The sequence below is a fragment of the Streptomyces sp. NPDC001599 genome (assembly GCF_042893535.1).
In the GTDB taxonomy this organism is placed as follows: Bacteria; Actinomycetota; Actinomycetes; order Streptomycetales; family Streptomycetaceae; genus Streptomyces.
Genome location: NZ_JBIAVA010000010.1, coordinates 127,244 through 183,011 on the forward strand (window position 1 = coordinate 127,244; position 55,768 = coordinate 183,011).

Genomic DNA, 55,768 nt, shown 5'->3' on the forward strand with positions numbered 1-55,768 from the left:
AGCCTGACCGTCCCACTCCAGCCTGACCGGCCCCGTCTGCCGCCTGCGCTGCCCGTGGGTCGAGCGTCGTCCGGCGCCGTGCGCAACCGTCGACGGCGTCCCGCCCGGCCCCGTGCGGCGCCTGCCCCCGTGCCACGCCCGCCCGCTCCCGTGCGCTGCCCGGGCGGCCGGCCCGTCAGCCCTTGCTGACCGCCGTGAGGATTTCCGGCAGCCGCCCGGCCGTGCGCGGTGCGGCCAGTCGCAGGCCCAGCAGCGTCAGCACCGCGCCGTACACCGCGCCGACCGGCAGCAGCACCCAGCCCACGTCCCCGGCGCCCTCGCTCACGTTCAGCCAGATCGTCAGCGCGATCACCGGCGCGCACAGCAGGGCCGCGCCGATCATGCCGCCGAAGATCGAGACCCAGGCCAGCCCGACCTGGCCGGGGGCGACGTTCTTGTACCCCTCCTGCGGGATGGAGTACGGGAAGCGCGCCGACGTCCACGCGCCGGTCGCCAGCATCGCGCCGAGCAGCGCGAAGGACAGGCCGAGCGCCTCGGGCAGGGCCCGCCAGTCGTCGAGCATCGCGGTGGTCAGCACCGTGACGAGGGTGGCGTACGGCAGCGTGATCAGCAGCAGCGCCAGCGCGCGGGCCCGCAGCTCGACGTAGGCGTCCCTGGTCGAGGAGATCGTCATCGCGACCATCCAGAACGCGGACGTGTCCTGCCCGAACTGGTTGTACATCTGGATGCCGAGCATCCCGGCCGCGAAGCAGGCGAAGTAGACCGAGCCCGTGCCCTGCCAGGCGTTGAACACCGGCACGATCAGTCCGATGGCCAGCGAGGTCACCCACGCCGCCTTGGTCTTCGGGTCGCGCCACACATAGCGCAGGGTGCGCTCCATGGTGGTGCCGGTACGGCCCGCCGGCAGCCGCCGGGCGAGTCCGGCCGAGCCGCGCTCGCGCACCGGCCCGGTGTCGCTCTGGAGCGTGGAGCCGTCGGGCGCCGTCATCAGCCGCGTCAGATGCCGCGCCCACACCCGCAGCAACAGCACCAGCGCCGCGGCGGTCAGCGCCAGCTGGGCCAGTGCGGTGCCGTACGACCCGTCGCTCGCCGAGTCCATCGCGCCGACCGCCGACGCGGGCGGAATCCAGCGCACCACGTCGGCCACCGGATCCAGCTCGCCGAGCCCCGACGAGCCCAGCCGCTGCGCGCCGAAATTGACGAGCTGCGCGCCGACCGCGACGACCAGCCCGCTCAGCACCGCGAGATCGCGCCCCTTGCGGCTGGTCAGCAGCCGGACGTTGGCGGCGGCGACGGCCCGCGCGAGGGTCACGCACACCAGCAGCGCGAGGACCGCCCCGACGACGCCGACGGCGTACGCCGCCCCGCCGTGCGCGACCGCGACCACGGAACCGGCGAACACGCACAGCGTGAACAGCGGCCCGATGCCCACCAGGGACGAGGTCAGCAGGGCCCGCACCAGGGGCGCCGGCCGCAGCGGCAGCATCACCAGCCGGGTCGGGTCGAGCGTCTCGTCACCGCCGGGGAAGAACAGCGGCATCACCGCCCAGCCCAGGGCGAGCACCGCGGCGAGCAGCACGACCAGCGAGTCCACGTGCGCGTACCCGCGCAGCGCGATCAGGCCGATCAGCTGGAGCGCGGCGAACAGCAGCACGAGGACGGCCGAGGCGATGTAGGCGGCCCGCCGTCCGCCGGACTGCCGCAGCCCGTTGCGCAGGAGCGACAGCTTCAGCCGTACGAAGACGGACGTGATGGATGAGCCGGAGGGGACCGGCGGGCTCGACGGTCCCTGCGGGACGGGGGCGGCCTGTGTGGTCCGTGTGCTCATCGGGACCCGCCGCCCAGCCAGTCCAGGTCCGACCCGGCGTCCCGGCCGCCCGCACCGACGAGTTCGAGGAACGCCTCCTGCAACGAGGCCGCCCCGCCGCGCACCTCGGCGAGCGTCCCGGTGGCCCGGATGCGTCCCGCGGCCATCACGGCCACCCAGTCGCACAGCGACTCCACCAGTTCCATGACGTGCGAGGAGAAGACGACGGTGGCGCCGGAGGCGGTGTACCGCTCCAGGACCCCCCGGATGGTCTGCGCGGAGACCGGGTCGACGCCCTCGAACGGCTCGTCCAAAAACAGCACTTCCGGATTGTGCAGCAACGCGGCGGCCAGGCCGATCTTCTTGCGCATGCCGGTCGAGTAGTCGACGACCAGCTTGTGCTGGGCCCCGGCGAGGTCGAGCACGTCGAGGAGCTGGGTGGCCCGCTTGTCGACCTCGTCGCCGGGCAGTCCGCGCAACCGGCCGGTGTAGCCGAGCAGTTCCCGCCCCGACAGCCGCTCGAAGAGCCGCAGTCCCTCGGGCAGCACCCCGATCCTGGCCTTCACCTCGACCGGATCGCGCCACACGTCGTGCCCCACGACCTCGACCGTCCCCTGATCGGGGCGCAGCAGCCCGGTCACCATGGAGAGCGTGGTGGTTTTCCCGGCCCCGTTGGGCCCGACGAGCCCGATGAACTTCCCGGCCGGCAACTCCAGATCGATCCCGCCCACGGCCACCTGCTGCCCGAACCGCTTCCAGAGCCCCTGAACCCGCACAGCGCTGTTGCTCACCACGTCTCCCTCCGTCAACTTCGCACCCTACGGTGGGAAAGCGCCCCGAAGGGGTGGCGGGACTGTGCGGGACATGCGGCTGCGCCGCGTGGGCGCGAGCAACCAGGTACTACCCGCAGCCGCCAGGGAGACAACAACCTGGCAGACGAACAGGCGCCCCTAACGATCCCGACCGCAGGCATAGGTCAACGCCGAGATCAGCTCCTCCACATCCGGCAGCCACCGGTTCACCGCGGTCGGCCGGCAGGCCCACTGCACGGCACCGCACGTCCCGACCCGCGTCGGCGGCGCCGCCACGTACGACCCCTCCCCGAGCACGGCCAGATCGAGGGCCCGGGGTGCCCACCCCAGACGCCGTACGAGATCGGGCACCTTCACCCCCGCACCCGGCAGAACGAAGAACCGCATCCGCCGGTCCGGCGCCAACGTCACCGGCCCCAGCGTCAGCTCCATCCGCTGCATCCGCGCCAGCGCCAGGAATCCGGCGGTCTCCGGCACGTCGATCGCGTCGAACGTCCGCCCCGTGGGCAGCAGGATCGACGCCGACTGCTGCTTCTGCCACATCCGCCGGGCGACGGTCGCGCTGCCCGTCGCCTGCGCCGCCCAGTCCTCGCGCGCCGGGTGCGCGCCCGGGGCGGCGCACGCCGGGTCCCCGCAGGAGCAGCGCTGCACCCCGTCGCCGGGCACCAGCCAGGTGCCGGGAAACACGTCCCAGTGACGCTCCTCGGCGTAGCGAACGGCGGTCTCCAGCAGCGACGTACCGCGCTGCTGCGGGATCTGGGCGGCTTCGGTGCCGGGGATGGTCTCTTCCACGTGGAACTCAACTCCCGGGCTCACCAGGGGTTACGGGGGTGGTGCGCGCGGGGGCGGTGCATCGGCACGGCATTCGGGGCGCATGGGTGCATACGTGGGGGCGCGCAGGAGGATTCACCGCGGGAGCTGGGTAGCCAGGACTGGGGCCGGCACCGGCCGTTACCCCGGCAATCCTCGCAAGCTTCGCAAGTCTCGCATTGTCGGCACATCGACGGGGCATTGATCTTCACGGGCCGGATCCTCTTCGTCCAACGATCCGCCGGGACAGCACCGAAACCGCATGAGACCGCATGAGACCGCATGGGGGTTACGCCATGGCCGCAAGGCCTCTCGTCGCGCGGCAGCCGAACGAACGACTGCAGGCGCTCATTCAGGAAGCGGGCTGCTCGAACGCAGGGCTCGCCCGCCGGGTCAACGTGTGCGGGGTCGAGCACGGTCTCGACCTGCGGTACGACAAGACCTCCGTGGCCCGCTGGCTGCGCGGACAGCAACCGCGGGGCCGGGCACCGGCGATCATCGCCGAGGCGCTCGGACGCAAGCTCGGCCGCACGGTCACGATCGACGAGATCGGCATGGCCAACGGCAAGAACCTCGCGTCCGGCGTCGGCCTCCAGTTCTCGCCGACGGTACTGGGGGCCATCGAGCAGGTCTGCGAGCTGTGGCGCAGCGACGTGGGGCGCCGGGACTTCCTGTCCGGTTCCTCCGTCGCCGCCTCGGCGCTCGTCGAGCCCAGCCGGGACTGGCTGATTTCCGCCCCCGATCCCCAGGTGTCGCGTTCGGCGGGACCGCGGGTGGGCCAGTCCGACGTGGCGGCCGTGCGGGCGATGACACAGGCCCTGACGGACCTGGACCACCAGTACGGGAGCGGGCACGTGCGCCCGGTCCTCGTGCACTACCTGAACAGCGTGGTCTCCGGGCTGCTGGCCGGCTCCTACCGGGAGGCGGTCGGGCGGGAGCTGTTCGCCACGGTCGCGCGACTGACCGAGCTGGCCGGATACATGGCCGTCGACACCGGCCAACCCGGTCTCGCCCAGCGGTACTACATCCAGTCGCTGCGACTGGCGCAGGCGGCCGGGGACCGCGGCTACGGCGGGTACGTGCTGGCCGCCTCCATGAGCCACCTCGCCGCGCAGCTCGGAAACCCGCGCGAGATCGCCCAGTTGGCGCGGGCGGCGCAGGAGGGCGCACGCGGGCGGGTCACGCCGCGCGCGGAGTCGATGTTCCACGCGGCCGAGGCCCGCGGCCACGCGCTTCTGGGCGACGTCCGGGCGGCCCACGAGGCGGCCGGGCGGGCGGTCGGCGCGATGGAGTCGGCCGATCCGGCCGCCGGGGACGACCCGGTGTGGATCGCGCACTTCGACGAGGCCTACCTCGCCGACGAGTTGGCGCACTGCCACCGGGACCTCGGCCAGGCGGACGCGGCCGCCCGGTACGCACGGCAGTCCCTGGACGGGCACCCCGAGTCGCGGGCGCGCAGGCGGGCCATCGGCCATGTGTTGTTGGCCACGGCACAGGTGCAGCAGCGGGAGATCGAACAGGCCTGCAACACGGCGACGAAGGCGGTGGAACTCCTGGAGACCCTGCGCTCGAACCGGGGCGCCGAGTACCTGGACGACTTCCAGGCCCGGCTCGAGCCGTACCGGGAGGAAGCGGTGGTCAGGGAGTTCGGTGCCCGGCTCGATTTGCAGGCCGCCGCGTGAGCGGACGGGCGCGGAATGAGTGAACACGCGTGAAACTTCGCCGCGGTGAGCGGAAAGCTGCATCAACAGCGCGCCGCGGCCTGGTTTTGTTACTGCTTTCACAGGGAAGGAGTTGACGCCCCGGGCGGCGTGGCAGTGGGCTCGGGGGACCCGGTAGCGTGAGCCGACGATTCCGAAGGTCCCCCATTCGTAGGAGTCCCGGTGACGCAGAGTGGACAGGGCGAGGAGCCCTCGGCGCGGCAAGCGCACGAAGGCATCGTGCTGCCCTCGGACGGTGGCGAGCCCTTGCTGCCCGGTCTGGCCGGCGCTCCCGCCGGCCCCCAGGCCGGTGGCCCGGCATCCGCCTCGGCGCCGCCCGGTGGCCAGGCCTGGGACCGGCCCTGGGGCCCCGAGCAACAGCAGGGTCCGCCCCCCGGCCAGGGCTGGCCCACGCCGCCCGGGGCACAGCCGTGGGGCGCTCCGGAGACCCCGCACCAGCCCGCACCGCCGTCCGCGCAGCAGCCCGCGCCGCAGGCCTGGCCGCCCGCCCAGGGCGCACAGTCACCGGCCCCCGGGGCGCTGCCGCCGCAGGCCGGACCCGGTCCGCTGCCGCCGGAAGGCGCGCGGCCCCCGTCGTACGGGACGCCGCCGGGCGGCGACCAGTCCTACGGCGCGCAGCCGCCGTACGGGCAGCACCAGCACCAGCAGCACCAGCAGCAGCATCAACAGCAGCACCAGCAGTACCCGCAGCACGGCGCGGGTGTCGCGCCGCTGCCGCACGCCGACGAGGGCGCCACGCAGTACATACCGCACATACCGCCGGTCGCGCCGCCCGCTGACGAGGGTGCCACCCAGTACATACCGCCCATCGCGCCCGCGGGGCCGGGCGCGATGCCGCCGGAGAGACCCGCGCAGCCGCACGCCGCCGAGTCGACCCAGTACCTCGGCCAGGCACCGCAGTACCCCGTGCAGGCCACGCCCGCCGCACCCGCGCCCCATCCCGACGCCGAGGCCACGCAGTACATCGCGCCCGTGCCCGGCGGCCCCGCCGGTGCCCCGTTCGGGGCCGGGCCCGGCGCCGACGAGGGCCGTCAGCCGCCCGCCGAGTTCGACAACCTCTTCCGCGGGGCCCCCGGCGCCGACGGCCCGGCCTCGGCCACCCAGCAGATGCCCCGCTTCGACGCGCCCCAGGCGCAGTACCCCGGCGACCCGTCCCTGTACGCCCCGCAGGGCCCGGGCGGCGGCGGTGGCAGGCGGCGCGGGCACGATGACGGCGGCGGCCGCGGCGGCCGCTCCGGTTCCCGGCTGCCGCTCCTCGCGGCCGTCGGCGTGGGCATCGTCGTCGTCGGGGTCGGCGCCGGAGCGATGATGGCCGGCGGGGGAGAGGACGAGGACAAGGGCGGCAACCAGACGGTGTCCGCCACGGCCCCCGCGTCCGGGTCCGCGTCCGCGTCCGCCGAGGCCTCCCCGACGGTCGATCCGGTCCGGCAGCAGGCCGTCGAGCTGGACAAGCTGCTCGCCGAGAGCGGCACCGGACGCACCACGGTGATCAACGCCGTGGGTGACGTGAAGACCTGCGACAAGCTTCCGCAGGCGGCCAAGGACCTGCGGGAGGCCGCCAAGCAGCGCAGCGGGCTGGTCGACAGCCTCTCCAAGCTGTCCGTGGACAAGCTGCCCCGGCACACCGAGCTGACCACCGCGCTCACCAAGGCGTGGCAGGCCTCGGCATCGGCCGACAACCACTACGCGGAGTGGGCCGACCGGACGGCCGGCAAGAAGGGCTGCAAGAAGGGCAAGGCCGCCACCCAGCCCACGGCGGCCACGCGGGCGAGCGGCACGGCCACCAAGGAGAAGGCCAAGGCCGCGGCGCTGTGGAACACCATCGCCAAGAAGTACGGCCTGACCGAACGCCGGCCGACCCAGCTCTGAGCCGGTCCGCCCGGGCGCCCGTCCCGCCGGACGGTCCCCGGGCCCCCGGCCCACGGCCCCCGGGCCCTCCCTCAGGCCACGTCCGCGTTCTGCAGGGTGCGGGTGGTGTCCACGGCGCCGTCGCGGGCCGAGACCAGGCGGCCCTCCCGTACGACCTGGAGGGTGACGTCGGCGTTGACCAGGCGGGGGAAGCCGACCGAGGCCAGCTTGTCGGCGAACGTCCACCGGAGGCCGGGCGTGAGGCCGCCCGTGCCGATCTCCGGGCCGTCGTCGAGGGCCCGGCGGACGGTGTCGGCGCTCACCTCGCCGTCGCCGAGCGACTCGACGACCTGCTGGAGCACGGTGTACGCGATCCAGGTCGTCTGCACCCCGGCGTCGGCCGCGTCGACGTCGTTGTCCCCGAACGCCTGCTCCTTGATCAGCCGCTTCAGACCGTCCCAGGCCGGATCGCTCACCGAGGGGTACCAGCCGGTGACGTACGCCCCTTCGTAGGGTCCGGCCGCCCCGCCGCTCGCGTTGATCGTCGTCTGGTCCACGCTGCCGAGCACGGTCGCCGTCCGGACGTCGGTACGGTCCTCGCGGGCGCGCCGGAAGGAGTCCATGAAGGTGCCGGTGCGGTCCCCGAGGACGGGCACCACGCACCCCGGCTCCGCCTGGTCGCCGCCGCCCCGCGCCAGCGCCCGCCCGGCCTGGTCGTCGTACGCGGTGGCGTCCTCGGCCGCCCGCTGGTCGTGGGACCGCTCGTGCCCGCCCGAGGCCAGCCCCGAGTCCAGCAGCGCGGGCAACTGGTCGCCCGCGATCGTGTCGGGGCGGACCAGCGTGACCGGCCCGCAGGAGTCGGCGAGCGCGCTGCCGAGCCCCGCGAGCAGCGCCGGCTGGCCCCCGTTGACCGGGTACGACAGCGGGCTGGTGAACTCCGTGTTGGTGAGGCCGTACCCGCCGATGTACGGGATGCGGGCGCCTTCGAGGATGGGGAAGAACGAGTCGGCGTACTGGCTGTAGGAGCCCACCACGGCGACCGCGTTCTCCTTGACGGCACGGCGGGCGCACTTCGCGGCGGCCACGCTGTCGTTGTGGTCGTTGCAGGTCAGGACGTTGAGCTTGCGGCCGCCGAGACCGCCCTGGGCGTTGATCGAGCGGGCGTAGGCCCGGGCGAGCGCGGGCATGCCCGGCTTGTTGGTCGCGCCGGTGTCCTGCGGCGCCCAGGTCATGACGGTGATCGGGTCGTCCCCGGAGCCCCCCGTGGCACCGGGGACGACCCCGCAGCCGACGGCGAGTGACGCGCACGCCACCAGCGCGCCCGCGGACAGGGCGGCGGTGCGGGTGGCCCGGGAGCGGCCGCGGGGGCCGCCGGGGGGAGTGCTGCGGATGGGTCGCCTGCCGGTCATGTACCCGCACGATTCCGTCACCCGGCCAACCCGGGAGTGACCTGCGGTCAACACGTGGTGACGCGGAGGTGAATTGCGGGGGCCGGCGGGGCGCGGGGAAGAGGAACGTAGGATCGATGACCGTGCAAGGTTCGGAGAACTCTTCCCGTCGCGGCCGTCGCTCCACCACCATGGGCGGCATGCCACTCAACGACATGCCGTGGTGGCGCTGGCGCAGTCAGGTGCGCTCCGCGCTGCACATGCTCTCCGCCCCCGCCTTCCAGCAGGACGTCTGGCTGGCCGGCGTCGAGGGCTACGGGGACGTCACCGACGCCGTGTACCGCCTGGTGGAGGACACCTGGCTGGACCACTGGTCGGCCGAGAAGTACGTGGGCACGGTCTTCCGCGACTCGCAGGAGGCGGCGCTGGTGGACACCGCCGTGCTGCGGGTCCTGCGGATCATGCACCAGGTCGGGCCGGACGCACCGGTGACCGCGTACCTGGAGCACGCGGACTGGCCGGAGGCGGTGCGGGCGGCGCGCGACGCGCACGTACGGCTGGCCACCAGCGACGGCGAGGACCCGGAGGCGCAGCCGCGCACGCTCGAGGTGCTGCAGATCATGACCCGGTCCGCCTGACGGGACGGCACGCGGTCCGGGAGGCCGGATATGGGACCCTGTGCTGCATGAACGCGCAGTCCTCCGCCGCCGTCCCCTCGGCCGACGCCCCGGCCGACCAGTACGTCCTCACTCTGTCCTGCCCCGACAAGCAGGGCATCGTGCACGCCGTGTCGAGCTATCTGTTCATGACCGGCTGCAACATCGAGGACAGCCAGCAGTTCGGGGACCACGACACGGGTCTGTTCTTCATGCGGGTCCACTTCTCGGCCGGCGAGCCGGTGACCGTGGACAAGCTGCGCGCCAGTTTCACCGCGATCGGTGACGCCTTCCACATGGACTGGCAGATCAACGGGGCCGACGCGAAGATGCGCATCGTGCTCATGGTGAGCAGGTTCGGTCACTGCCTGAACGACCTGCTCTTCCGCGCCCGGATCGGCGCGCTGCCCGTGGAGATCGCCGCCGTGGTGTCCAACCACACCGACTTCGCGGAGCTGGTGGGGTCCTACGATATCCCCTTCCACCACATCCCCGTGACGAAGGACACCAAGGCGGAGGCCGAGGCCCGGGTCCTGGAGATCGTGCGCGAGGAGAACGTCGAACTCGTCGTGCTGGCCCGCTACATGCAGGTCCTCTCGGACGACCTGTGCAAGGCGCTCAGCGGCCGGATCATCAACATCCACCACTCCTTCCTGCCGAGCTTCAAGGGTGCGAAGCCGTACCACCAGGCGCATGCGCGGGGAGTGAAGCTGATCGGCGCGACGGCGCACTACGTGACGGCCGACCTCGACGAGGGGCCGATCATCGAGCAGGAGGTCGAGCGGGTCGGCCACGACGTCACGCCCGACCAGCTGGTGGCGGTCGGGCGTGACGTGGAGTGTCAGGCGCTGGCGCGGGCCGTGAAGTGGCACGCGGAGCAAAGGATCCTGCTCAACGGCCGCCGGACGGTCGTCTTCGCCTAGGGCCCGTCCCACAGGCCCCGGGCGTCGATGGTCGCTTCGGTCACCTGATTCTTGCGAGGAGGCTCAGGCGTTCACGCCGGGGAGGAATCGCATTCGGGTGTTGCGACGCGGAGTGTCGCCGAAGCCCGGATACGGGCGCGCCGCGCCCGTATAACCACCAACATGACCCAAGGCAAAGCGAACGCGTGTGCCTGAGATCGCTGATCGGGGTGGCGGTTGCGGGATCGTCGGGTGTGTGTGCGGCTGTCGTACGTATGGTCCTTCGCAGGGTTCGGGACGGCACGGTGTCCGGGCCGCGGGCCGTGAAGGGGGTGCGAGATGGCGCAGGTGGGGACGGGTGAGAAGGTCGGGCATGCCCGGTACACGTACCGGTTGCGGGTGTCGTCCGCGGCTCGTGCCCTGCTGCTGGTGGAGTGGGGCCGGTGCCGCTGGGTGTGGAACGAGTGCGTCGCCAAGTCCAGGGCCGTGTATCTGCACAACAGGGCGGCCGGTGTGAAGGCCACGTGCGGCCCGGCGCAGCTGGACAGGATGCTGACCGAGGCCCGTTCCCGTACGCCGTGGCTGCGGGAGGGATCATCGGTCCCTCAGCAGCAGATCATCCGCGACTTCGGCCGCTCCCGTACCAAAGCGCACAAGGACATCGCAGCGGGCCTGCCCGTGGGGCGCCGGGCCGGGATGCCGACGTGGAAGACACGGCGTGAGGCGTTGGCGACCCTGAACTACACGCGGCGTGGTTTCCGGCTGAAGGACGGCCGGCTGCACCTGGCTGGCGGGATCGTCGTGACGGTGGTGTGGTCGCGGGAGTTGCCGGCCGAGCCGTCCTCGGTACGCGTGTACCAGGACAGCCTCGGACACTGGTACTGCTCCTTCGTCGTCCCCGCCCAGGTACAGTCCCTGCCCGCGACCGGCCGCGTCCTGGGCGTCGACTGGGGTGTGAAGGAGACCGCGACCACCACGTCCGACGCGCACGACCTGCCGCACCCCTCGCACGGCGGGAAGGCGAAGGGGAAACTCACCCGGTACGACCGGATGATGGCCCGCCGCAGGCCGAAGAAGGGGACGCCTGGATCGAGGGGCTACCGTGCGGCGAAGAAGTTGCGGGGGAAGGCGTACAAGAAGGTTGCGAGGCAGCGTGCGGACACCGGCCGCAAGTGGGCCAAGAAGGTCGTCCGCGACCACGATGCCGTCGCGGTGGAGGACTTCCGGCCGAAGTTCCTGGCCCGGTCGACGATGGCTCGCAAGGCCGCGGACGCCGCCATCGGCGCCACCAAGGCCGCTCTGATCGAGATGGGCCGCAACCACGGGCGGGACATTTACCTGGTCCATCCCGCGTACACCACGATGGACTGCGCGCAGTGCGGAGCGAGAGCCAAGCACGCCCTGCCGCTGGGTGAACGCACGTACGATTGCACCGCCTGCGGAACCACAGCCCCCAGGGACAAGAACTCCGCACGCGTCATGCTCGTCCGGGCTGGTCTCAACCCGGCTGGCGCCGATGGCGCAAGACCTCCTGGAGCGCCGCTCCAGGAGGCAGCCTGAGCCAGGAATCCCCTCCCCCTTCAGGGAGGGGAGGATTCAATCAGCAGGAACGTCAGATCTCGCGCTGGGGCTGGCCGACGGCCTCGCCTACGCGGAGATCGCCAGGCGCCTGGACCGCCTCACCTCGACGATCACGCGCGAGGTGATGCGCAACGGCGGCCCCACCGCGTACCGCGCCGACCTCGCCCACCGGGCCACCGAGCGCCGCGCCCACCGGCGCAGGCAGGCGGCACCCCGGGGGCCGCAGGCGCTCGCGCCGGCCCACGGGCGGGACGCCGAGGCCGTGCGCGAGTACGAGGAGACGCTGACCACCGTCTTCATACAGCAGGGCACGCCGAAGATGATGGCCCGGGTGATGGCGTGCCTCTGCCTCAGCGACACCGGCAGCCTCACCGCGTCCGAACTCGTCCGACACCTCCAGGTCAGCCCGGCGTCCGTCTCCAAGGCGGTCGCCTTCCTCGACGAGCAGGGCCTGGTCCGCCGGGAACGCGACGCGTCGCGCCGCGAGCGCTACGTCATCGACGACGACGTCTGGTACCAGTCCATGGTCGCCAGCGCCCGCGGCACCCTTCTGGTGGCCGAAACCGCACGTCAGGGCGTAGGTGTTCTGGGCTCCGGCACCCCGGCGGCCGAGCGCCTGGAGAGCATCGCCCGCTTCCTCGACTTCATCTCCGAGAGCATCATCCGGGCCGCGGACCAGGCCCGCGAGGTCCTCCACACGACGCCCGCCGCGCACCCGCGGGGCGAGGCTACATCCGGCTCAGACCGGCCGCCGCGAACAGGACGTCCCTGATCGCCTCCCGGTCCCCGACCTGACCCGCCGCCGCCTCCGCCGGAGGCACATGGCCCGCCGCCAGCCGGCAGAACTCCACGCCGTCCAGGGCGACATGCGCCACCTCGTGGTCGGCGGAGCCCACCGCGCCGGGAGAGTCCAGCGGGATGAGCCACTCGCCGCCGCCCGAGCCCTCGATCTCCAGCCGCAGGCTGCGCCCCGGCTCACCCGCGGCGACCAGGTGCGGACCGCCGCCGGGCGTGGCCAGACCGGCCCGGCGGCGGGCCGCGAGGGCGCCCGGCAGCATCCGGGCGGCGAGGTCGATCATGCCGTTGAGATGGCGCGCGGACGGCGGCTCGTACGGATAGTCCACGGCCTCGGCGATGTCCTCCGCGTGCACCCAGCACTCGAACGCCCGGTCCAGCATCGCGTCCCGCAACGGCAGCTCGAAGTCGCCGTAGGAGACCGGCATCCCGCCCGCGTCGCCGGTGAACGCCACCGTCCGCACGATGCCGTGGCTCTGCTCGCGCCAGGGCGCCCGCACCGCGCGGGTGGGCGGGTAGTGCGAGGCCCGCCAGTACGCCTCCGTGCGGGCGGCCGGTGCGTGGCTGGGCGCGGTGATGTCGCCCAGCGGGTCGTCGAGGCCCAGGCCGACCGCGACCGTGCCGTCGACCGTCAGCAGGTGCGCGATGACCCCGGCGACGGTGGTACGGCGGCTCGCGGCCCCGTCGTCCTCGAACCAGCGCAGCCGGACCGGGGCGTGCCACTCGGCGTCCCCGAAGTCCTGGAGCAGCGCGTCGAGGCGCGCGGTCTCCGCGTCGTAGGAGGCGGCCCACCCGGGCACCGGGATACGGGGCGGACGCCGCTCCAGGCAGCCCTCCAGGACCCGGGTGCGCAGGGCGGGGTCCAGGTCGAGGCTCTCCGGCCGCTGGAGCAGCGTGACGGCCTCGCGCAGGCGCAGTGCCTCGTCGGCGCAGCTTTCGCACTCCCCGAGGTGCTCCTCGACGGCCGCCGCCTCCTGCGCCGAGCAGGCGGCCAGCGCCCACGCACCGAGCAGCGACGTCAGCACCGGGTGCTCCAGCGCGACCGGCGCCGGCTCGGGCAGTGCCCGCCCGCCCTCCTCGACGGAGTCACGGGGCAGCGGTATGCGCGCCCCGGTGCCGGTGCCGGCGGCATCGTCCTCGCCGTTCCCCTCGTTCTCGTCGTACGCCTTCATGCCGCGCCCCCGTACCCGGGCGGAGCCCCGGGCGGGTGCGGGGCGGTGCCGGCGTCGCGGGCGGTGGACAGGAGCTGGAGGCCCAGGCGGAGGCGGCGGCGGGCCTCGTCCTCCGTGACGCCGAGGTCGGCGGCGGTCTGGCGGTAGTCGCGGCGCTGGAAATAGGCCAGCTCCAGCGCGGCGCGCAGGGGAGCCGGCATGGACTGGACGATGTAGTCGGCACGGGCGGCGACCGAGGCGTGCCGCACCTTGGTCTCCAGCTCCTCCGCGGTGCCGGAACCGCCCCGCACGAGGGCCGCGGTCTCGGTGGCGCGCAGCCGCTGGACGGCGAACCGGTGGGTGAGGGTGGCGACCCAGGTCCGCAGCGGGCCCTGCCGGGGGTCGTAGGCGTCGGGATGCTCCCAGACGTGCGCGAAGACGTCGCGCGTGATGCGGTCGGCGGCCCGCTCGTCGTCCAGCACACGGTGCGCCAGGCCGTGCACCAGCGAGGCGAACCGGTCGTACAGCTCGCCCAGGGCGGCGGCCTCCCCGCGCGCGAGCCGCTGCTGCATCTTGCGGTCCCAGCGCAGCGGCACATCCCTCTTCGCCATGCGGTCCCTCCACCCCCTCCTCGGTCCCAGCCTGCGGCCACCCTCTCCCCGAATGTAGTCGGCACGTCCGACAGCGCACGCCCCTTTGTTCCAATGTGCGCCCCCGGACGTCCGGAGGTGATATGCGCCTCCACTACCCTCTATCGTGCGACCAAACTCGATCGAACAGGATCGAAACCGTCTGAAACGAGCCACTTCCGACCGGCCCCCGTTTCCGCCGCGGCGTTTGCGGGAACGGCCGGTGGGCAGGCGCGCCGCCAAGAAGCGTAGGCACGGCTTCCGTTTCGGGTGAATCCCGAAGGTTCCAGACGTTCCGGCGAAGGAAGGGCATGGTGGTGACGTTCAACGTGACCGGCGGCGAGCGGGGCCAGTGGGCCGTGCTCCAGGTGTCGGGCGAACTGGACCTGGTGACGTCACCGGTGCTGCGGCAGCGCGTGCACGACGAGGTGGCGGAGGGGCGGCACAGCCTGGTGCTGGACCTCTCCGACGTCCTGTTCTGCGATTCCAGCGGGGTCGGCGTCCTCATCGCGTCCCGTCGGCTCATCCGGTCCTGCCAGGGCAGGCTGCGCCTGATACTGCCTGCCCAGGGAGCCGTCGACGGCTCCCACGTCAACCGCGTCCTCGGCGCGCTCGGAGTGCGCCGGCTCTTCGACTGCCACCCCGACCTCGCCTCGGCGACCGGGGACGAGTCGCGGCCTCTTTCCGCGTAGGCCGCGTCCGGCGTCGTACGCTCCGGGCGAGACGTACCCCGAACACCGACGTGAGGCGGCCGGAGAGATCATGGTCAACAGCGAGTACGAGCGCAGGATCGCCGCGCGGTTCACCACCTTCGACCAGGACGGCAACGGCCACATCGACCGTTCCGACTTCAGCGGGGCGGCCAAGGCCCTGCTCGCCGAGTTCGGCGTCGCCGCCCGCTCGGACAAGGGCCAGGCCCTCTACGGCGGTGCCGAGGCGCTCTGGCAGGGCCTGGCCGGCATCGCCGACCGGGACGGCGACCAGCGCATCACCCGGGAGGAGTTCGTCACCGGAGCGGTCAAGCGGCTGCGGGACAAGCCCGACCGGTTCGCCGAGATCGCCCGCCCCTTCCTGCACGCCGCCCTCGACGTGGCCGACACCGACGGCGACGGAGCGGCCACCGTCGCGGACACCGCGCGGGCGCTGACCGCGTTCGGCGTGCCCGAGGACCTCGCCCAGCAGGCCGCCGCCGCGCTCGACACGGACGGCGACGGCAAGGTGGGGGAGACGGAGATCGTCCCGGCCTTCGCCCGCTACTTCACGGTGCCCGAGTAGCGCGTACCGGGGCAGCGCGTACCGGGGCAGCGCGTACCGGGGCTGCGCCTATCGCGGCGGCGTCCGCCCGGGTGTCGTCGATCGTGGCAATTGGGCATCACAGAGCGTTGATACCGGGTTGTGTCCGCCGAGTCGCCCGTTACGGCCCGGAGTCGGTGCCACGCTCCGGTACCTTGTGTGGGATGCGAGTGGTCCCGAGCGCCAGCCGTGCCGGAGTTGCCCCTGGGGCGGCTCCGGAACCGGCGGTGTGCGCCTTGCCCCGCAGGGCGGAACGGCCGTCGGCCGCCGCCTGTTCGACTCCTCGGAACGCGCGTCGCACAGTATGCCGCACGCGTACTCCTTCGCGCTGGAATATGCCCGAAGCGCTTGTTGCCGTGACTGTACGTCAACCATGCTGTCCCACAAGGGATTCACGTTCCGTGAACCCTGTCCCGGCCGTTGTTCTGGCCATGCTGGAAATGGCTACGATCGTGGCCCTCATGAGGCGCGAGCCTTGGTGTCCGCCGGTTCGGATGGTGTGAGCGGTGCAGGTGCTTCAAGTGCAGCTGGAGGTCCGTCCAGACCCCTCGGAAGTGGGGCGTGCCCGGCGTTGGGCGCGTACACGGCTCGCCGGATCGGGGATACGGGCCGACGAACCACTCGCCGAGACGCTGGTGCTGCTCGTCTCCGAGCTCGTCACCAACGCCGTGGTGCACACCGGGCGTTCGGCGGTGCTGCGGCTGGTGCTGCCGGGCGCGGTGACCGAGGAGACTCAGGAGGCGACCGTCCGCCTAGAGGTGGACGACGCCAGCGACCGGGCCCCCGTGCCCCGTTGTGCGGGCGGCGAGTCGACGGGCGGCCGGGGCCTCGCCCTCGTGGACGGCCTCGCCGACCGCTGGGGCTGGAGCCGCGAGGGCACCGGCAAGCGCATCTGGTGCGAACTGGACCGGCGCGCCGCGGGCGAGGAGGCCTCGCCCGTCTGCGGGAGCGGCGGCGGCGCGGTGGCGTACGAGGGCTACGCGTACGAAGTGGTGTGACGGCCGTGCGCCGGGGTGTGCTTCCGTGCGCGTCCCCGGCGAAGCGGGACACACATGAGGAAAACTCCCTCGCCGGTTGACGGATCGTGACCGTTTCCTCACGCTTGTAGGCACGATTCGCCGCGAGGGGACGACGAGGGCCCGGTGACGGGGCCCTCGACGAGCGTGAGTCGTGTCGGCGGCGGTTCCCTCGGGGGCGACGGGAGCCGGGCGGGAGCGCCGGAGTCGGGTGGCGGCGCGCGATGCCGTGCTCGGGGCGGACAACGCCGCGCCGCCGGCCGACGAGTCCCGGGACGGATCCCGCTCCTCGCCGCTCGTTCGCCGCTCATTGTCCACAGGCTGTGGACAACTCCGCGCGGAAGGTCCGCCGGTACCCGGTCGGCGTGACCCCGAGCGCCGCCTGAAGATGCTGCCGCATCGACTGGGCCGTGCCGAAACCCGCGTCCTGGGCGACCTGGTCGACCGACAGCGCGGTGGACTCCAGCAGGTGCCGGGCCCGTTCGACGCGCTGCCGGGTGAGCCACTGGCCCGGACTGACGCCGACCTCCTCGCGGAAACGGCGGGTGAAGGTGCGTACCGACATCGACTCCTGGGCGGCCATGTCCCGCAGCTGGATCGGCTCGTGCAGACGGCCGAGCGCCCAGGCGCGGGCCGCCGTCGTGGACGACTGCTGCGGATCGGGCACCGGCCGCTCGATGTACTGGGCCTGCCCGCCGTCCCGGTGCGGCGGTACGACGGTGCGGCGGGCCACCTCGTTGGCGACGGCGGTGCCGTGGTCCCGGCGCACGATGTGCACGCACAGGTCGATCCCGGCCGCCACCCCGGCCGAGGTGAGCACGTCGCCGTCGTCGACGAACAGCACGTCGGCGTCCACCCGCACCTTCGGGAACAGCCGCTGGAAGTGCTCGGCCGAGGCCCAGTGCGTGGTCGCCGGGCGGCCGTCCAGATACCCCGCCGCGGCCAGTACGAACCCGCCCGTGCAGATCGCGACGAGCCGGGTGCCGGGCCGCACGTGGACCAGCGCGGCGGCCAGCTCCCCGGTCAGCACGCCCTCCTCGTAGACCGGGCCCAGCTCGTAGGAGGCGGGGACGACGACAGTGTCGGCGGTGGCCAGTGCCTCGGGGCCGTTCCCGACCAGGATCTCGAAGTCGGCGTCCGTGGCGACCGGGCCCGGCGGCCGGACCGAGCAGGTGACGACCTCGTACAGCGGGCGCCGGTGCTCGTCCCGGGCGAGGCCGAAGATGCGGGACGCGATGCCCAGCTCGAAGGGGAGCAGTCCGTCGAGCGCGAGGACGACCACACGGTGCGGACGGTCGGCGGCGCCGGGGGTGCTGCGGATGTCGGGGGCCATGACCCGATCCTATGGCCCGATCCTAGCGAACGGTGTCCTTCGGGCCACTCGCCCGAGTGGGACCCGCTGCGGAGACTCATGACGTGACGCAGACAACCGACGCAGCCGCAGCCGCAGCCGCATCCGCATCCGCATCCGGGGAACAGTCGAAGCCCACCCGGCCGGGCCGTCGCACCCGGGCGCACCGCGCCTGGTGGGTCGCCGCCGTCACCTTCGTGACGATCATCGGCGCCGCGGCCTTCCGCTCCCTGCCCGGCATCCTCATCGACCCGCTCCACCAGGAGTTCGGCTGGTCGCGCGGCACGATCGGGGCCGCCGTCTCGGTCAACCTCGCGCTCTACGGTCTGACCGCGCCCTTCGCCGCCGCGCTGATGGACCGCTTCGGCATCCGGCGGGTGGTCGCCGTCGCCCTGATGGTGATCGCGCTCGGCTCGGGCCTGACCGTGTGGATGGACTCCGCCTGGCAGCTCATCCTGTGCTGGGGCCTGCTGGTCGGCCTCGGCTCCGGCTCGATGGCCCTGGCCTTCGCCGCCACCGTCACCAACCGCTGGTTCACCGAACGGCGCGGCCTGGTCACCGGCGTCCTCACCGCCGCGTCCGCCTCCGGACAGCTGGTCTTCCTGCCACTGCTGTCCTGGATCGTCGAGACGTACGACTGGCGCCCGGCGGCCGTCACCGTCGCCCTCGCCGCCCTGGCCGTCGTCCCCTTCGTCTGGCTCCTCCTGCACGACCACCCGGCCGACGTCGGCCAGAAGCCGTACGGCGCCGAGGAGTTCGTACCCAAGCCCGCCCCCGTGCCCGGCGCCGCCCGCCGCGCCCTGACGGTCCTGTTCTCCGCCGTGCGCACCGGACCGTTCTGGCTGCTGGCCGGCACCTTCGCGATCTGCGGCGCCTCCACCAACGGCCTGATCCAGACCCACTTCGTGCCCGCCGCCCACGACCACGGCATGCCGATCACCGCCGCCGCCTCGCTGCTCGCCGTCATCGGCGTGTTCGACGTGGTCGGCACGATCGCCTCCGGCTGGTTCACCGACCGCTTCGAGCCGCGCCGCCTGCTCGCCGTGTACTACGCCCTGCGCGGCGTCTCCCTGCTCTTCCTGCCCATGCTGCTCGCGCCGAGCGTCCACCCGCCGATGATCTTCTTCATCGTCTTCTACGGCCTCGACTGGGTCGCCACCGTCCCGCCCACCCTCGCCCTGTGCCGCGAGCACTACGGCGAGGACAGCGCGATCGTCTTCGGCTGGGTGCTGGCCTCCCACCAGGTGGGCGCCGCCCTCGTCGCCTTCCTCGGCGGCGTGGCCCGCGACCGCTTCGGCTCCTACGACGTGGTCTGGATCGCCTCCGGCGCCCTGTGCGCGGCGGCGGCGCTGATGGCGCTGGTGATCCGGCGGCGGCCGGTTCCGGTGGTCGCGGTGGCCTGAGCGGACCGTAGGGTGCGGGTATGGGGCGGGAAAGGGTGGGGGAGCCCGGCGGTCGTCAACGGCCCGCCCGGCAGAACGACGACTGGAACCGGGCGATCGCGCTGTGCGCGGGGCAGGCGCCGCTGGTGTGGCTGGCGTGGTGGTTCGCCAGGGAGGCGGGCCGGGACGACTACGACTACGGGGGCGGCGGCTACCTGGGCATCCTCTGCGTGCCGTTGCTCCTGCCGTTTGTCGGACTCCTCCACGCGGCCGTGCAGATCGCGCCCGCCGCCGCCCTGGCCCGCCTGCGGCCCCGCACCTCGCCCGGCCCCGAGTGGGCCTGGCACCTGGCCGGGTCCGTACTGATGGGAGCCGGCTGGTCGCTGCTGGGACGCGTGCTGTGGGGGTGGCCGGTCGGCGACACCCTCCCCTGGTTCGCCGGGGTCGGCGTCCTGCCGGTGCTGGTCCTCCGCTCACTGCGCGGACGACCGTGGGGAGGATGCGGCGTCTGGCTCGGTTCGGCGGGCGCGAGCGTCGTCCTTCTCGTGGTGTGCGGAGTGTCGGCGGCCTCCCTGGCCGACGGCTACGAGCCCCCCGCGCTCTCCGACGCGCAGCTCGCCGGGGAGTGGCGCGGAGACCACGGGGCCGTGCTGCGGCTGGCCCCGGGCGGTCGGGCCGGGCTGACCCGGGTCCCGGCCGAGCCCCACTTCGGAACCGACGGGGACTACACCACGTGCAGTGGCACCGGCGCCTGGACCCGCGGCGTGAACGGCGACCGTGAGGGCGTCCTCGTGCGCCTCGGCGGCGAGTGCGGCGAGCAGACGCTCTGGACGATCGGCGGCACCGAGCGCGAACCCGAGCTTTTCGTGCGGTTCGGCGACCCGGACGCCGGTGACCTGATGATCCTCACCCGGAGTTAGCCGGGCAGCCGCGACACCCTTCCCGCCCCCCTCTTCGCCACCGCCCCGGCGATCCGCTCCGCGTCGATCGCCAGCTCGCGGAGCATGCCGCTGATGGGGTTGGTGAAGCCGGTGAAGTACAGGCCGGGCGCGGCGGCCGGGGTGCGGCCCCCGTGGGCGACCGGTCGCCCGGTGCCGTCGAGGACGCCGAGGTGCCCGACCAGCCCCTCCAGGCCCCGCCGGTACCCCGTGGCCGCGATCACCGCGTCCGGGGCGATGCGGGTGCCGTCGGCCAGCAGCACCTTGCCGTCCTCGAAGCCGTCCATCGCGGCGACGACCTCCACCCGGCCGGAGCGCACCGCGTCGATCAGGCCCACGTCCTGCACCGGGATGGCACCCTCGGCCACCCGGCTGTAGAGCCCGGTGCCGGGACGCGGCAGCCCCTGCGCCGACAGGTCGGGCACGCTGATCCGGGCGAGCGGCCGGGCCAGCCGGTCCACCAGCGCGACCGGCAGCCGCCGGCACAGCACACCGGTGTACTGGGCGGCCCACCCGGCGGTCGAGCGGCGGACGATGTGCGGTGCCGTGCGCACCGCGAGCCGCACCCGCGCGGCCCCGCCCTCCACCAGGTCCACGGCGATCTCGGCGCCGGTGTTGCCCACCCCGACCACCAGGACGTCCCGGCCGGCGTACGGGGCCGGGGCGCGATACTCGGCGGCGTGCCGGAACTCGCCGGTGTACGTGTCCCGGCCGGGCCAGTCCGGGACGCGGGGGGTGTGGTTGTAGCCGGTGGCGACCACCACCGCGGCGCCGGTCAGCTCCCGGCCCCCGGCGGCGTGCAGCAGCCAGCCGGTCCCGTCGGGCGCGCGCTCGACGCGGAAGACCTCGACGCCGGTGACGATCTCCAGCTGGTGGTACTCGGCGTACTTCTCCAGGTACCGCACCACGTCGTCCCGGGCCACCCACCGTCCGAAACGGCGCGGGATCGGCAGGCCGGGCAGCGCCGACAGCCGGCGGGTGGTGTGCAGCCGCAGCCGGTCGTAGTGGCGCCGCCACGAGGAACCGACGTGGTCGGCCCGCTCCAGGACCACGGCCCGCAGACCACGGGCGCGCAGCGCCTGGGCGACGGCGAGACCGCCGGGACCGGCGCCTATGACGTACACGGGACGGTCCGCGGGGTGGGCGGGCCGCTGCGGTTCAGCGGACACTGTGGAGTCGGCCATGCGGCGAGCGTAATCGCGCCCCCGGTTGATGGGTCTCGGTCAAGACCGGAATCGGTTGCGGATCGGTCACGACCGGGACGGGTGGGCTTGAATGGCCGGATGGCCCACACACCGATGTACACCCTCGGCCCCGCCCTCCTCTCCCGTACCGGACCGCGTGGACACGGCCTGCGCCTGGGCGCCTGGGACGCCGCCTCGGACGCCGACGCCCAGACGTGGCTGCGCGGCCACCTGGACCCCGACTTCCGGCGCTGGAACACGCCGCTGAAGCTGTGGACCGACCTTGCCGGGGCCCGCGAGTCGCTGCGCGGGCGGGCGCGGGACGCGGCGGACGGCAGGTCGGCGTCGTTCCGGATCACCGACGACGCGAGCGGTACGACGCTGGGAGGAATCGGTCTCGGCGAGATCAGCCGGCAGCTGAAGACGGCCCGGGTCGGCTACTGGGTGCTCCCCGAGGCACGGGGCCGGGGCGTCGCCACCCGGGCCCTGCTCCTCGCCTCGCGCTGGGCCTACGCGGAACTCGGCCTGCACCGCCTGGAACTGGGCCACGCCGTGGGCCACGACGCCTCCTGCCGGGTCGCCGAACGGAGCGGCTACGTCGCCGAGGGGACCCTGCGCGAGGCGATGTTCGAGGCGGGCCGGCACGACGCGTTCCGGGACGTGCACCTGCACGCCCGGCTGGCGACGGACCAGGAGCCGACGCCGCCCGACGCGCGCTGAGCCCGGCACACGGAGTACGGCTCACGGAGCCCGGCACACGGAGTACGGCTCACGGAGTACGGCTCACGGCCACAGCAACCGCCGGTCCCAGCCCTCCTCCTCCGTCCGCCGGTAGGCCAGCCGGACGTGGCGCCGGCGGGCCTCGCCCTGGAAGAACTCCACCTCGTCGGGGCGCAGCCGGTACAGCGTCCAGGACGGGACCGGGGCGTCCGGTTCCCGCTCGGCCCGTTCCCAGGCCGCCCCGGAGGCGCGGGCCAGTTCGTCCGCCGAGCCCAGCTCCGCGCTCTGCCGGCCGGTCAGCGCGGCGGCCAGTGCGCCGGTCGAGCGCGCGTGCAGGTCAGCCCGCGCCTCGTCGACCGGGGCGACGGTCACCGGTCCGCGCAGCCGCACCTGGCGGCCCAGCACCGGCCAGTAGAAGACGAGGGCGGCGTACGGGCGGGCGGCGAGGTGGCGGCCCTTGCGGCTGTCGGCGTGGGTGGCGAAGGTCCAGCCGTCCGGGTCCGCGCCGTGCAGCATCACGATGCGCGCGTCCGGCAGGCCCTCGGCGTCCGCCGTCGCCAGCGACACCGTGTGCGGCTCGCGTTCGCCGGCCGCGACCACCTCGGCGAACCACCGGGCGAACAGCTCCAGCGGGTCGCCGGGCGCGTCGGCCGGGTCGAGGGACGGCAGTTCGGTGACCGCGGGGTCCCACACCCGCAGCGACCTCAGCAGCTCGTGCAGATCGGTTCCCATGCCTGCCCGGGGCTCACACGGAGCCGAGGTCGGAGGAGACCCAGCGTTCGGGGCGCATCCGGACGACGACCTGTTCCCCGTGGTTGGCCGAGGCGAAGGCGACGTAGCCGTCGACCTTCTCCGCCGGGAGGTAGCGCGCGGAGATCTCCCGCAGGTGTTCCTCGGTCGCGGTGACGGTCTCGACGACCGGCCCCTCCACCGACACGTAGCGGATGGTGGGCTCCAGCCGGTCGACCATCAGCGAGAACCGGCCCGCCTTGCTGATCAGCCGGTTCTTGCGGCTGTCGAGGCCCGTCATGATCCACACCTCGCCGCCGGGCGCGTACTGGTACCAGATCGGCACGGTCAGCGGGGCGCGGCCCGCGCCCGCGTCGACGGCGAGCGCGGCGATGTGCGGCTCGGCCAGGAACGTCTCACGCTCTTCGCGGGTCAGGGCCACGGCGGTCTCCTCCGACGGATGCGGATGCGGATGCGGATGCGTGCGGGTACGGATGCCGGGCACAACGTCGGCCGGGCGGGCGGTTGTTCCCCGGCCGGGGCCGTCACGGGTGTCGAACTTCGAGGCGCTGGACGTGGTGCCGGTGCGGCCGCGGGGCCGGGGCACGGTCGCCGAGTTCGAGCGGTCGGCCGACGGGGGCGAAAAGGCTGGAGGTGCGAAAGGCTGGAGGTGCGGAGGTGCGGAGATGCGGAGGTGCGGAGATGCGAGGTGCGACGGGCGGCGACGCGACGCGGCGGGGATGACAGGCTGCCGCGCGGCGTACTACTTGGCGGGCTTCTTTCCGGTGATGCCGAGATACGTCAACAGGGCGAGATGAGGCTTGAGTTCAGCCTGTTTCACGCCCCACGAGGAGAAGCCCTTCTGGTGCGAGGCGGCGGCCGCGAGCATGACGACGAGTGACCCGGCGATCGCCGCGGGGTTCACGTCCTTGTCGACCTTGCCCTTTGCCTGGAGATCGGCGACGGAATCCGTGAGGGGTGAATTCACCGAGTTAAGGATCTTCATGCGGATTTTGGCGAATCGCTTGTCGCCCTCGGCCGCGCCGAGATCCACCACGCGCAGAATGGCGTCGTTCTTCCGCCAGAACTCCAGGAATCCGTCGACGAGTTCCTGTGCCGTCTGCCAGCCGGCCTTGCCGACCCACGAGCGGCCCGCCGTCAGCTCGGCCAGCGAGGAACTCTCGGCGGCCATGCGCTCGGCGATCTCCAGTACGGCGCCCTCGACGTCCGGGAAGTACTGGTAGAAGGTCGCGGGCGACGTGCCCGCCTTGCGGGCGACATCGATGACTTTGACATCGCGATAGGGGGAGGAGCTGAGCATTTCGCTGAGGCAGTCGAGCAGTTTCTGCCTGGTCGCCTGCCCACGCCGACCGGCCACGCGGCCGTCGACGGTACGCACTTGTCCTGTCATGCCGTCAGCTTACCGACGGGTGATCCGAGCGCGATTCGGCCGACTGCAAATGGGGTGCGGGACGGGAAAGTGACTGGTGTGCCTGGTCTGCGCGGTGCGGGTGACGCGGTTACTTTGACGGCATGGCCGAAAACGGGGCATTCGAGAAGAGGCGGGAGGGCGTCCCCTGCTGGGTGGACGCCCAGCTCTCCGACGTGGAGGCGGGCAGGCGTTTCTACGGCGAGCTGTTCGGCTGGACCTTCCAGGAGGAAGAGGAGGGGGAGCCCGAGGAGAGCCCCTACCGGACGGCGGGGGAGTCCGTACGGGCGTGCCTGGACGGCGAGCCGGTCGCCGCGCTGGTCCGCAAGACGGACGGCCGGATGCCCACCGTGTGGTCGGTGTACTTCCACACCCCGGACGCCGCCGCCCTCACCGCGCGGATCCGGGCGGGCGGCGGCCAGGTCGTCACCCCGCCCCACCCGCTCGGCGACCTGGGCACCGCCGCCCTCGCCGCCGACCCCGACGGTGCGGTCTTCGGGCTCTGGCAGCCCGGCCGCCGTACCGGCTTCGGGCGCCGGCGCGAGCCGGGCACGTTCGCCTGGGCCGAGCTGTACACCCGGGACACGGAGGCCGCCAACGCCTTCTACGGCGACCTGTTCCACGAGGCGCTCTTCGGCCCGGACGCGTCCCCCGACTTCGGTCGCGCCCAGGTCTTTGACGTCTTCCCCGCCGAGATGCCGCCGCACTTCCTCGTCCACTTCCTGGTCGAGGACGTGGACGCCAAGCTCGCGGCGGTGGCCCGGCTCGGCGGACGGGTGCGGGTGCCGCCCTTCGGGACGTCGTACGGGCGGGTGGCCGTGGTCTCGGACGACCAGGGGGCGTCGTTCGCGCTGCTGCGACGCTGAACGGCGGGTCCTTTGCCCGGAATCAGGCAAGACACCCCGATTGTCGCCAGGTTCGCCACCAGCGCCTCGGACAGGAAGAATCGGGGTGCGTGGCGCCACGGAGGTGCGGTGGTGAGACGCTGCACTTCGGTCGCGTACATATGTGGGTGGCGCGGCCCGTACGGGGAGGTGGCAGGCAAGTGGTGGATCAGCTGACGCAGCACGATCCGCGGCGGATCGGGCCGTTCGAGGTGCTGGGGCGGCTCGGCGCCGGCGGCATGGGGCTGGTCTATCTCGCGCGCTCGGCGTCCGGGCGGCGCGTGGCGATCAAGACGGTGCGCACGGAACTGGCGGAGGACCAGCTGTTCCGCGTCCGCTTCACCCGCGAGGTGGAGGCGGCCCGCGCGGTCTCGGGCTTCTACACGGCTGCCGTGGTCGACGCCGACCCGCGCGCCGCCGTGCCGTGGCTGGCCACGGCCTACGTACCCGCCCCCTCCCTCGAGGAGATAGTGAACGAGTGCGGGCCGATGCCGGCCCAGGCGGTGCGCTGGCTGGCGGCCGGCGTCGCGGAGGCGCTCCAGTCGATCCACGGCGCGGGCCTGGTCCACCGCGACCTGAAGCCCTCCAACGTCCTCGTCGTCGAGGACGGCCCCCGCGTGATCGACTTCGGTATCGCGTCCGGCGTCTCGAACACCCGCCTGACCATGACGAACGTGGCCGTCGGCACCCCCGCCTACATGTCCCCGGAGCAGGCGAAGGACTCCCGCAGCGTCACCGGCGCCAGCGACGTGTTCTCGCTCGGTTCGATGCTGGTCTTCGCCGCGACCGGACACCCTCCCTTCCACGGCGCCAACCCGGTCGAGACGGTCTTCATGCTGCTGCGCGAGGGCCCCGACCTGGAGGGCCTGCCCGACGAGCTGCGCCCGCTCATCGAGTCCTGCATGCAGATGGAGGCGACCGGCCGCCCCAACCCCGCCGACCTCCAGGCCCAGCTCGCCCCGCACCTCTTCGGTTCCGGTTCCGACGACAGCGGTACGGCGTCGGCGTGGCTGCCGGAACGGGCCGTGGGCCTGATCGAGGGACGCCGCAACGGCCGCCCCGCCGTCAAGCCCGCCACCACGGCCGGCGGCCGCGGCCACGGACCGTCCGGCGCCCGCGCCCCGGTCCACGCGCCCCCGCTGCCGCCCCCGCCCGCGCACGACCCCGTCGTACCGGCGCCGCCCGCGCACGTCCCGGCGGTGCCCGCTCCGGCCGGCGCCCCCGAAGGCGGGCCGGTCCGGCTGCCCGGCGCGGCGGTGCCCATCGGGCCCGGCCCGCGCGTCGCCGACATGCGCGCGGCCGCCGTCGCCGCACCCCCGCCGGAGTCCGCCCTCGCCGCGTCCTGGTCCCGACCGCGCCCCGGCGTCAACGGCGCCGAGCCCGCCGTACCGGCCCCGTCGTCCGTGGCGGCCCCCTCTCCGGAGGCCTCGCCGGCCGGGTGGCGTCCCTGGCGGTTCCGGATGTCCAACGACGTCTGGGGCACGCCGCGGGTCGCCGAGGACCTGGTCTACGTCACCTCCTTCGAGGTGCACGCGCTGGACGTGGCCACCGGGCGCCGCCGTTTCAAGACCCGGGACGTCGCCTGGTCGATGGCGGTCGCGGACGGCCGTATCCACGCCTCCGACGGGCCCACCCTGTTCGCCCTGGACGCCCGGGAGGGCGCCGACCTCTGGCGGGTGCAGACCGATGCCTGGGTGTACTCGCTCCAGGCCGACCGCGGCACCGTCCTCACCGCCACCCGCGGCGGTGGTGTCCAGGCCTGGGAGGCGTCGGCCGGCCAGAAGCTGTGGGAGGTCACCGGCGCGCAGACCGACTTCGAGTCCCCCGAGGCGGGAGCCGCGCTGCACGACGGCACGGCCTACGTCTGGCAGGACGCCCGCCTGCGCGCCCTGGACGCCCGCACCGGCGACGAGAGATGGTCGTACCCGATCGGTGACGCGGCCTCCTGCGGCGGCGTCCCGGTCCGCCTCACCCAGGCGCCCGACGGCTACGTGTACGTCGCGGCCGGCACCCGGGTCCTCGCCCTGGAGGTCGCCTCCGGCCACGTCCGCTGGCACTTCGAGGCCCCCGCGGTCTTCCTCGCCCCGCCCACCTTCGTGCCGGGCCCGGCCGTCACCGGCGGCGGCGTCTACCTGGCCGACTACCTCGGCACCGTCTACGCCCTCGACGCCACCGACGGCCGCGACCGCTGGCGCATCGCGACCGAGGCCCGCTCCTCGACCGACCCGGTGCTGGTCGCCGCCGGTCACGTCCACGTGGGCAGCGGCAAGGGTCTCTACACCCTGGACGCGGTCACCGGGACGCCCAAGTGGCGCTTCCAGGCGGGCGGCGACATCGTGGGCGCGCCCGCGGTCGCCGAGGGCCGCATCCACTTCGGCTCGTCCGACCACCTGCTCTACACGCTGAAGGCCGACGACGGCCGCCTGCGCTGGAAGCTCGCCACCGGCGGCGAGATCACCGGCTCCCCGGTCGTCCGCGACGGCATCGTGTACGCGTGCAGCAAGGACCGCTGCGTCTACGCCCTGGACGCCGAGAAGGGCACGGGGACCGCCCGTACGACGTGAGGCCGTCCCGGCGTGAGGCCGTACGGCGTGAGGGCCCGTGCCCGGTCGGTGACGTGTCCGTGACATGCGCGGGCTAGCGTGATCTTCATGACGACACGGGGGCGAGCACTCAGGTACACGGCGATCTCGGCGCTGGTGGTCCTCAGCCTGACCGGCTTCTCGACCGGCCGCCACGGCCATGGAAGCGACGGGTCGGGCGGCGGCTGCAGCAGCTCCGGCCAGGACCACGACGACTCGTCGTCCAGCTCGGGCGGCGGCGCCTACAAGGACGACGACGACACGTACGGGAGTGGCGGCAGCGGCTACCACGACTACGACGACGACGCCTACGGCGACGACACGGGCGGCGGCAGCGGCGAGACGAAGAGCGCGGTCCTGAACCTGATCACCTGCGTCATGGTGGACCAGCCGTGGTCCACCGTCGAGGTCAGCAACCCGAACGCCGTCGAGCAGACGGTCCCGGTCACGGTCCTCTTCAAGGACGCGGACGGCACGACGATCGACGAAGGCACCGAGGAAGTCACCGTCCCCGCGGACGGCGTGAGCGCGGTCCGCGTCCCCTTCGACGGCTCCGGCACCCCGGACCACTGCGAAGTGAGCGAGCGGGACTCCGCCTCCTGAATCCCCCCGCGCACACGTCGGCCGCGGCGGCTCCCCTCCGCGCCGCCGCGGCCGATCCCCGTGCGGGAAAAGGGTCTACTTGCCGTCGCCGTCCAGGTCCAGGGCGGGCGGGGCCGGCATGCTGTTGTCCATCGTCGTGATCGCGTCGCCGTTGGCGGGCTCGCTCGGCATGCTGTTGTCCTGCGTCGTCGCGGTGCCGTCCTTCGGCGGCGCGGGCATGCTGTTGTCCTGCGTGGTGGCGTCCGCGTCCTTCTTCGTGTCGCTCATGAGCTTGGTTCCTCCAGGTCGTGACTGAGCGGAGACGCCCGCCCGGAGGCTCCCCCGAGGGCCACCGGGCGGGCGTTCGGAGCCGCACACTAGCTCGTTGGGCTCCGCCGGACCGTCTGCCCCCCGACGCGACGGTCTGACTGATGTCAGAGTGCCGGTCGGACATAAACGATTGCTGAACGTCCGTGTTCAGCCCCTACTGGGCCGCCGGCGCGGGCGAGATGAGCGCGCGGACCTCGCTCGCCTCCCCGGCCCCGCTCTGCTCGTAGAGGTTGAGCGCCTCCCGCCAGCACGCCCTGGCCCGGTCGGCCTGGCCGAGAGCGGCGAGGGCCCGGCCGAGCAGGGTGACGACGTTGCCCCGCATCCGGTCGCCGCCGACACAGCCCAGGGCGAGCGCCTGCTCCGCGTGCTGGGCCGCCGGAGCGAACTGCGCGGCGGCGAGGTGCACCTCGGCGATCCTGAAGTGCGTGTTGCCCACCCAGAGCCGCTGCCGGTGGTCGCCGAAGATGCCCTGGGCATCGGTGAACTGACCGAGCGCCTCGGCGTGCCGATTGGCCTTGGCCAGTGCCAGGCCGAGCGCGAAGTGGGCGCTGGCGCGCCTCATGGGCCGACCCAGCTGCGAATGTGCCGCCAGGCTCTGCCGTGCGATGTCCACGGCCTGGGGCACGTCGCCCAGTTCCAGGTAGGAACGGGACAGATTGGCGAGCGTGACGGCTTCCCCGAGCCTGTTGTCGGCCGCTCGGTGCCCGCGGATGGCCTGCTCGAAGAAGGCCTTCCCCTCCGCGTAGTGGCCCTGGTGAAGACAGATCAGGCCGCGGTCGTTGGCGACCCAGCTGACGGCCGTGGCGTCAGCGGCCGAGGCCGCCAGCTCCATCGCGAGCCGGGCCTCCTCCTCGGCCTGCTGGATCCGCCCGTAGACCAGCAGAACGTTGGTGAGGGTCGTCCGGGCCCGTCCTTCGGCGCGGGCGTCCCCGGCGGTCCGCGTCGCCTCGCACATGGCGCGGGCCGTGGCCTCGTACTGGTGGGAGTTGGCACCCGACTCGATCAGGTCCTTGGCCGCCCAGAGGAGGTCGACGGCAGGCCGCAGCCGGTCCGAGTTCCTCGCCTGCCGGACGCTGGACAACAGGGCCGCCGCCTCGCTGTACAGCCAGTCCAGCGCCTGGGAACCGCCCTCGAAACGGAGCCCCGGATAGTGGGTCGGCTCGAGATCCTCCACCAGCCGGTCACCCGGCCGCTCGATCGCGTACACCCCCGCCGCCGTCGCCAGGTAGAAGTCCAGCAGCCGCGACAGCGCCGCCCCCCGCTCGCTCGGCGGGTCCTCGTCCCGTTCCGCGCACGCACGCGCGTAGAGGCGGACCAGGTCGTGGAAGCGGTAGCGGCCCGGGGCCGCCGATTCGAGCAGCGAGGTGTCCACCAGGGACTCCAGGAGGTCCTCCGTGTCCTCGGCCGGGAGGTCCAGGACGGCCGCGGCCGCCGCGAGGGAGATGTCCGGGCCGTCGGGCAGGCCCAGCAGGCGGAAGGCGCGGGCCTGGGCCGGTTCCAGCTGGCCGTAGCCCAGCTCGAAGGTGGCCTCCACCGCCTGGTCGCCGGCCTGCAACTCGTCCAGCCGGCGGCGTTCGTCGGCCAGCTTCGCGGCCAGGACCGAGACGGTCCAGGTGCGGCGGGCGGCCAGCCGGGACGCGGCGATACGGATCGCCAGCGGCAGGAAACCGCAGGCGCCGACCACGTCCAGCGCCGCCTCCCGCTCCGAGGCGACCCGCTCCTCGCCCACGATCTTCGTGAAGAGGGCCAGTGCCTCCTCGGGCGACATCACGTCCAGGTCGACCAGGTGCGCCCCGGCCAGGTCCACCATCCGCACCCGTGCCGTCACCAGCGCCGCGCAGCCGGCCGTGCCGGGCAGCAGGGGCCGCACCTGGGCGGCGTCGCGGGCGTTGTCCAGCAGGACCAGGACACGGCGGCCGTCCAGGACGGAGCGGTAGAGGGCGGCGCGCTCCTCCAGGGAGTCCGGGATGGCCGAGTCGGCCGTGCCCAGGGCCCGCAGGAAGGAGCCGAGCACCGTCTCCGGCTCCGCGGGCCGCGCGCCCGCGCCCTGGAGGTCGACGTACAGCTGCCCGTCCGGGAAGGCGGCCCGCGCCCGGTGGGCGACGTGCACCGCCAGGGTCGTCTTGCCGACGCCGCCGATGCCGGCCAGCGCCGAGACCGCCATCACGCGGCCCGACGCCGACTCCCCGGACGCGGCGGACAGTACGTCGCTCAGCTCCCGGACGAAAGCCGCGCGGCCGGTGAAGTCCGGCACCGTCGCGGGGAGTTGCGCCGGACGCACCGTGACCGTCGCGGTCTCCGCGGCGGCCGCCGAGGGCTCGGCCAGGTCCGGGTCGGCCTGGAGGATGCGCTGCTGGAGTTCCTGGAGGCCGGGGCGCGGGTCGACGCCCAGCTCGTCGGCGAGCAGGCGGCGCGTGTCCGCGTAGACGGCGAGTGCCTCCGCCTGGCGGCCGCTGCGGTACAGGGCCAGCATCAGCAGCTCGCGCAGGCGTTCGCGCAGCGGGTGCGCCGCGGTGAGCGCCGTCAGCTCCGAGACCGCCTCGGCGTGACAGCCCTGGTCGAGATCCATGTCGAGGCGCGTCTCGAGGAGTTGGAGCCGCCATTCACCGAGGCGGACGCGCTGCGTCTGCGCGTACGGCCCCGGCACTCCGGCCAGCACCTCTCCGTCCCACAGCGCCAGCGCCCGGCGCAGCAGGTCACGTGCGTGGCACAGGTCCCCGGAGCTCCTGGCCTTCTCGGCCGCCGCGGCCAGGTCCTGGGCCCGCGCCAGGTCCAGCGCCCTCTCGGCGAGGCCCCGCACGGCGTACCCGCCCGACTCGCTGACCAGCACCCCGGGGCCGAGGGCCTTCCGCAGCCGGGACGCGTACGTCCGCACCGCCGCCAGCGCCTGCGACGGCGGTTCCTCGCCCCACAGGGCGTCGATCAGCTCGCCCGCCGTGGCCGTACGGCCCTCGCGCAGCAACAGGGCGGCCAGCAGCGCGCGCTGCTGCGGGGAGCCGGTGGCCAGCGTCTCCCCGTCCCGCCAGGCGCGCACCGGCCCCAGCACGCCGAAGCGCAGCGCGCCCGATTCCTCCTCTTCCGCCGGGAATCCGGGACGCCGCTGCTCCGGAACCCGCGGTCCACCGTCCATGCCGTCCCCCTAGACATCCTGAGCAACCACGTCAGTTTGCCTTGTTCATGCCGACCACGTCAGCCGTGGGAGACGCCGATCACAGGTTCTTCATCAGCTTCTCTACCCCTGCCCCTCCAGCTCCACCCGTACCGTCAGCAGCCCCGTCCCGACGCCCATCGCCCGCACCGCCATGCTGTTGAAGCGGGGGAGGCGGCGCAGGCGGGCGAGCGGGTCGTCGTCGGGGAGGAGGTGGGCCGTCCCCGGGTGCCAGCGGCCCCGGATGCGCACCCGCACCCGCGGGTCGGCCCGGATGTTGCGGATGTACTGCGAGCGCTCGCCGAACTCCGAGACCAGCCAGAAGGAGTCGCCCTCCCGGCGGCCGCCCACCGGCGTGCGGCGGGGGAGACCGGAGACCCGGCCGGTGGTCTCCAGCAGGGTCTGGCCGGGCAGCCGGCGCACGACGGCGTTCAGCCGGCGCTGGAAGGCCGTGACGGTCCGGTACTTCCGTTCGGGGTTCGGCGGTTTCGGCATCGTGGTTCCGCGCTCCGTCTCGCTCGGGGGTCCCCCGGGCGGTCCCGGTGGCCCGGTGGCCCGGTGGCCCCTGGAGACTAACTCCCCAGGAAGACGGGATTGGTGAATGCCGCCAGAGCGCCCGGCAGCGGTCCCGCCGCCGCCTCGTGCCGCACCTCCGCCCGTACGTAGGCCGCGTACGAGGCGGTCGTGCGCCACTCGACGACGCCCGCGCCGGACACCGGCAGCGGATCGCCGGTGAACAGCACGCCCTGGTCCGTGACGAGGCGCACCGTGCAGCGCGGGGCGCCCGTCACCTCCAGGCGGACGGTGACCGGGGTGTCGGCGTCCACGCGCAGCCGCTCGCCGATCCCGGCGTGTTCGCCCCGGCCGCCGGACGCGGTGAGGGACAGGGACACCTTCGACGACTCGGCCACGTACGACCGTCCCGCCCGGATGCCCTCCTGGATCGCCTCGCGGGTCAGGTCGTCGGCGAGGACGACGGTCTGCGGGCGGCCGATCACGTCGGGGGAGCGGTGGGAGTCGCTGCTGCCCATCGCCGGGATCCAGTCCCGCCGCCCGTCGCGCACCGAGGCGACCAGCATGCCGTCCCAGTCGGCCAGCGCCACCTCGTCGTCGGGCGTGTAGGCGCCGTTCCACACCTCGACCGCGTCCGCCTCGCCGAACCCGAACTTCCAGTTGCAGCCGATGCAGGTGGCGTGCGGGTGGGCCGGCACGACCAGGCCGCCGGCGCGGCGGATCTGCCGGGCGAACCGGCCGAAGCGGTTGTCGCGGGCCCGGTAGCGCCAGTCGACGAAGGTGCCGGGATCGGTGCCCAGCGCGACGACGTGGCCGTTGCGGGTCGTCACCTCCTCGCCGAGCAGGATCAGCAGGTCGTCCCCGGCCAGTTCGGCCCAGTGCGCGTGCGCCGAGTGGGTGTTGTGCTCGGAGGAGTTGATGAAGTCCAGGCCCGCCGCCCGCGCCCGCTCCGCGATCTCGGCGAGCGTGTAGCGGCCGTCGGAGTACTCGGAGTGCAGGTGGCAGTCGCCCCGGTACCAGGCGCGGCCCCGCCCCCTGGCGCGCTCGGGCGGATACACCGGACGGGGTGTCCGGTCCTCCTCGCCGTGGGTCAGCGTGATCGTGATCTCGTAGGACAGGCCCTGCGGGGCCACCGTGTACGGGCCGAGCGCGATGTGCCAGGTGCCCGCGCGCACCGGTCCCGGGACGTAGCCGGGCGTGGCGGCGTCCGCGCGGACGAAGAACTCGGTGCGCGCCCCGCCCGACCAGCCGCGGAAGCCACGGCCGCCCAGGTCGGTGCCGCGCTCGTCGAACAGGCCGATGTCGAGCGCGTTGCCCTGGGTGCCGGCCGGGACGGTGGGGCGGTCGTAGGTGTAGGCGACGTGGATCTCGCGCACGCCCCGGGGGACTTCGACCGGGACGTACACGAAGTCGGGGGAGCCGGGCGGCAGGGTGCCGCGTACGGTCCTCGTCCGCGGGCCCGTACCGCCCGCCGCTGAAGCGAAGCTCACGGTCGCCAACGTAAGCGCGGCGGCGGCTCCCGTCACGAACACCGCGCGTCTGCCGATCCCGGCGTGGTCGTTCTCGTGGTCGTCCTCGCACATGCTGCTGCTCCCCAGGTGTCGTCGATGACATGGCATGGGTGGTGCAGGGGTTGGTGCGTGCAACCCTCGTATTGAGCCGTGAACTGCGGGGCAAGGGAAGGGGGGAGACGGATGGAGGACCGGAAACCGTGCGGTGGGCCGGCGGGACGGGACACCCGTGCTGATCACGCCGCTCGTATGCTCGAAGGATGACGACTTCCGCGACCTCCGGAACCGGACCCGCCGACCCCGCAGGCCCCACCGAGAACTCCATGCGTCGCGCCCTCAAACGCGCCCGGGACGGCGTCGCCCTCGACGTGACCGAGGCCGCCGTGCTGCTCCAGGCGCGCGGCGAGCACCTCGACGCCCTCACCGCGTCCGCCGCCCGGGTCCGGGACGCGGGCCTGGAGACCGCCGGGCGGCCCGGCGTCATCACGTACTCGAAGAGCGTCTTCGTCCCGCTGACCCGGCTGTGCCGGGACAAGTGCCACTACTGCACCTTCGTCACCGTCCCCGGCAAGCTGCGCCGCGCGGGCCACGGGATGTTCATGTCGCCGGACGAGGTGCTCGACATCGCGCGCAAGGGCGCCGCCCTCGGCTGCAAGGAAGCCCTCATCACCCTCGGCGACAAGCCCGAGGACCGCTGGCCGGAGGCCAGGGAGTGGCTGGACGCGCACGGGTACGACGACACGATCGCCTACGTCCGCGCCATCTCGATCCGCATCCTGGAGGAGACGGGGCTGCTCCCGCATCTCAACCCCGGCGTCATGACCTGGACGGACTTCCAGCGGCTCAAGCCCGTCGCGCCCTCCATGGGCATGATGCTGGAGACCACCGCGACCCGCCTGTGGTCCGAGCCCGGCGGTCCGCACCACGGCTCGCCCGACAAGGAGCCCGCCGTACGCCTGCGCGTCCTGGAGGACGCCGGGCGCTCCTCGGTCCCCTTCACCACCGGCGTCCTCATCGGCATCGGCGAGACGTACGAGGAGCGGGCCGAGTCGCTCTTCGCGCTGCGCAAGGTCTCCCGCGCCTACCACGGCATCCAGGAACTGATCATCCAGAACTTCCGGGCCAAGCCCGACACGGCGATGCGCGGCATGCCGGACGCCGAACTGGACGAACTGGTCGCCACGGTCGCCGTCGCCCGGCACATCATGGGCCCCTCCGCCTGCCTCCAGGCCCCGCCGAACCTGGTGGACGCGGAGTACGAGCGGCTGATCGGCGCCGGCATCGACGACTGGGGCGGCGTCTCCCCGCTCACCATCGACCACGTCAACCCCGAGCGCCCCTGGCCGCAGATCGACGAACTGGCCGCAAAGTCCCGCGCGGTCGGCTTCGAACTGCGCGAACGCCTCTGCGTGTACCCGGAGTTCGTGCAGCGCGGCGAGCCCTGGCTCGACCCCCGCGTGCGCCCGCACGTGGCGGCGCTCGCCGACCCGGAGACGGGCCTGGCCCGCGAGGACGCGGTGGTCGAGGGCCACCCGTGGCAGGAACCGGACGAGGCGTTCACCGCGACCGGCCGCACCGACCTGCACACCACCATCGACACCGAGGGCCGCACCTCGGACCGCCGCGACGACTTCGACGAGGTGTACGGCGACTGGGGCGCCCTGCGCGAGGCCGCCGCCCCCGGCATGGCCCCCGAGCGCATCGACACCGACGTACGGGCCGCGCTGGCCACGGCGGCCGACGACCCCACGCGGCTCACGGACGACGAGGCGCTCGCCCTGCTGCATGCCGACGGCCCGGCGCTGGACGCCCTGTGCAAGGTGGCCGACGACGTGCGCAGGTCGGTGGCCGGCGACGACGTGACGTACATCGTCACCCGCAACATCAACTTCACCAACGTCTGCTACACCGGCTGCCGTTTCTGCGCCTTCGCCCAGCGCCGCACGGACGCCGACGCCTACACGCTCTCCCTGGACCAGGTCGCCGACCGCGCCCAGCAGGCGTGGGAGGTGGGCGCGGTGGAGGTGTGCATGCAGGGCGGCATCCACCCCGACCTGCCCGGCACGGCGTACTTCGACATCGCGCGGGCGGTCAAGGAGCGCGTGCCCGGCATGCACGTGCACGCCTTCTCGCCGATGGAGGTCGTCAACGGGGCCACCCGCACGGGGATGTCGATCCGCGAGTGGCTGACCGCGGCGAAGGAGGCGGGGCTCGACTCGGTCCCGGGCACGGCGGCGGAGATCCTCGACGACGAGGTCCGCTGGATCCTCACCAAGGGCAAGCTGCCGACGGCCACCTGGATCGAGGTGATCGAGACGGCCCACGAACTGGGCATCCGCTCCTCGTCCACCATGATGTACGGCCACGTCGACCAGCCCCGCCACTGGCTGGGCCACCTGCGCACGCTCGCCGGGATCCAGCGGCGCACCGGCGGCTTCACGGAGTTCGTGACGCTCCCCTTCATCCACACCAACGCGCCGGTGTACCTGGCGGGCATCGCGCGGCCCGGGCCCACCCTCCGGGACAACCGCGCGGTGACCGCGATGGCCCGCCTCCTGCTCCACCCCCACATCCCCAACATCCAGACAAGTTGGGTGAAACTGGGCACGGAGGGCGCGGCGGAGATGCTCCGCTCCGGCGCCAACGACCTGGGCGGCACCCTCATGGAGGAGACGATCTCCCGCATGGCGGGCTCGTCCTACGGGTCGTACAAGTCCGTCAAGGACCTGATCGCGGTCGCCGACGCGGCGGGCCGCCCGGCCAAGCCGCGCACCACCCTGTACGGCCCGGTCCCCGAGGAGCGGCAGCGGGTGGCACGGGACTCGGACGGACACCTGCCGGAGCTGCTGCCGGTCCTGGACTAGCAGGTGCCGCCCAGAGCCACGGCCCTCAGACGACGTCGAATTCGTTGCCCTCGGGGTCCTGCATGGCGGTGGCGTAGAACCCCGTGTCCGGCTCGTCCTTGATCCGCAGCACGGTGGCACCGGCCTCGACGAGCCGCTCCACCGTGCTCCTGACCCGCTGCGCGCGGACGTCCAGAGGGACGTCACGGCCCCCGCCGACCTTCAGGTCGAAGTGCCAGCGGTTCTTGGCGGTCTTCGGCTCCGGGACCCGCTGGAACCACACCCTCGGTCCGTGTCCCGCGGGATCGACGATCGACTCCGCAACGTCCCCGGCACCGGCCGGCAGCTCTTCCTCGGGCACCCCCGTCGCCGCCCAGTAGGCACGCCACGTGGTGTGCCCGCTCGGCGGCGGCTCGGGCACGTAGCCCAGGGCCCCGGCCCAGAAGGCGACCATTGCCTGCGGATCGGAGCAGTCGATCGTCAGCTGCACTGTCATCTCCATCGCGGGAGCATCCCAGACGGGTCTGACAGTCGGCCCGCTCTCGCGGCGGGCCCTGGGGCGGCGGGGGCGCGCGCTTCGGGAGAGCCTCGGGTGCGCAGTACGATGATCGGGCCCCCGGTGTGTCGGGGTTCTCGTAGCTGAGGAGATGCGTGCCCGTGCCTGCCCGACTTCCCTCATGGGCGTGGGTCTCCGGTCTGACCGTGGGGGCGATAGCGGCGGTGACCGTCCTGGCCGTACAGGCGGACCGGGGACCCCAGCCCACCGCCGCGGCGACGAAGCCGCGCCCGTCGGCGTCGGCGGATGCGCACCCCACGCCGAAGGAGACCGCGCCGGCCCCGGTACCGGCGGATTCCGGCACCGGGCGGCGCGTCGTCTACTCGGTCGGCAAGGACCGGGTGTGGCTGGTCGACGCCAGCGACGCCACCCGGCGCTCCTTCAAGGTCTGGCCGGGCACGGTCGACCCCGACCCCGGCAAGTACAGCGTCGGCACCCGCCGCCAGGACCCGACGACGGGCTCCGACGGGGTCCGGGTCGAGCAGATCATGTACTTCACCCAGGAGGACGGCGTCTGGGTCGCCTTCTCCAACGCCGTGGACGGCTCCTCCCCGCCACCGCCCGCCGACGGTGCCAAGACGGGCGGCATACGGCTGCCCAAGGCGGACGGGGACGCGCTCTGGGAGTTCGGCACGTCGGGGACGACGGTCACTGTGGTCGCTTAGGCTCCGTCGCCTCGCCGGACGGCAGGTGCGCCACGATCAGCACGACGCCGCTGAACAGGAGCACGCGCGTCGCCGCGTCCAGCCCGTTCCAGTCCTCCGACTGCCACATCGCGAACCACTCCCCGCCGATCGCGAGGAACCCGGCGCCGAACAGCAGCACCAGCATGAGCGTGCCGTACGTGGTGAAGCGCCGCGCCGGAGCGTGCTGCCGGCGTATCCAGAGCCAGGTCGCCCAGATCAGCACGAGCGCCGCCGCCGTCTCCCACACGATGATCGCCACGTAGGCGGTGTCCTGGAGCCCCTTGCTCGTGATCGCCCGCCACATCAGGTCGTCGTCCTTGAACGTGGTGTCCATCGCGAGGACGTGGTGCACGTACTGCTGGTTGTTGTCGAAGTCGGTGATGTTCCCGAGGGCCACGAGGGCGATGTAGAGGGCGAGGACCGCGGTGAGCACGGTGGAGGCGAGTAAAAGGGTGCTGCGGGGGATGTTGGTCATGGCAGCACTATTCCGAAGCCGGTGGCGCGGCGAGTGGTTAGGGTCCGGAACGTGATCTCTCCGAAGCGCTCCGGCGACGGACCCGAGCGGCGCAGGGACCTCGACGCGCTGGCCGAGGCCTGGCGCGGGTCCCTGCGGGGCTGAACCGCTACTCGCAGACGGCCGTGTCCACCAGGTCGAAGACGTGCTGGTGCGCCGCCATCATGTCGGCCGGCTCGGCGGCCACCGAGCTGGACAGGGCCGTGGTCGCCACCGTGGCCGCGCGGCCGTCCCGCGTGGCTCCGCCGTAGGTCTCGTAGCCGTGGATGGAGCCGCCGTGGCCCCACAGCTGAACGCCGCAGGACAGGGGGGTGACAAAGAGGCCCAGGCCGTATCCGGTGCCGGGTGCGGGGGCGCCCTCGGTCACCGGGACCGTGGTCTTCATCTCCTTCAGTTCGGCGGTCTCCAGGACCTCGCCGCCGAGCAGGGCGGTGAAGAAGCGGTTGAGGTCGCGCGGGGTGGTGACCAGCTGTCCGGCGGCCCAGGCCTGGGACGGGTCGAGGCGGGTGATGTCCTCCAGCGGAGCACCGGGGGTGGCGGCGGCGTAGCCCTTGGGGTGGGCGCCCCGGATGCCGCGCTCGCCGACGCCCGGCCAGTAGGTGCCCTTCAGGCCGAGGGGCCGGATGACGCGGTCGGTGATCTCCTCGCCGAAGGGGCGGCCCGTGACCTTCTCGACGAGCAGGCCCGCCAGGACGTAGTTGGTGTTGCTGTACTGCCACTTCGCGCCGGGCTCGAACGCCGCCTTCCGGCTCAGGGCGAGGTCGATCAGGTCACGCGGGTTGTAGTACGTGTCCTGGACCTCGAAGGGGTCGAGGCCCAGCGTCTGGACATAGTCGGGCAGGCCGCTGGTGTGCTGGAGCAGGTTGCGCACGGTGATCCGGCCGCCGTCGATGCCGTCGCCGTGCACGAGGCCCGGCAGGTACGTCTCGATCGGCTCGTCCAGCTTCACCTTGCCCTCGCCGACCAGCTGGAGCACGACCGCCGCGGTGAAGGCCTTGGTGTTGCTGCCCGCCCTGACCTGGCCGTTGACCGGCACGGACGCGCCGGTCGCCAGGTCGCCGGTGCCCGCCGTGTAGTCGCGGACGCGTCCGTCACGCCCCTGGTCGGCAACGAGTGCGGCGGGGAAACCGTCCTCGCGGACCAGGTCCTTCGCGCCCTCGCGGACGGCGTCGCGATGACCGGGGTGGCCCGGGGTGCCGTAGGCCAGGGAACCGGTCGCGGCGAGTCCGCCGCCCAGGACCGCGAGCGCGGCGACCACCGACAGCACGCGCCCGCGCTGCTTCCTCGGCTTGGACGGGACGGAGGCGGGGAGACGAACGGACACGGGGTTTCCTTCCAACAAGGCTGCTCTCGGAACGCCTTGAGCCTTTCGCGAACCGGCCGCCCGCTCGATGGGGCCAGGCGGCGGAACGGGGGTGTACCTTCCACCACCCCAGCCGTGAGCGTTTCCACACCGATCCCGCCCGCCCGGGCCCTGAACCGACCGTCCGCGTTCGCATACAGTGCTGGACGTCGTACGTACGGACAGTGGTGTGGACAGTGCCGAGGGGAGGTCCAGGTGGGCGGGACAGCCGGCGCCGTCTGGGGGCGGGCCGAGCAGCAGGACTTCCGCAGCCGGGTGCGCGGGACGCTGCTCGGCGTGGCCGTCGGTGACGCCCTGGGCGCCCCCGTCGACTCCCTCGCCCTCGACGCGATCCGGGAGGCCCACGGCGCGGAGGGGCTGTCCGACCTGGCCCCCGCCCACGGCCGGCGCGGTGCCGTCACCCACCTCACCCAGCTCACCCTGTTCTCGGTCGACGGCCTGATCCGGGCCCAGGTGCGGCGCGACACGGGTGCCTGGCATCCGCCGACCGACCTGCACCGGGCCTACCGGCGCTGGGCCGCCACCCAGCGCGACTGGGGACCCGACCTGCGGCGCAAGGACGACGGCTGGCTGGCCCACGAGGAGTGGCTGTACGTCCGCCGGGACGCCCCGCGCGCGCTGCTGCTCGGTCTCGGCGACGAGACGATGGGCACCCCCGAGGCGCCCAAGAACCCCGGTGAGCGCGGCCCCGAGGCCGCCGCCCGCTCGGCGCCGTTCGGGCTCCTGGTCGGCTGGGAGCCGCAGCTGGTCGCCCAGCTCGCCGCGGAGTGCGCGGCGCAGACCCACGGCCACCCCACCGGTTACCTGGCGGCGGGCGCGTACGCCGTGATCGTGCACGGGCTGGCGCGCGGCGAGAGCCTGGACGCCGCCGTGCAGCGGGTCCTGGCGCTGCTCGTCGCCCGGCCGGGGCACGAGCCCGTGACGGACGCCCTGCAGCACGCGCTGGGCGCGGTACGGCAAGGACTGCCGAGCCCGGTCCGGGTGACCGAGCTGATCGGCGCGGGCACGGGCGAGGGCCTGGTCGCCGCCGCCGTGTACTGCGCCCTCGTCGGCGAGGACGTACGGCACGGGCTGCGGCTGGCCGTGAACCACGACGGCGCCTCGGCGGCGACCGGGGCCCTGACCGGTGGCCTGCTCGGCGCCCTGCACGGCGAGACGGCGCTGCCCCCGGCCTGGCTGGCCGAGCTGGAGGGCCGCCCGACCGTCCTGGAACTGGCCGACGACTTCGCCATGGAGATGACCCAGGGCCCCGCCCTCCACGGCCCGGCCGGCTCGTCCCCCGGGTGGCTGGCGCGGTACCCGCGGGCGTAGGCCCCGGACAGAACTCCCGGCGGCAACGGTCAGGTTTCGAGAAGCGGTGGCCCGTGGGCCCCGGCTAGCGTGGCTGCCATGGACATCAGCATTCACACCACCGTCCTTCCGCACGACGACCCGGACGCGTCCCTGGCCTTCTACCGGGACGTCCTCGGCTTCGAGGTCCGCAAGGACGTCGGGAACGGCAAGATGCGCTGGATCACGGTCGGACCGGCCGACCAGCCGGACGTCTCGCTGCTCCTGTCGCCGCCCGCCGTGGACCCCGGCATCACCGACGGCGAGCGCCGCACCATCGCCGAGATGATGGCCAAGGGCACCTATGGGTGGATCCTCCTGGCCACCGAGGACCTCGACGGCACCTTCGAGAAGGTGCGTGCCGGGAACACCGAGATCGTCCAGGAGCCGACCGAGCAGCCGTACGGCGTCCGGGACTGCGCCTTCCGGGACCCGGCCGGCAACCAGATCCGCATCCAGGAACTGCGCTGAACCGGACGGCCGGTGACCTGTGTCCACGGTCACCGGCCGAGCGGCCGTCCCTTACCGGGCCCTGCTCCTAGTCGCCCACCCGGCTGCGGCCCACCGCGTCGTCCACTCCGCCCGCGGGCGTCGGGATCGCGGCCGCCGCGCCGGAGGCGTCGTCGTCCCCGTCGGTGTTGACGCGCTCGATGATCGCCAGCCGCTCCGGCGTGTCCTCCGGCTTCAGGTAGCCGACCAGGACGTACAGGACCAGCGAGACCGCCAGCGGCACGGAGACCTGGTACTCCAGGGGCACCCCGCCGTCCACGCTCCAGTTGATCGGGTAGTTGACCAGCCAGAACGCCACCAGGCCCAGGCCCCAGCTGGTGAGCGCCGCCGTGGGGCCCGAGCGACGGAAGGGCCGCAGCAGACCGAGCATCATCGGGATCGCGATCGGGCCCATCAGCCCGGCGACCCACTTGATCACGACGGTGATGATGTCCTTGAACGTCGGCGAGTCGACCTGCGTCGCCACCGCCATCGAAAGACCGAGGAAGATCACCGTCGTCAGCCGGGCCGCCAGCAGCCCGGACCGCTGCCCCCAGCCGCGCGCCCGCTTCGACAGCACCGGCGCCACGTCACGGGTGAACACGGCCGCGATGGCGTTCGCGTCCGAGGAGCACATGGCCATGGTGTGCGAGAAGAAGCCGACGATGACCAGGCCGAGCAGCCCGTGCGGCAGCAGTTGCTCGGTCATCAGGGCGTAGGAGTCGGAACCGTCCGCCTTCTGCGACTCCACCAGCAGCGGTGACATCCACATCGGGAAGAACAGCACCAACGGCCAGACCAGCCACAGGATGGCCGACAGCCGCGCCCCCCGCGTCGCCTCGCGGGCGTTGGCCGTGGCCATGTAGCGCTGGGCCTGGTTGAGCATGCCGCCGTTGTACTCGAAGAGCTTGATGAAGAGGAAGGCCAGCAGGAACACCGTCCCGTACGGGCCGACCAGCGGCTTTCCGTGGCCCTGGAGGGCGGGCTCGTCCCAGACGCCGAAGAAGCCGCCGTGGTCGCCGAGCTTCATGACGACGGCCACGAACATCGCGACACCGGCCAGCAGCTGGATGATGAACTGGCCCAGCTCCGTCAGCGCGTCCGCCCACAGACCGCCGATCGTGCAGTAGATGCCCGTGATGACGCCGGTGATCAGGATGCCCTGGTTGAGCGTGATGCCGGTGAAGACCGACAGGAGCGTGGCGATGGCCGCCCACTTCGCGGCCACGTCCACGATCTTCAGCAGCATGCCGGACCAGGCCAGCGCCTGCTGGGTGGGCAGGTTGTACCGGTTCTTCAGGTACTCCAGCGGCGAGGCCACGTGCAGCCGGGAGCGCAGCCGGTTGATGCGCGGCGCGAACAGCTTGGAGCCGATGGCGACGCCGAGCGCGATGGGGAACGACCACGTCACGAACGACGTGACGCCGTAGGTGTAGGCGATGCCGGCGTAGCCGGTGAACATCACCGCGCTGTAGCCGGACATGTGGTGCGAGATGCCGGACAGCCACCACGGCATCTTGCCGCCGGCCGTGAAGAAGTCGCTGACGTCGTCGACGCGTTTGTGCGACCAGACACCGATCGCCACCATGACGGCGAAGTAGCCGATGAGCACGGACCAGTCGAGACCGTTCATGTGCCCCCTTCCGGGGTCCGCCTTGTGAACTCCGCTCAGCTGGTTGGCACTTCGCACGAGCGGGGTAGGGGCGTGGCAGGCCGCGAAGTGCCCGCTCATCGTGGGTGCGTCGACGCGGGCACGACAAGGAAGCGGAAGGTCAAGAGCGAGTAAAAAGGTTCGACTTGCTGACCTGCGTTCACCTACATGAACATCGGCGGGGTGTCCGGGGGCCCTGGCCGACCCCCCGGTGCGCTACTTCAGCTCGTCCGGGCACGGCGTGCCCCGCTTCAGGCCGTACGGCGCCGACAGCCGGTACGTGCCCGCCTCGGGCGCGACGAGCGTCGTCCACACGTCGCCGTCGGCGGTCTCCTCGGTCTCCGTCAGACAGCCGTTGACGTTGTCGTACGTCTTCGGCGTGCCCTCCGGGGCGTCCTTGGAGGCCTCCGTCTCCTGAGGCGGCTCGAGCTTGTTGCCCTCCTCGTCGACGAGGCTCAGCCACGGCGAGTACGGCATCCGGATCAGGATGCGGCCGGGCTCCTTCACGTCGATGGTCCACTCGTCCTGCTCGGCCCGCTGGACGACGGCGTCGGGCTCGGCCAGCGGCGTCGGGTCGAGCACCTGGAACAGCTGCCAGTTGGCGTCGCCCCAGACCTGCTTCAGGTACGGCAGGCCCCGCTGCAGCAGCTCCCGCTCGCGCTTGCCGCCGTCGCCGTCCGGCTCGCCCTTGGGCAGCACCACGTAGTGCACGGCCCAGCGCTTCAGCCATTCGTGGTAGTTCGCCGAGTTGAGCGTGTCGTCGTAGAAGAGCGGGTTGCGCTCCATGTCGGCCTGGCGGGTCCAGCCGCGGGCCAGGTTCACGTACGGCGCGAGCGCCGACGCCTCCCGGTGGGAGCGGGCCGGCACGGCCTCCACCCGGCCCCGCCCCGCGCCGACCTCCTGCAGCTCGTTGACGAGCGGCGCCAGCTCGCGCGCCCAGGAGGCGGCGGGCTGGGTGTGGACGGCGTCGTCGGCCGACTTGAAGCCGATCCAGCCCACGAAGCCCACGATCGCGACCACCAGCGCGTACCACTTGCGCGACTTCACCGCGGTGAACGGCAGCGCCGCCACCAGCGCCACCCCGGCGAAGAGCATCGGCAGCCGCGTGATGTTGGAGCCGATCTGCGAGCTGATCAGCCAGACCAGCAGCACGGACAGGCCGTAGACCGCCGACGTGATCCGCACCGTCTTCCAGGTGCTCGGCACCAGCCAGTAGATCAGGCCCGCGTACACGATCGGCAGTACCGTCGAGCCGAACCCCATCGGCTGCGTGCCGGAGAAGGGGAACAGCACGGCCGACAGGGCGACGACCACGCTCGGGGCCACGCCCAGCGCCCAGGCCCCCGGGCGGCGCTTCTGCAGGAACAGGGCGACCGCCACCAGGCCCACGAACAGACCCGAGACCGGCGAGGCCATCGTGGACAGCGCCGCCAGCGGCGCCGCGCACAGTCCCTTGGCCCAGCGCTCGTGCCGCCACCGGTGGGGCCAGCAGAACACCGCGGCGACCGCGCCCAGACCGAACATCATGCCGAGCCCGAACGTCACCCGCCCCGACACCGCGTTGCCCAGCAGCGCGAAGAGCCCCGCAAGCGACGCCCAGAGCGGATTGCGGACCACCCGGCTGCGGATCAGGATCATCGTCAGCAGCCCGGCCGACAGCGTCCCCGCGATCATCATCGTGGTGCGCACGCCGAGCACCGACATCAGGTACGGCGAGATCACGCTGTACGACACCGGGTGCATGCCGCCGTACCAGGCGAGGTTGTACGCCGAGGCCGGGTGCCGGCCGACGAACTCGGCCCACGCGTCCTGCGCCGCGAGGTCGCCGCCGCTGTTCGCGAACGTGAAGAACCACGCTATGTGGAGCACTCCGGCCAGTGCGGTCACGGACAGCACCGGATGGCGCAGCATGCGCTCGCGCAGGGCCAGGAAGGCGGCGTTCACCGCCGAGGGCGCTTCCGGTTCGGCGGGCGGCCGCCGCCCGGCAGGCCGGGACTCACCGTCGTCCCCGCGGGGCGCGGGCACGCGTGGTCGCGGGTCGGCTCCCGAACCCGGATCGGCGTCGTCGGCGCGTGTCGGCTCCGCAGTGGCCACCTGAAGGCACTCCCCGTGTCCCGTCTTCTTCTTTGGGCCGTGTCCCGTTCCCACGACCGGCGACTGCCCCGGTTGGCGACGCTAGCACGCGTCCCCGCACCGCTGCCTCCTCCCTTTCGGGACCCTCACAGCACCTCCGGGGACGCGAACGCCCCCGCGGCCGGACGACCGCGGGGGCGAGGAGCGGGGGTACTGCCGGGACCCGGACGACGGGCCGGCCGTCAGCCCAGGCGGGTCAGCTTGGCCGACAGGCCCGGTTCGACGAGGTCGTCCCCCAGGGCCACCGGCACCTTCACCGCGCCGCTGGTGCCGCCGTCGCCGACGGTGAGGGTGCCGACCTTGGTCCCGGCCTTCGCCGTGTGCGGCACCTCGTCCGCCGTGAACGTCAGCTTCACGGTCAGTCCGCCCCAGCCCACGGCCTTGACGTCCTGGGTGGCGACGACCGGCGTCCGGCCGCCGAGGCCGTCGTCGACGTACCCGACGACGCTGCCCTTCTTCAGGATCGTCGACGACTTCAGGGTGTCCTGCGCGGCCCGGATCAGCTCGTCGCTGGAGTCCAGCGCGGCGGCGAGGATGCCCCCGCCGACGTCCGGCTGGCGCACCACGGCCCCGACGATGGTCCGGGTCTCGCCGCCGACCTCCTTCTCCGCCGCGAAGACGAGGTTGCCGAGCGCGGAGGTGGTGGTACCGGTCTTGATGCCGACGACGCCGTTGTGACCGACCAGCTGGTTCCAGTTGCCGTGGTTCTCGCCCTTGTAGTCGTTGTACGACATCATCGCGGCGACCTCGCGGAAGGCGGGCTCCTTCATCGCCGCCTTGGCCAGCTTCACCTGGTCCACGGCCGTGCTCACCGTCGTGTTGTTCAGCCCCGACGGGTCGGTGTACGTGGTGTTGGTCATGCCGAGGTCCTTGGCGGCGGCGTTCATCTTCGCCACGAACGCCTTCTCCGACCCCGCGTCCCAGCGGGCGAGGAGACGTGCCACGTTGTTCGCGGACGCGATCAGGATGGCCTGGAGGGCCTCGCGCTGGGAGATCGAGTCGCCCGCGAAGACGTCGACCGTCGACTCCTGACCGGCCTGCGACTGGTCCTCCGCCGCCTGGTCGATCTTGATCTTCGGGCCCTCGGCGCCACTCTTGAGCGGGTGGTCGCGCAGGACGAGGTACGCGGTCATGACCTTGGCCACGCTCGCGATCGGCACGGGCTTCTGGTCGCCGGACGAACCGAACGAGCCGATGCCCTGCACGTCGAGCGCGGCCTGACCGCTCTCGGGCCACGGGATCTCCGGCTTGCCGCCGTCGAACGAGAAGCTGTCCTGCGCCGTGAGGTCGAGGGTGGGTGCGGGCAGCGGGCGCATGGACTGCACGACACCGAAGATGATCACCAGCAGGACGACGAGCGGCGTCCAGATCTTGACCCGGCGCACCGTCGTCCGCAGCGGGGTCTCCGGCGGCGGCGGGGTGTTCGTCAGCTCCGCCAGCAGGTCCAGCGGCGGCTTGGGCGGCAGCGGCTGCTGGGTGGTCCGGTCGGGTCCGACGTGCGACCTGGCGGCGGTCACCCCCGTACGGGGCGCCTGCGCGGCCTTCGGAGCGTCGCCGGAGGGCGTCCGGGACTCCGGGGGCTTGCGGGTCGCCGGTTCGTCCGGGTTCCGCAGCGCCACGAACTTGCTGGTCCGCTCGGCGTCACCCTCGGACCGTGCGGGGGCGTCGCCCTTCTGCCCGGCCTTCTGCCCGGCCTTCTTGGCGGCGGAGGCGGCGTCCCCCAGCTTCAGCATGGTCGTCGGCTGGTCGACGGCGGGCTTGCCCGGCCGCGGCGCCTTGAACACGGCGGTGGGCTGATCGACCGGCGGGGGGCCGTCGCCGTCGCCGTCTTCGGTGTCGCCGTGACGGCTGGAGGCCGCGGGCGCGTCGGGAGCCGGCTTGGGGTCCGCCTTCGGTTCCGGGGCGGCCTTCGGGTCTGGGGCCGTGCCGGGGCCGTCGTCGCCGTCACGGCTGGACGCTGCCTCCGCGTCGGGGGCCGGCTTGGGATCCGCCTTCGGTTCCGGGGCGGATTTCGGGTCCGGGTCCGAGACGGAGTCCGAGTCGGGGCCGTCGCCGCCGTCGGCGTCGCCGTCAGCGTCACGGCTGGACGCCGCCCGCGCTTCGGGGGCCGGCTTCGGTTCCCGGTCCGGCTTCGCATCCGGGGCCGGGTCCGGGTCCGTGCCGGAGTCCGAGTCGGGGGTGGCTTCGGCTGCCGCGTCCGTGCCCGGGGCCGAGTCGGCCGCGGCGGACGATCCCTCGTCCCCGCCCGATGCCGAGCCCGCGCCGGATGTGCCCTCGGCGGCGTCCCCGGCGGCCTGCTCGTCCTGCTCGGCCTCCTCGGTGTCCTGCGGGGCGGCGGCCTTGCGGCCCGGCCCGTCCCCGGCGACCTCGGGCGCCTCGGTGTCGCCGTCCCGCGCGTCCTCGAGCCGCGCGTTGGCGGCGGCACGCTCGTCCGCGGTGGCCACCCAGGCCGCGACGGCGTCCCTGAGCCGGCCGTCGTTCCCCGCGGAGGGCGTCACGCCGTCGCCCTCGGAGCCGTCGGGGCTTTCGGGCCTCTCCGCAGCGGCAGGGGTGTCCGAGGACGCGTCGGGCGCCCCGGCGTCGTCGTCCTCGCCGGAGGCCTCCGCCTCCGGCCCGGTCCCGCGGACCGACAGCACCCGGGTCGCCGTGTCGACGCCGCCACCGGACCCGGACCCGGCGGACCCCGCGGAGCGCTTCGCGTCCTCCCGTGTCACCGCGAGCCGCGGATCACGCGTCTCGCTCGCCTCGGTCCTGGCTTCGGGAACCGGACCCGCGCTCCCCGACGTCGGTTCTTCCGACGACTCGCGCTGCTTCGAACTGTCGGGGGACTCGCCCGCCACCGATGCCTCCTCCATGCGCCGCACGTCCTGTGCGCGCTGCCGAACCCGTACCGAAACCATTTACCAGTGTCCTGTGTACGGGTGGAACCCACGCGGAAGACGAGAACGACATACCTACTGGTTCCACTACGAAGCGGTCACGCACCCTCGACAGACCAATGTGAGAGGGGTCACCCTGTCTGTCATCCACGCGGGGAGGCATGGATGGGCAGGAGCCGCAGAACACTTCCGGAGGAGCTTCTGCTGCTGGCGTTGGACCCGACCACGGGTACCACCGCACAGCCGCAGTCGCTCGACCTCGGTCTGGCCGGAGCACAGCTGGTGGAGCTGGCGCTGGCCGGACGTATAGCCCCAGACGGGGATCGTATCGCCGTGGTGGCCCCACGGCCGACAGGAGATCCAACACTGGACTGCGCGTTGGAGTTGCTGCGAAGGCGTGGCGCTCCCGTACGGGCGGTCAACTGGATCGGCGGGCCCCGCCTGGGGCTGCGCCAGACCTATCTCTCGCATCTGGAGCGATGCGGCATGGTGCATGCCGTGGAGGGCCAGATGTGCGGGGTGCTGCCGACGACTCGCTACCAGGCGACGGAGACGGCGATCAGCAGGGAGATCAAGGCCCGGCTGGACTCGGCGATCCGCACCGGCGTCCCGCCGGACCCGCGGACCGCGGCGCTCGCCGCGCTGGCCCACGCGGTCGGACTCGGCAAGCACCTCTACCCGGGCAACGAAGGACGCTCGTCGCGGTCCCGGCTGCGGGACCTCATCAGGCACGACCCCATGGGCGGCCTGGTGGCGCACGCGGTGATGGACGTCCAGAACGGCGCTGCGGCACAGCCACGCCGCAGTCCGGCCCCGGCCGGCCGCCAGGCCCCGGGACCGGGGGCCAGGCCCGCCCCGGAACCCGCCCGCGGCGTTCCGGCGCAACCGCGCCACGGATCCATGGCGCGGGCGGTGGCCCACTAGCCCGACGAGCGCACCGCACAGCACAGCACAACCGCATCGCACGACCGCACCACAGCACCGCCGCACCGCCAGTCCCCAAGCCCGGTCACGGGAGCCGCAGGTCCGCGTGGGGCGGCGGAACCGACCGCACGTCCGGCCCACCCGGACTGCGGAAAGGTTCCGCCGCCCCACGCGGCCGCATGCGGGGGTGGCGCCCCGAACTGGCGTGTACGCGGCGCATATCGACCGTTTCCCAGCGGTAGAAAGCACCTTGGTGGCAGTCTGCTCAGCAGCAGATACGCAAAGTGGCAAGTACGAGTCACGCAGCCGGAGGTGCACGTCCCGTGGCGTCGAGTGTCAATCCCACCGTAAGGCGGCGTCGGCTGGGCCAGGAGCTGCGCCGGCTCCGTGAGCTCAAGGGCATGACGGCCGAGGAGGTCGCCGAGCGGCTGCTGGTCTCGCAGTCGAAGATCAGCCGCCTGGAGAACGGCCGGCGCAGCATCAGCCAGCGGGACGTCCGCGACCTGTGCGGGGTGTACGAGGTCGAGGACCAGCGGATCGTCGACTCGCTGATGCAGATGGCGAAGGACTCGCGCCAGCAGGGCTGGTGGCACGCCTTCGGGGACATCCCGTACAGCGTCTACATCGGCCTGGAGACCGACGCGGAGTCGCTGCGGACCTACGAACCCCAGATCATCACCGGCCTGTTGCAGACCCGGCCCTACGCCGAGGCCCTGATCCAGGGCGCGTTGCCCGAGACCTCCGTCGCCGACGTGGAGAAACGGGTGCAGGTCCGCATACGGCGGCAGGAGCGCATCTCCGCCGACCACAACCCGCTGCGGCTGTGGGTCGTCCTCGACGAGGCCAGCCTGCGCCGGGTGGTGGGCAGCAAGCAGGTGATGCGGGAGCAGCTGGAACACGTCGCCGAGATGTCGCAGCTGCCGCACATCACCGTGCAGGTGCTGCCCTTCGACGTCGGGGCGCACCCCGGCATCAACGGCCAGTACTCCATCCTGGAGTTCGCGGACACGGCCGACTCCAGCGTGGTCTACATCGAGGGCGTGACCAGCGACCTGTATCTGGAGAAGGCGCCGGACGTGCAGAAGTACACGGTGATGTACGAGCATCTGCGGGCCCAGGCCCTGAACGTGGAGCAGTCGCGGCAGCGCATCGAGGACGTGGCGAAGGAGTACGCACGCTGAGGGGTGCGGCATGGTACACCCCTGCCTCGATGTACTGGAAGAGTCGCCTGGAATATGCCATCCGGTCGAGTGAATGGCTGCTCCGTACGGGAAGGCCAGCGAGTAGCGTCGATCACGCCAAAGATCAAACGTCATTGGCGTAAACCACACTCGCGACTCGCCATCGGAGCAGACATGGCAATTCTTCAGGGCGCCCAGGAATCGTGGACCAAGTCCTCCTACTCCGGAGGAAACGGCGCGTGCGTCGAGGTCCGGTCCCCGGTCGTGGCGGCGCTCGCCGTCCGCGACTCCAAGGTGACCGGCGGACCGGTCCTCGCGTTCCCCGCCGACGCGTGGACCGCCTTCGTGACGTCGGTCAAGGAGTAGCACCGCCGCGCATCAACCGCCGGTACCACCGACGGAGCCCTCTCGACCAGTTCGCCGACCTTGCCGAGAGGGCGCCCGCCGGCCCGGTTCAGCTCAGCTCAGCTCAGCTCAGCTCAGCTCACCGGGAACGCCACGTCGCACACCGGGTCCTCGGGGCCGGCGGCCTCCCAGTCGGCGAAGTACACCTCCCGGCACGGCCCCGTCACCGTCAGGCCCTGCGCGGCGATCCACTCCTCCACCGCCCCGAAGGCGGCCAGGATCTGCGGATACTGCACCTGGGCCTTGGTGATCCGGGTGTAGGCCAGCCGCCCGGCCGGCTCCACCCGCACCCGCGTCTGCCAGGCGCGTCCCCGCTCCTCGCACCACGCCCGCGCCGCCGCCTCGTCGGCGACCGGCACGCAGGACTCGGCCGGGCCGTCGCTCTCCGTCGACACGTCCGAGTGGTAGGCGACGAACGGCGCCGCCGTCACACCCCCGCAGCCCCGGGCCGCCTCCTCCAGACGCCCCAGCGAGGCACCGATCCACGTCGGCAGCTCGTCCGCCAGCACGTGCCGGCTCTCGCTGATCACCACCTGCTCGGGCACGTCCACCGTCTCGACCACGAACTTTCCGTACACCTCGGAGTCCTTTCCCGTCAGCCGTGCACGGAGGTACTCGGCGAGCGTGCGCTGCCCGGCCACCCGGGCCTCCACGTCCGCCCAGTAGGCGTCGAGCAGACCGGCGGCCCGGTGGCCGTCCGCGCGGACCACCTCGGCGATCCGCGCGAGCGGCATGTCCAGCCGGCGCAGCAGTGCCACCAGCCGGGCGCTTTCGGCCTGCCCGGCGCGGTAGTAGCGGTAGCCGGTCGCCCCGTCCACGTGGGCGGGCGCCAGCAGGCCCAGCCGGTCGTACAGCCGCAGCGCCTTGGCCGACAGCCGGGCCCGCGCGGCGAACACGCCGATGGTCAGCAACTCGTCGTCGCGTACCTCGTCCACGCCGTCATCCTCCGTCACCGGGCGGCTGTTCCGCCCGGTGACGAGGAGGCTCGGGCTTCCCCCAGGGGCAAGGTCAACCGGCGAGGCGTTCCTCGACGGCCGCCAGGACCTCGGCCGCCTCCGGCTCGGTCTGCGGCGAGAAGCGGGCGGCGACCTTGCCGTCCCGCCCGATCAGGAACTTCTCGAAGTTCCAGCGGATGTCCCCGCTGTGGCCCTCGGCGTCCGCGAAGCCGGTCAGCCGGTCGTACAGCGGATGCCGCCCCTCCCCGTTGACCTCGGCCTTCTCGGTCATCGGGAAGGTGACCCCGTACGTCGCCGAGCAGAACTCGGCGATCTCGTCGGCGCTGCCGGGCTCCTGGCCCATGAACTGGTTGCAGGGCACGCCCAGCACGGTGAACCCCTGCTCCGCGTACCGCTCGTGCAGTCGCTCCAGACCGGCGTACTGCGGGGTGAGCCCGCACTTGGAGGCCACGTTGACCACCAGCACGACCCGGCCGGCGTACTGCGAGAGGTCCGCGCTCCCGCCCTGGAGGGCGCCGATCTCGACGTCGAGGGGAAGGCTGTCGTCGTTCCGCGTGTTCGGTGAGGTCGTCATGGAACGGATGCTAGTCCGGCCCCCCGTCGCGCCCCTCGCTGCCCGCCTCGACGAGGACCTCCCCGGCCGGTGTCCGCGAGTACAGCACCGAGCGGCCCGCGCGGCGCCGCTCCACCAGACCCGCGTCGAACAGCACCCGCAGATGCCGTCCGACCGACCCGAGGCCCTGCCCGGTCACGCCGACCAGCTGGCTGGTGCTCATGGGGGTGCCGAGCAGCGTCAGCACGCCCGCGCGGGCCGGGCCGAGCAGCGCGCCGAGGGCGGCGGGCACGCGCCGGGCGCCGTCGTCCGCGAGGGCGCCCGCGCACGGGTAGACCATCGCGTACCGTTCCGGTTCCTCCCAGGCCACCCAGCCGTGCCGCTGCGCGGTGATCGGCACGAGGAGCAGCTCGGCCCCGGACAGCTCGCGCGGCGGGTACGGGTTCAGGTTGATCTGGAGCCGGTTGTCCCCCAGCCAGCGGGTGCCGGGCCGCAGGTCGTCCAGCACCGTCGCCCAGCCGCCCCGGCTCACCTGCGCGGTCCGCGCGACGACGTCCGCCTCCAGCACCCGACGGCGCCGGTCCCAGTCCGGCCGTACCGTCTCGGCCCAGACCTCCTCGAGGAGCGCGGCGGCCCGCTCCGGCAGGTCGTCGCGGTCCAGGGCCGCCGGGAGCCTGCCCCCCAGGGAGACGGCCAGGTCGGCGCGCGCCACGTCGGGGCGGGTCGCCCGGATCCGCGCGACGCCCTCCGCGAAGCTCCGGCCCTCGGCCGGGGTGGGCGTGAGGAAGTCGGCGTTCCACTCCCGGCCCAGGCCCGAGGCCACCAGCAGCGCGGTCACCGGGTCGGCCGCCATGCGGCGCAGATGGGCGGGCCGGTGGGTGTCGAGCCAGGCCCGCTCACCGGGGTGCCCGGCCACGCCCGCGTGCAGCATCTTCAGACAGGCGAGGGTCTCGTCGAGCGGGGACACGACGAAACGGCCGCGCGCGAGGGTGTCGGCGTTGATCTCCCACCAGCCCATGCCGTCGCCGCCCTTCGCACCCTCGTGACCTTTCGCGTCCTCGCGAAACAATAACGGCCGGTCCTCCGCCCACCCCACACTCCCCGCATGCCGGACACACCCCGCAAGACCTACGCGGACCTCTTCCGCACCCCCGAGTTCAGCCCCCTCTTCCTCTCCTCCTCCGCCAACATCGCCGCCCAGACGGTGAGCGGGCTCGCGCTCGGCACCCTGGTGTTCCGGGCGACGGAATCGCCGCTGCTGTCCGCGGTCAGCATGTTCGGCCCGGCGCTCGCCCAGGTGCTGGGCGCCACCTTCTTCCTCTCCGGCGCCGACCGGCTGCCGCCCCGCGCGACGCTGGCGGGCCTCTCGCTCTCCTTCGCCGCCGCCACCGCGGCCCTCGCGCTGCCCGGCCTGCCGGTGTGGGCGATGCTCGTCATCGTCCTCGTCGAGGGGCTGATCGCCTCGCTCGGCGGCGGGGTCCGCTGGGGCCTGCTGACCGAGATCCTCGCCAAGGACGGCTACCTGACCGGGCGTTCGCTCTTCAACATGATGAGCGGCCTCATGCAGATCGCCGGATACGCGACCGGCGGCGTCCTGGTGACCCTGCTGTCGCCGCGCCTGTGCCTGCTGCTCGCGGCCGGTCTGTACGGCACGTCGGCCGCCCTCGCCCTGCGCCTGACCCGCCGTCCGCCCCGGGTCTCCGGCCGCCCCTCCGTCCGGGCCACCTGGCAGGCCAACGCCCTGCTCTGGTCGGCCCGTCCACGCCGCCACGTCTACCTGGCGCTGTGGATCCCCAACGGCCTCGTCGTGGGCTGCGAGTCGCTCTTCGTCTCCTACGACCCGCGGGCCGCGGGCACCCTGTTCGCCTGCGGGGCGCTCGGCATGCTCGCCGGGGACGTGACGGTCGGCCGGCTGCTGCCGGCCCGGCTGCGCCCGCGGCTCGGCATCCCGCTCCTGGCGCTGCTGGCCGCTCCGTACCTCGTCCTCTTCCTGCGTCCGCCGCTGGCGTTGACGGCCGTACTGGTCGGCCTGGCGTCGGTGGGCTTCGGCGCGAGCCTGGTGCAGCAGGAGCGCCTTGTCGCCCTGACCCCCGACGAACTCTCCGGGCACGCCCTCGGGCTGCACTCCGCCGGGATGCTCACCATGCAGGGCCTCGCCGCCATCCTGGCGGGCACGGTGGCCCAGTTCTCCTCACCGGCGACGGCCATGTCCGTGATGGCGCTCGCCTCGCTTACGGTGACCCTCACGCTGACGGCGGCGAGCCGGCGGGGCGCGCCCGACGGCGGGCTGCTGCCGACCCGGGCGGCAGTACGGTCCGCGTGACGTGCGGTCCGCCTGACGTGCGGTCCGAGTGACGTGGTCCGGCGGGCGCGACTCGGCCTCGATTGGGTTAAGGACCGTCCGGAAACTCCTGCGCGCACCGTCCCTTGCCTAGGGTGGGGGGCTGGGGAGGACGCCTGAGGACAGGGAGAGGGCGGCTCTTGAGCGCTGCGACACCGGAGTAGTCATGACCGTGAAGAAGCCGACGCCCGGTTCCGCGGTGGTGCTGTCCTCGATGCCCGTCGCAGCCATGGCCGTGGTCGCCGTAGTGGACCTCACGATGGGCCCCGGGGTGGGTCTGCTGCCGCTGGTGTCGCTGGGCCCGGCCTTCGCCGGACTGGTCGGCGGCTGGCGGCGCACCGCGGTGATCGGACTGGCCGCGCTGCTGCTCTGCGTCGGCCTCGGCCTGTACAACGGGCTCTTCGACCGCCCCCGCGGCTACACCGCCATGCTCTCGGTGGCCGGTGTGACCGGCGTCGGCATCGCGGCGGCCGTGATGCGCTCGCGCCGCGAGGCGGAGCTGGCAAGCGTGCGCTCGATCGCGGAGGCGGCCCAGCGGGTCCTGCTGCGCCCGGTGCCGCTGACCGCGGGCCCGCTGCACGCGGCCGTCTCGTACACCTCGGCGGTCGCCGAGGCCCGGATCGGCGGCGACCTGTACGAGGTGGTGGCCTCGCCGCACGGTGTCCGGGTGATCGTGGGCGACGTCCAGGGCAAGGGGCTGGCCGCGGTGGAGACCGCCGCCCGGGTCCTCGGCGCCTTCCGCGAGGCGGCGTACGACGAGAAGGACCTGGTCGGACTCGGCGAACGGCTCGAGCGCAGCGTCGCCCGCGAGCTGGAGGACGAGAAGTTCGTGACCGCGATCCTCGCCGAGATCGGCTACGACCACCGGGTCGTCCTCCTGAACTACGGCCACCCGGCGCCGCTGCTCGTCCACGGCGACGGCACCTCCGACTTCCCGGAGCCGCCCGCGTACGCCCTCCCGTTGGGCCTGGCCGCGCACGGCGGGCCCGGCCCCGACCCCTTCCCGGTGCCCTTCCGCCCCGGCGACCAACTGCTCCTCTACACCGACGGCGTCACGGAGGCCCGGGACGAGCGGGGCGGCTTCTACCCGCTCGCCGAGCGCGCCCACTTCCTGAAGAACCCCGACATCCACCATGCCCTGGACGCCCTGCGCGAGGACCTGGTCCGGCACACGGCGGGGCCCCACCACGACGACGCGGCGATGCTGCTGCTGCGTTACCAGGGAGGCTCCGGCGTCGCGCCGAGCGCCCCGGCGTGACGGCGGTCAGGCGTG

General features: G+C 73.0%; 47 protein-coding genes and 2 pseudogenes. 25 read left to right on the forward strand and 24 right to left on the reverse strand.

Features of this window, described 5'->3' with window-relative positions; all coding sequences use genetic code 11:
• Nucleotides 1-175 precede the first annotated feature (175 nt).
• The 3 genes from ACFYZ3_RS25150 to ACFYZ3_RS25160 form a co-directional block, all read right to left on the reverse strand.
• On the reverse strand, nt 176-1,828 hold the full coding sequence (locus ACFYZ3_RS25150; RefSeq protein ID WP_388521845.1) for a transporter: 1,653 nt from the start codon (nt 1,826-1,828) through the stop codon (nt 176-178).
• Nucleotides 1,825-2,616, reverse strand: a complete 792-nt coding sequence (locus tag ACFYZ3_RS25155; RefSeq protein ID WP_388521847.1) for an ABC transporter ATP-binding protein — start codon at nt 2,614-2,616, stop codon at nt 1,825-1,827. Before ACFYZ3_RS25155 ends, ACFYZ3_RS25150 begins: the two co-directional genes overlap by 4 nt.
• A gap of 141 nt (nt 2,617-2,757) precedes the next feature.
• On the reverse strand, nt 2,758-3,411 hold the full coding sequence (locus tag ACFYZ3_RS25160; RefSeq protein ID WP_388521849.1) for a bifunctional DNA primase/polymerase: 654 nt from the start codon (nt 3,409-3,411) through the stop codon (nt 2,758-2,760).
• Nucleotides 3,412-3,725: 314 nt separating this feature from the next.
• Between ACFYZ3_RS25160 and ACFYZ3_RS25165 the strand changes: the two genes are divergently transcribed.
• Nucleotides 3,726-5,111, forward strand: a complete 1,386-nt coding sequence (locus ACFYZ3_RS25165) for a transcriptional regulator (protein ID WP_361012999.1) — start codon at nt 3,726-3,728, stop codon at nt 5,109-5,111.
• 201 nt (nt 5,112-5,312) lie between these two features.
• Nucleotides 5,313-7,019 (forward strand): hypothetical protein, encoded by a 1,707-nt coding sequence (locus tag ACFYZ3_RS25170; RefSeq protein WP_388521851.1) that lies wholly within the window; start codon nt 5,313-5,315, stop codon nt 7,017-7,019.
• 71 nt (nt 7,020-7,090) lie between these two features.
• Here ACFYZ3_RS25170 and ACFYZ3_RS25175 read toward each other — a convergent pair whose 3' ends face one another.
• Nucleotides 7,091-8,407 (reverse strand): ABC transporter substrate-binding protein, encoded by a 1,317-nt coding sequence (locus tag ACFYZ3_RS25175; RefSeq protein ID WP_388521853.1) that lies wholly within the window; start codon nt 8,405-8,407, stop codon nt 7,091-7,093.
• A gap of 116 nt (nt 8,408-8,523) precedes the next feature.
• Here ACFYZ3_RS25175 and ACFYZ3_RS25180 point away from each other — a divergent pair, with 116 nt between their 5' ends.
• The 5 genes and pseudogenes from ACFYZ3_RS25180 to ACFYZ3_RS25200 all read left to right on the forward strand — a co-directional run.
• On the forward strand, nt 8,524-9,024 hold the full coding sequence (locus ACFYZ3_RS25180; RefSeq protein ID WP_388521855.1) for a hypothetical protein: 501 nt from the start codon (nt 8,524-8,526) through the stop codon (nt 9,022-9,024).
• A 47-nt stretch (nt 9,025-9,071) separates the two neighbouring features.
• Nucleotides 9,072-9,965: a formyltetrahydrofolate deformylase gene (gene purU / locus ACFYZ3_RS25185; protein WP_388521857.1), complete on the forward strand. Its 894-nt coding sequence runs from the start codon at nt 9,072-9,074 to the stop codon at nt 9,963-9,965.
• 318 nt (nt 9,966-10,283) lie between these two features.
• Nucleotides 10,284-11,504 (forward strand): RNA-guided endonuclease InsQ/TnpB family protein, encoded by a 1,221-nt coding sequence (locus tag ACFYZ3_RS25190; protein ID WP_388521860.1) that lies wholly within the window; start codon nt 10,284-10,286, stop codon nt 11,502-11,504.
• Nucleotides 11,461-11,721 (forward strand): annotated as a pseudogene (locus ACFYZ3_RS25195) (helix-turn-helix domain-containing protein); the annotation flags it as partial. The gene ACFYZ3_RS25190 and the pseudogene ACFYZ3_RS25195, both read left to right, overlap by 44 nt.
• A 159-nt stretch (nt 11,722-11,880) precedes the next feature.
• Nucleotides 11,881-12,297 (forward strand): annotated as a pseudogene (locus ACFYZ3_RS25200) (MarR family transcriptional regulator); the annotation flags it as partial.
• Here the strand turns inward: ACFYZ3_RS25200 and ACFYZ3_RS25205 are convergent.
• Complete coding sequence (locus ACFYZ3_RS25205; protein ID WP_388521862.1) at nt 12,254-13,492, reverse strand: zf-HC2 domain-containing protein; 1,239 nt, start codon at nt 13,490-13,492, stop codon at nt 12,254-12,256. The pseudogene ACFYZ3_RS25200 and the gene ACFYZ3_RS25205 sit on opposite strands and share 44 nt — an antisense overlap.
• Nucleotides 13,489-14,082 (reverse strand): sigma-70 family RNA polymerase sigma factor, encoded by a 594-nt coding sequence (locus ACFYZ3_RS25210; protein WP_388521865.1) that lies wholly within the window; start codon nt 14,080-14,082, stop codon nt 13,489-13,491. Before ACFYZ3_RS25210 ends, ACFYZ3_RS25205 begins: the two co-directional genes overlap by 4 nt.
• 329 nt (nt 14,083-14,411) lie before the next feature.
• On the opposite strand from ACFYZ3_RS25210, the gene ACFYZ3_RS25215 reads away from it, so the two are divergent.
• The 3 genes from ACFYZ3_RS25215 (at nt 14,412) to ACFYZ3_RS25225 (ending at nt 16,391) form a co-directional block, all read left to right on the forward strand.
• Nucleotides 14,412-14,792, forward strand: coding sequence for an STAS domain-containing protein (locus ACFYZ3_RS25215; RefSeq protein WP_356855653.1), 381 nt, complete (start codon nt 14,412-14,414; stop codon nt 14,790-14,792).
• Between the two features lie 70 nt (nt 14,793-14,862).
• Nucleotides 14,863-15,375: a calcium binding protein CalD gene (gene calD / locus ACFYZ3_RS25220; protein WP_388521867.1), complete on the forward strand. Its 513-nt coding sequence runs from the start codon at nt 14,863-14,865 to the stop codon at nt 15,373-15,375.
• Between the two features lie 539 nt (nt 15,376-15,914).
• Complete coding sequence (locus tag ACFYZ3_RS25225) at nt 15,915-16,391, forward strand: ATP-binding protein (protein WP_388522246.1); 477 nt, start codon at nt 15,915-15,917, stop codon at nt 16,389-16,391.
• A 325-nt stretch (nt 16,392-16,716) separates the two neighbouring features.
• On the opposite strand, the gene ACFYZ3_RS25230 is transcribed toward ACFYZ3_RS25225, so the two are convergent.
• Nucleotides 16,717-17,742 (reverse strand): GlxA family transcriptional regulator, encoded by a 1,026-nt coding sequence (locus tag ACFYZ3_RS25230; protein ID WP_388521870.1) that lies wholly within the window; start codon nt 17,740-17,742, stop codon nt 16,717-16,719.
• A gap of 83 nt (nt 17,743-17,825) precedes the next feature.
• Here ACFYZ3_RS25230 and ACFYZ3_RS25235 point away from each other — a divergent pair, with 83 nt between their 5' ends.
• Together ACFYZ3_RS25235 and ACFYZ3_RS25240 are read left to right on the forward strand one after the other, a co-directional pair.
• On the forward strand, nt 17,826-19,163 hold the full coding sequence (locus ACFYZ3_RS25235) for an MFS transporter (RefSeq protein WP_388521872.1): 1,338 nt from the start codon (nt 17,826-17,828) through the stop codon (nt 19,161-19,163).
• 20 nt (nt 19,164-19,183) lie between these two features.
• On the forward strand, nt 19,184-20,062 hold the full coding sequence (locus ACFYZ3_RS25240) for a hypothetical protein (protein WP_388521875.1): 879 nt from the start codon (nt 19,184-19,186) through the stop codon (nt 20,060-20,062).
• Here the strand turns inward: ACFYZ3_RS25240 and ACFYZ3_RS25245 are convergent.
• Nucleotides 20,059-21,264 (reverse strand): flavin-containing monooxygenase, encoded by a 1,206-nt coding sequence (locus ACFYZ3_RS25245; RefSeq protein ID WP_388521878.1) that lies wholly within the window; start codon nt 21,262-21,264, stop codon nt 20,059-20,061. The genes ACFYZ3_RS25240 and ACFYZ3_RS25245 overlap by 4 nt on opposite strands.
• Before the next feature lie 99 nt (nt 21,265-21,363).
• On the opposite strand from ACFYZ3_RS25245, the gene ACFYZ3_RS25250 reads away from it, so the two are divergent.
• On the forward strand, nt 21,364-21,984 hold the full coding sequence (locus tag ACFYZ3_RS25250; RefSeq protein ID WP_388521880.1) for a GNAT family N-acetyltransferase: 621 nt from the start codon (nt 21,364-21,366) through the stop codon (nt 21,982-21,984).
• 63 nt (nt 21,985-22,047) lie between these two features.
• On the opposite strand, the gene ACFYZ3_RS25255 is transcribed toward ACFYZ3_RS25250, so the two are convergent.
• The 3 genes from ACFYZ3_RS25255 to ACFYZ3_RS25265 all read right to left on the reverse strand — a co-directional run bounded on the left by ACFYZ3_RS25255 (nt 22,048) and on the right by ACFYZ3_RS25265 (nt 24,112).
• A complete protein-coding gene (locus ACFYZ3_RS25255) occupies nt 22,048-22,716 on the reverse strand; it encodes a pyridoxal 5'-phosphate synthase (RefSeq protein ID WP_388521882.1) in 669 nt (222 codons plus the stop codon).
• Between the two features lie 13 nt (nt 22,717-22,729).
• A complete protein-coding gene (locus tag ACFYZ3_RS25260; RefSeq protein ID WP_003974563.1) occupies nt 22,730-23,155 on the reverse strand; it encodes a pyridoxamine 5'-phosphate oxidase family protein in 426 nt (141 codons plus the stop codon).
• Nucleotides 23,156-23,476: 321 nt separating this feature from the next.
• Complete coding sequence (locus tag ACFYZ3_RS25265; protein ID WP_356855703.1) at nt 23,477-24,112, reverse strand: TetR family transcriptional regulator; 636 nt, start codon at nt 24,110-24,112, stop codon at nt 23,477-23,479.
• A gap of 134 nt (nt 24,113-24,246) precedes the next feature.
• On the opposite strand from ACFYZ3_RS25265, the gene ACFYZ3_RS25270 reads away from it, so the two are divergent.
• The 3 genes from ACFYZ3_RS25270 to ACFYZ3_RS25280 all read left to right on the forward strand — a co-directional run bounded on the left by ACFYZ3_RS25270 (nt 24,247) and on the right by ACFYZ3_RS25280 (nt 28,211).
• Nucleotides 24,247-25,008, forward strand: coding sequence for a VOC family protein (locus tag ACFYZ3_RS25270; protein ID WP_388521885.1), 762 nt, complete (start codon nt 24,247-24,249; stop codon nt 25,006-25,008).
• 179 nt (nt 25,009-25,187) lie between these two features.
• On the forward strand, nt 25,188-27,590 hold the full coding sequence (locus tag ACFYZ3_RS25275) for a PQQ-binding-like beta-propeller repeat protein (RefSeq protein WP_388521888.1): 2,403 nt from the start codon (nt 25,188-25,190) through the stop codon (nt 27,588-27,590).
• Nucleotides 27,591-27,677: 87 nt separating this feature from the next.
• Nucleotides 27,678-28,211 carry a hypothetical protein gene (locus ACFYZ3_RS25280; protein WP_388521891.1) on the forward strand — a complete coding sequence of 178 codons (534 nt, stop codon included), beginning with the start codon at nt 27,678-27,680 and terminating at the stop codon, nt 28,209-28,211.
• Between the two features lie 75 nt (nt 28,212-28,286).
• Here ACFYZ3_RS25280 and ACFYZ3_RS25285 read toward each other — a convergent pair whose 3' ends face one another.
• From ACFYZ3_RS25285 to ACFYZ3_RS25300, 4 genes are all read right to left on the reverse strand, one after another.
• A complete protein-coding gene (locus ACFYZ3_RS25285; protein ID WP_361009651.1) occupies nt 28,287-28,478 on the reverse strand; it encodes a hypothetical protein in 192 nt (63 codons plus the stop codon).
• A 196-nt stretch (nt 28,479-28,674) separates the two neighbouring features.
• Entirely contained in the window at nt 28,675-31,650 is a 2,976-nt protein-coding gene (locus ACFYZ3_RS25290) for a BTAD domain-containing putative transcriptional regulator (RefSeq protein WP_388521894.1), read from the reverse strand.
• A gap of 102 nt (nt 31,651-31,752) precedes the next feature.
• Nucleotides 31,753-32,163, reverse strand: coding sequence for a nitroreductase family deazaflavin-dependent oxidoreductase (locus ACFYZ3_RS25295; RefSeq protein WP_356855624.1), 411 nt, complete (start codon nt 32,161-32,163; stop codon nt 31,753-31,755).
• Between the two features lie 77 nt (nt 32,164-32,240).
• Nucleotides 32,241-33,764 (reverse strand): CehA/McbA family metallohydrolase, encoded by a 1,524-nt coding sequence (locus ACFYZ3_RS25300; protein WP_388521898.1) that lies wholly within the window; start codon nt 33,762-33,764, stop codon nt 32,241-32,243.
• Nucleotides 33,765-33,952: 188 nt separating this feature from the next.
• Here ACFYZ3_RS25300 and ACFYZ3_RS25305 point away from each other — a divergent pair, with 188 nt between their 5' ends.
• Nucleotides 33,953-36,556, forward strand: a complete 2,604-nt coding sequence (locus ACFYZ3_RS25305) for a bifunctional FO biosynthesis protein CofGH (protein ID WP_388521901.1) — start codon at nt 33,953-33,955, stop codon at nt 36,554-36,556.
• A gap of 25 nt (nt 36,557-36,581) precedes the next feature.
• Here the strand turns inward: ACFYZ3_RS25305 and ACFYZ3_RS25310 are convergent, their stop codons facing one another.
• Nucleotides 36,582-37,037 carry a VOC family protein gene (locus ACFYZ3_RS25310; protein WP_388521904.1) on the reverse strand — a complete coding sequence of 152 codons (456 nt, stop codon included), beginning with the start codon at nt 37,035-37,037 and terminating at the stop codon, nt 36,582-36,584.
• Nucleotides 37,038-37,192: 155 nt separating this feature from the next.
• Here ACFYZ3_RS25310 and ACFYZ3_RS25315 point away from each other — a divergent pair, with 155 nt between their 5' ends.
• Nucleotides 37,193-37,756 (forward strand): hypothetical protein, encoded by a 564-nt coding sequence (locus ACFYZ3_RS25315; RefSeq protein WP_388521907.1) that lies wholly within the window; start codon nt 37,193-37,195, stop codon nt 37,754-37,756.
• On the opposite strand, the gene ACFYZ3_RS25320 is transcribed toward ACFYZ3_RS25315, so the two are convergent.
• Both ACFYZ3_RS25320 and ACFYZ3_RS25325 read right to left on the reverse strand, forming a co-directional pair.
• The gene (locus ACFYZ3_RS25320) at nt 37,740-38,252 is read right to left on the reverse strand and encodes a DUF2165 domain-containing protein (protein ID WP_388521910.1); all 513 of its coding nucleotides are present in this window, start codon (nt 38,250-38,252) and stop codon (nt 37,740-37,742) included. The two genes, ACFYZ3_RS25315 and ACFYZ3_RS25320, sit on opposite strands and share 17 nt — an antisense overlap.
• A 148-nt stretch (nt 38,253-38,400) precedes the next feature.
• Entirely contained in the window at nt 38,401-39,615 is a 1,215-nt protein-coding gene (locus tag ACFYZ3_RS25325) for a serine hydrolase domain-containing protein (RefSeq protein WP_388521912.1), read from the reverse strand.
• Between the two features lie 234 nt (nt 39,616-39,849).
• Between ACFYZ3_RS25325 and ACFYZ3_RS25330 the strand changes: the two genes are divergently transcribed.
• On the forward strand, nt 39,850-40,965 hold the full coding sequence (locus ACFYZ3_RS25330; protein WP_388521915.1) for an ADP-ribosylglycohydrolase family protein: 1,116 nt from the start codon (nt 39,850-39,852) through the stop codon (nt 40,963-40,965).
• Between the two features lie 78 nt (nt 40,966-41,043).
• The gene (locus tag ACFYZ3_RS25335) at nt 41,044-41,454 is read left to right on the forward strand and encodes a VOC family protein (protein ID WP_361009673.1); all 411 of its coding nucleotides are present in this window, start codon (nt 41,044-41,046) and stop codon (nt 41,452-41,454) included.
• 67 nt (nt 41,455-41,521) lie between these two features.
• Here ACFYZ3_RS25335 and ACFYZ3_RS25340 read toward each other — a convergent pair whose 3' ends face one another.
• The 3 genes from ACFYZ3_RS25340 to ACFYZ3_RS25350 all read right to left on the reverse strand — a co-directional run bounded on the left by ACFYZ3_RS25340 (nt 41,522) and on the right by ACFYZ3_RS25350 (nt 48,111).
• Complete coding sequence (locus ACFYZ3_RS25340; protein WP_388521918.1) at nt 41,522-43,105, reverse strand: sodium:solute symporter family protein; 1,584 nt, start codon at nt 43,103-43,105, stop codon at nt 41,522-41,524.
• A 234-nt stretch (nt 43,106-43,339) separates the two neighbouring features.
• Nucleotides 43,340-45,217: an MFS transporter gene (locus ACFYZ3_RS25345; protein WP_388521920.1), complete on the reverse strand. Its 1,878-nt coding sequence runs from the start codon at nt 45,215-45,217 to the stop codon at nt 43,340-43,342.
• A 221-nt stretch (nt 45,218-45,438) separates the two neighbouring features.
• Nucleotides 45,439-48,111: a D-alanyl-D-alanine carboxypeptidase gene (locus ACFYZ3_RS25350; RefSeq protein WP_388521923.1), complete on the reverse strand. Its 2,673-nt coding sequence runs from the start codon at nt 48,109-48,111 to the stop codon at nt 45,439-45,441.
• Nucleotides 48,112-48,300: 189 nt separating this feature from the next.
• On the opposite strand from ACFYZ3_RS25350, the gene ACFYZ3_RS25355 reads away from it, so the two are divergent.
• The 3 genes from ACFYZ3_RS25355 to ACFYZ3_RS25365 all read left to right on the forward strand — a co-directional run bounded on the left by ACFYZ3_RS25355 (nt 48,301) and on the right by ACFYZ3_RS25365 (nt 50,606).
• Nucleotides 48,301-49,059: a GPP34 family phosphoprotein gene (locus ACFYZ3_RS25355; protein ID WP_361009685.1), complete on the forward strand. Its 759-nt coding sequence runs from the start codon at nt 48,301-48,303 to the stop codon at nt 49,057-49,059.
• Between the two features lie 323 nt (nt 49,060-49,382).
• Nucleotides 49,383-50,240 carry a helix-turn-helix transcriptional regulator gene (locus tag ACFYZ3_RS25360; protein WP_361009688.1) on the forward strand — a complete coding sequence of 286 codons (858 nt, stop codon included), beginning with the start codon at nt 49,383-49,385 and terminating at the stop codon, nt 50,238-50,240.
• A 174-nt stretch (nt 50,241-50,414) separates the two neighbouring features.
• Nucleotides 50,415-50,606: a DUF397 domain-containing protein gene (locus tag ACFYZ3_RS25365; RefSeq protein WP_059301326.1), complete on the forward strand. Its 192-nt coding sequence runs from the start codon at nt 50,415-50,417 to the stop codon at nt 50,604-50,606.
• Between the two features lie 113 nt (nt 50,607-50,719).
• Here the strand turns inward: ACFYZ3_RS25365 and ACFYZ3_RS25370 are convergent, their stop codons facing one another.
• From ACFYZ3_RS25370 to ACFYZ3_RS25380, 3 genes are read right to left on the reverse strand one after another with little or no spacing between them, the layout of a single operon-like run.
• Entirely contained in the window at nt 50,720-51,598 is an 879-nt protein-coding gene (locus ACFYZ3_RS25370; RefSeq protein ID WP_388521926.1) for a MerR family transcriptional regulator, read from the reverse strand.
• Between the two features lie 55 nt (nt 51,599-51,653).
• Nucleotides 51,654-52,175 (reverse strand): glutathione peroxidase, encoded by a 522-nt coding sequence (locus ACFYZ3_RS25375; protein WP_388521928.1) that lies wholly within the window; start codon nt 52,173-52,175, stop codon nt 51,654-51,656.
• A gap of 10 nt (nt 52,176-52,185) precedes the next feature.
• A complete protein-coding gene (locus ACFYZ3_RS25380; protein WP_388522250.1) occupies nt 52,186-53,172 on the reverse strand; it encodes an ArsR/SmtB family transcription factor in 987 nt (328 codons plus the stop codon).
• 87 nt (nt 53,173-53,259) lie between these two features.
• On the opposite strand from ACFYZ3_RS25380, the gene ACFYZ3_RS25385 reads away from it, so the two are divergent.
• Nucleotides 53,260-54,477 (forward strand): MFS transporter, encoded by a 1,218-nt coding sequence (locus tag ACFYZ3_RS25385; RefSeq protein WP_388521931.1) that lies wholly within the window; start codon nt 53,260-53,262, stop codon nt 54,475-54,477.
• A gap of 184 nt (nt 54,478-54,661) precedes the next feature.
• Nucleotides 54,662-55,753, forward strand: coding sequence for a PP2C family protein-serine/threonine phosphatase (locus tag ACFYZ3_RS25390; RefSeq protein WP_388521934.1), 1,092 nt, complete (start codon nt 54,662-54,664; stop codon nt 55,751-55,753).
• The last annotated feature ends 15 nt before the right edge of the window (nt 55,754-55,768 follow it).

Excerpts from the sequence above, each read along its gene's own strand:
- ACFYZ3_RS25150 (WP_388521845.1), bottom strand. The coding sequence starts at position 1,828 with ATGAGCACACGGACCACACAGGCCGCCCCCGTCCCGCAGGGACCGTCG.
- ACFYZ3_RS25165 (WP_361012999.1), top strand. The coding sequence starts at position 3,726 with ATGGCCGCAAGGCCTCTCGTCGCGCGGCAGCCGAACGAACGACTGCAG.
- ACFYZ3_RS25175 (WP_388521853.1), bottom strand. The coding sequence starts at position 8,407 with ATGACCGGCAGGCGACCCATCCGCAGCACTCCCCCCGGCGGCCCCCGC.
- ACFYZ3_RS25180 (WP_388521855.1), top strand. The coding sequence starts at position 8,524 with ATGACCGTGCAAGGTTCGGAGAACTCTTCCCGTCGCGGCCGTCGCTCC.
- purU (WP_388521857.1), top strand. The coding sequence starts at position 9,072 with ATGAACGCGCAGTCCTCCGCCGCCGTCCCCTCGGCCGACGCCCCGGCC.
- ACFYZ3_RS25190 (WP_388521860.1), top strand. The coding sequence starts at position 10,284 with ATGGCGCAGGTGGGGACGGGTGAGAAGGTCGGGCATGCCCGGTACACG.
- ACFYZ3_RS25205 (WP_388521862.1), bottom strand. The coding sequence starts at position 13,492 with ATGAAGGCGTACGACGAGAACGAGGGGAACGGCGAGGACGATGCCGCC.
- ACFYZ3_RS25210 (WP_388521865.1), bottom strand. The coding sequence starts at position 14,082 with ATGGCGAAGAGGGATGTGCCGCTGCGCTGGGACCGCAAGATGCAGCAG.
- ACFYZ3_RS25215 (WP_356855653.1), top strand. The coding sequence starts at position 14,412 with ATGGTGGTGACGTTCAACGTGACCGGCGGCGAGCGGGGCCAGTGGGCC.
- calD (WP_388521867.1), top strand. The coding sequence starts at position 14,863 with ATGGTCAACAGCGAGTACGAGCGCAGGATCGCCGCGCGGTTCACCACC.
- ACFYZ3_RS25230 (WP_388521870.1), bottom strand. The coding sequence starts at position 17,742 with ATGGCCCCCGACATCCGCAGCACCCCCGGCGCCGCCGACCGTCCGCAC.
- ACFYZ3_RS25240 (WP_388521875.1), top strand. The coding sequence starts at position 19,184 with ATGGGGCGGGAAAGGGTGGGGGAGCCCGGCGGTCGTCAACGGCCCGCC.
- ACFYZ3_RS25245 (WP_388521878.1), bottom strand. The coding sequence starts at position 21,264 with ATGGCCGACTCCACAGTGTCCGCTGAACCGCAGCGGCCCGCCCACCCC.
- ACFYZ3_RS25250 (WP_388521880.1), top strand. The coding sequence starts at position 21,364 with ATGGCCCACACACCGATGTACACCCTCGGCCCCGCCCTCCTCTCCCGT.
- ACFYZ3_RS25255 (WP_388521882.1), bottom strand. The coding sequence starts at position 22,716 with ATGGGAACCGATCTGCACGAGCTGCTGAGGTCGCTGCGGGTGTGGGAC.
- ACFYZ3_RS25270 (WP_388521885.1), top strand. The coding sequence starts at position 24,247 with ATGGCCGAAAACGGGGCATTCGAGAAGAGGCGGGAGGGCGTCCCCTGC.
- ACFYZ3_RS25280 (WP_388521891.1), top strand. The coding sequence starts at position 27,678 with ATGACGACACGGGGGCGAGCACTCAGGTACACGGCGATCTCGGCGCTG.
- ACFYZ3_RS25285 (WP_361009651.1), bottom strand. The coding sequence starts at position 28,478 with ATGAGCGACACGAAGAAGGACGCGGACGCCACCACGCAGGACAACAGC.
- ACFYZ3_RS25290 (WP_388521894.1), bottom strand. The coding sequence starts at position 31,650 with ATGGACGGTGGACCGCGGGTTCCGGAGCAGCGGCGTCCCGGATTCCCG.
- ACFYZ3_RS25295 (WP_356855624.1), bottom strand. The coding sequence starts at position 32,163 with ATGCCGAAACCGCCGAACCCCGAACGGAAGTACCGGACCGTCACGGCC.
- ACFYZ3_RS25300 (WP_388521898.1), bottom strand. The coding sequence starts at position 33,764 with ATGTGCGAGGACGACCACGAGAACGACCACGCCGGGATCGGCAGACGC.
- ACFYZ3_RS25305 (WP_388521901.1), top strand. The coding sequence starts at position 33,953 with ATGACGACTTCCGCGACCTCCGGAACCGGACCCGCCGACCCCGCAGGC.
- ACFYZ3_RS25310 (WP_388521904.1), bottom strand. The coding sequence starts at position 37,037 with ATGGAGATGACAGTGCAGCTGACGATCGACTGCTCCGATCCGCAGGCA.
- ACFYZ3_RS25320 (WP_388521910.1), bottom strand. The coding sequence starts at position 38,252 with ATGACCAACATCCCCCGCAGCACCCTTTTACTCGCCTCCACCGTGCTC.
- ACFYZ3_RS25335 (WP_361009673.1), top strand. The coding sequence starts at position 41,044 with ATGGACATCAGCATTCACACCACCGTCCTTCCGCACGACGACCCGGAC.
- ACFYZ3_RS25340 (WP_388521918.1), bottom strand. The coding sequence starts at position 43,105 with ATGAACGGTCTCGACTGGTCCGTGCTCATCGGCTACTTCGCCGTCATG.
- ACFYZ3_RS25350 (WP_388521923.1), bottom strand. The coding sequence starts at position 48,111 with ATGGAGGAGGCATCGGTGGCGGGCGAGTCCCCCGACAGTTCGAAGCAG.
- ACFYZ3_RS25355 (WP_361009685.1), top strand. The coding sequence starts at position 48,301 with ATGGGCAGGAGCCGCAGAACACTTCCGGAGGAGCTTCTGCTGCTGGCG.
- ACFYZ3_RS25365 (WP_059301326.1), top strand. The coding sequence starts at position 50,415 with ATGGCAATTCTTCAGGGCGCCCAGGAATCGTGGACCAAGTCCTCCTAC.
- ACFYZ3_RS25375 (WP_388521928.1), bottom strand. The coding sequence starts at position 52,175 with ATGACGACCTCACCGAACACGCGGAACGACGACAGCCTTCCCCTCGAC.
- ACFYZ3_RS25380 (WP_388522250.1), bottom strand. The coding sequence starts at position 53,172 with ATGGGCTGGTGGGAGATCAACGCCGACACCCTCGCGCGCGGCCGTTTC.
- ACFYZ3_RS25385 (WP_388521931.1), top strand. The coding sequence starts at position 53,260 with ATGCCGGACACACCCCGCAAGACCTACGCGGACCTCTTCCGCACCCCC.
- ACFYZ3_RS25390 (WP_388521934.1), top strand. The coding sequence starts at position 54,662 with ATGACCGTGAAGAAGCCGACGCCCGGTTCCGCGGTGGTGCTGTCCTCG.